Below are 55,605 nucleotides of genomic sequence, written 5' to 3'. Positions count from 1 at the left end.
GCCGGAGAGCCGCTGGCGTAGACGTGCAGGGCTTTCAGATCAGGGAAATCTTCACACACCGCCTCATGCAACATACCGCAGCGCCCTCCCCAGCCGCATTGATCGCTGACGACTTTATGCAGGAACAAATTGGGCAACTTCAACCATTCGTCCCAATGCTCAATGTCATAAAAGTCTTCGGGACGACGCACGCCCCAATATAGATGCACCGGATGCTTGAACCCCGTGGCCCGGCAATGTTCGATCAGGCTGTGGATCTGACCCATGCCGGTACCGGCAGCAATCAGTACCAGTGGACCGTCCGGCAGTTCCGCCAGATGGGTATCGCCGAACGGCAGTTCGATGCGCACCATCGGGTTGCGCTGCAGCTGCTCGATCAGGCTCAGCGCACTGCTTTCGCGCGCCAATACATGAATTTCCAGATCGCGGCCGGAATGCGGTGCAGAGGCCAAGGAGAAGGCGGATTTCTCGCCGTTCTCACGCTCGATCATCAGGTACTGACCGGCGTGATAGCGCGGCGGCTTGCCCGCAGGCGCACGCAGACGCACGCGCCAGGTATCGCCGCCGACGTCCCTGCATTCAATGACCTGACACGACACGCTGCGCACCGGCAATTCTCCCAGCGCGAGCACGCCATCCCACAGCACGATGCAGTCTTCCAGCGGCTCTGCAATGCAAGTGTAGAACTCGCCATGGTCGCGCACATCGCCGGCTTGTTCGACCCGCCCTTCCACCAGCAACGCGCCGCATACATGGCAATTGCCGTTGCGACAGCTTTGCGGGCATTCATAGCCCAGGCGCCGCGCGCCATCGAGAATACGCTCGCCGGGCAGAATCTCTAGCACTGCTCCGGAGGGCTGCAAGGTTACACGCATCAATCTATTCCTAACTGATTCCAGATGGCATCGATCCGTTGGGTAACGGCTTCATCCTTGACGATAACCCGGCCCCACTCGCGAGTGGTTTCGCCCGGCCATTTATGCGTGGCATCGAGCCCCATCTTCGAACCCAGGCCGGAGACCGGCGAGGCGAAGTCCAGGTAGTCGATCGGCGTGTTGTCGATCATCACCGTGTCACGCTTGGGGTCCATGCGCGTGGTGATGGCCCAGATCACGTCGTTCCAGTCCCGTGCGTTGATATCGTCGTCGGTGACGATAACGAACTTGGTGTACATGAACTGTCGCAAAAACGACCAGACACCGAGCATTACCCGCTTGGCATGCCCAGGATACGACTTCTTCATGGTCACGATGGCCATGCGGTACGAACAGCCTTCGGGCGGCAGGTAGAAGTCGGTGATTTCCGGGAACTGCTTTTGCAGGATCGGCACGAACACTTCATTCAGCGCCACCCCGAGAATCGCCGGCTCATCCGGTGGACGACCCGTGTAGGTGCTGTGGTAGATCGGCTTGATCCGGTGGGTGATGCGCTCGACTGTGAACACCGGGAAGCTGTCGACTTCGTTGTAGTAGCCGGTGTGGTCGCCGTATGGACCTTCATCGGCCATTTCGCCCGGATGGATCACGCCTTCGAGGATGATCTCGGCGGTGGCCGGCACTTGCAGGTCATTGCCGCGGCACTTCACCAGTTCGGTGCGGTTACCGCGCAACAGACCGGCGAAAGCGTATTCGGAGAGGCTGTCCGGCACCGGCGTCACGGCGCCAAGAATGGTTGCCGGGTCAGCGCCCAGTGCCACAGACACCGGGAACGGCTGGCCGGGGTGTTTCTCGCACCACTCACGGTAGTCCAGCGCGCCGCCACGGTGGCTCAACCAGCGCATGATCACCTTGTTGCGGCCGATCACTTGCTGACGGTAGATGCCGAGGTTCTGGCGATCCTTGTTCGGACCTTTGGTGACGGTCAGACCCCAAGTGATCAGCGGGCCGACGTCACCCGGCCAGCAGGTCTGTACCGGCAACATCGCCAGATCGACATCGTCGCCTTCAATGACCACTTCCTGGCACACCGCGTCTTTGACGACTTTCGGCGCCATGGCAATGATCTTGCGGAAGATCGGCAGCTTGGACCAGGCGTCCTTCAGGCCCTTCGGTGGCTCGGGCTCCTTGAGGAACGCCAGCAGCTTGCCGATTTCGCGCAACTCGCTGACCGCTTCTGCGCCCATGCCCAGCGCCACGCGCTCGGGGGTGCCGAACAGGTTGCCGAGTACTGGAATGTCATAACCGGTAGGGTTTTCGAAAAGCAGCGCAGGGCCCTTGGCGCGCAACGTGCGATCGCAGACCTCGGTCATTTCGAGCACTGGGGACACTGGAACCTGGATGCGCTTGAGTTCGCCGCGCTTTTCCAGGCCGCTGATAAAGTCGCGCAAGTCGCGATACTGCATGCGTGAGCCTCGTGTTGGCCGTGGCGTTCGGGGCAGGCAGTTTAGCGCCGAACCCCTCTATTCAGAACCATGAACATCAAAAATCAGATAGCAAAAAGCCGGGTTTCCCCGGCTTTTGCTGACTTTCTGCGATTTACTTACGTTTCATCGACAGGAAGAACTCGTCGTTGGTCTTGGTCTGTTTCAGCTTGTCGACCAGGAACTCGATGGCAGAGACTTCGTCCATCGGGTGCAGCAGCTTGCGCAGGATCCACATACGCTGCAGTTCGTCGTCGGCCGTCAGCAACTCTTCGCGGCGAGTACCGGAGCGGTTGATGTTGATGGCCGGGAACACACGTTTTTCAGCGATCTTGCGATCCAGAGGCAGTTCCATGTTGCCGGTGCCTTTGAATTCTTCGTAGATCACTTCGTCCATCTTCGAGCCGGTTTCAACCAGCGCGGTAGCGATGATGGTCAGCGAGCCGCCTTCTTCGATGTTCCGTGCAGCGCCGAAGAAACGTTTCGGCTTCTCCAGGGCGTGGGCATCGACACCACCGGTCAGTACCTTGCCGGAGCTCGGGATCACGGTGTTGTAGGCACGCGCCAGACGGGTGATGGAGTCGAGCAGGATCACCACGTCCTTTTTGTGTTCGACCAGGCGCTTGGCCTTCTCGATCACCATTTCGGCAACCTGCACGTGGCGGGTTGGCGGCTCGTCGAACGTCGAGGCAACCACTTCGCCGCGCACGGTGCGCTGCATTTCGGTCACTTCTTCCGGACGTTCGTCGATCAGCAATACGATCAGATGAACTTCAGGATTGTTACGTGCGATGTTCGCCGCGATGTTTTGCAGCATGATCGTTTTACCGGCTTTCGGCGGTGCAACGATCAGGCCGCGCTGGCCTTTGCCGATCGGGGCGCACAGGTCGATGACACGACCGGTCAAGTCTTCGGTGGAACCGTTGCCGGCTTCCATCTTCATGCGCACGGTCGGGAACAGCGGGGTCAGGTTCTCGAAGAGAATCTTGTTTTTCGCGTTCTCGGGACGATCGTAGTTGATCGTGTCGACCTTGAGCAGCGCGAAATAACGCTCGCCTTCCTTTGGAGGGCGGATCTTGCCAACGATGGTGTCACCGGTGCGCAAGTTGAAGCGGCGGATCTGGCTCGGCGAGACGTAGATATCGTCTGGGCCGGCGAGATAGGAAGCGTCAGCGGAGCGCAGGAAGCCGAAGCCGTCCTGGAGAATCTCCAGCACGCCATCACCGGAGATTTCCTCGCCGCTTTTAGCGTGCTTTTTGAGCAGGGAGAAAATCACGTCCTGCTTGCGCGAACGGGCCATATTTTCTATGCCCATCTGTTCGGCCAATTCGAGCAGTTCGGTAATCGGCTTTTGCTTGAGTTCAGTCAGATTCATATAGGAATGACGTAATCATTTATGGAGGGGGGAAATTAAGCTTTTGGCTTAATGAGGCCGCGCCGCAGAGAAGGCGACAGGATCGCGTACTTATTCGAAAAGGAGTGCGTCGGCGACGGCTAGCAGGGGGCAGTGGAGAAACCAGTGCGGGGCCGAATGTACCACCTGAGTTTCGGAGCGTCTAGCCCTCAATAACGAAAAGGCCCCGCATTATGCGGGGCCTTTTCATGACGCTTTATAACAACGCTTAGATGTTGGCGTCGAGGAAAGCAGCCAGTTGCGACTTCGACAGCGCGCCGACCTTGGTAGCTTCGACGTTGCCGTTCTTGAACAGCATCAGTGTCGGGATACCACGTACGCCGTGCTTGGCCGGGGTTTCCTGGTTTTCGTCGATGTTCAGCTTGGCAACGGTCAGCTTGCCAGCGTAGGTGCCAGCGATCTCGTCCAGAACCGGGGCGATCATTTTGCAAGGGCCGCACCACTCAGCCCAGTAGTCAACAAGCACAGGGCCAGCAGCCTTCAGTACTTCTTCTTCGAAGTTAGCGTCGGTGACGTGCTTGATAAGATCGCTGCTCATGGATGTCTCCGGGTTGTAAGCAATAAAAAACGTGGCCCATCATAGCCGCCCTTCCCGTGTTCAGGAAGCCGCAGATGATTGAGTCTCGCTATGGTGGCCCATGAGTTTGGGTATAGCTCAAGTCATGAGGTGGCGGGAGCGACGAAAGCGATTCCGGTGCGCAGGGCGGCATTGCGCACATGCTCTTGCATGGCCTTCTGCGCGGCGCCAGAGGCCCGACGCGCCAGCGCGCGGAGGATTTTACGGTGTTCCTGCCAGGTTTCCATGGCGCGTTCGGCCCGGATGAACGGTAGCTTCTGGCTCTCCAGGAAAATGTCGGCGCTGGCTGTAAGGATGCTCAGCATCGCCTGATTGCCGCTGGCGAGAAGAATGCGCCGGTGAAACTCGAAATCCAGTCGCGCCGCTGCATCGAAATCAGCGGCACGCAGTTCGTTGCGCATGGCGGCGACATTGTCTTCCAGGGCATCGAGCTCATCGGTGCTCAGGGTCACGGCCGCCAGCCCGGCGGCAAAACCTTCCAGCGCGTAGCGCAACTGGAAGATGTCCAGCGGCGATGCCTGAGCCGCGAACGGCCAGCCCGGCGCCGCATCGCCCCGGGGCAGATCGACCGGTGACTGCACGAACACGCCTTTGCCTGGCTGGATACTGATCACGCCCAGCGCACTCAGAGACGATAACGCCTCACGCAATGACGCCCGACTGACCCCCAATTGCACCGCCAGGTCCCGTTGCGAGGGCAAGGCATCCCCCGCCCCGAAACCTTGCTCGGCGATCAGTTTGCGGATGGCTTGCAGCGCCACTTCAGGTACGGCGCGGGAGATCGAGTTCATGGTTTTTTTCAGACGAGCCAGGCCAATGAGCGGCTAGTTGTAAAGCTATTCGCGACGTCCGGCAAGTCGTGCCCCATGGGGGTTCGGGAATTTTCACGGGTGCGCCATCAGGGTGCGAAATGCCACCCAACTGTTCAGACCAGTAAGACCGAACGACACCAGCAAAACCGTGGCCTGCGCCCCCCAAAACCTAATCTTGGCATGGCCCGTGCTCTGTCGATCCGCAGAAATCACTTCCCGCCGATCCGGAGATTTGCCATGACCATGCGTTACAGCGTCCTCATCAAAGCCCTGTTCGCCAGCCTGATGCTGAGCCAGGCACCCGCCCACGCCGACGGTCTGGAGGATGTGGTCAAGCGCGGCACCCTCAAAGTCGCGGTGCCCCAGGACTTCCCGCCGTTCGGTTCGGTCGGCCCGGACATGAAACCTCGCGGCCTCGATATCGACACCGCGAAACTGCTGGCCGACCAACTCAAGGTCAAACTCGAACTGACCCCGGTCAACAGCACCAACCGCATTCCGTTCCTGACCACCGGCAAAGTCGACCTGGTGATTTCCAGCCTCGGCAAGAACCCTGAGCGCGAAAAAGTCATCGACTTCTCCCGTGCCTACGCACCGTTCTACCTCGCCGTGTTCGGCCCACCAGACGCCGCCATCAAGGGCCTGGACGATCTCAAGGGCAAAACCATCAGCGTCACCCGTGGCGCCATTGAAGACATCGAGTTGACCAAAGTCGCTCCCGAAGGCGCGACCATCAAACGCTTCGAAGACAACAACTCGACCATCGCCGCCTACCTCGCTGGGCAAGTCGACCTAATCGCCAGTGGCAACGTGGTGATGGTAGCGATCAGCGAGAAAAACCCGAAACGCGTGCCGGCGCTGAAAGTGAAGCTCAAGGACTCGCCGGTTTACGTCGGCGTGAACAAGAACGAGCCAGCGCTGCTGGGCAAGGTCAACGACATCCTCGCCACGGCCAAGGCTGACGGTGCGCTGGAAAAGAATTCGCAAACCTGGCTGAAAGAGCCGCTGCCGGCCGATCTCTGATCGTTCGCGGAGACGACTTATGGCTTATCAGTTCGATTTCTTGCCGGTGGTGGAAAACACCGATTTGCTGCTGCGCGGTGCGCTGTTCACTCTTGAGCTGACGGCCATTGGCGCGGTGCTCGGGGTCGGCCTGGGTATCGTCGGGGCACTGGTGCGGGCGTGGAACATCCGCCCGTTCGCCGGCATTTTCGGGGTTTACGTCGAGTTGATCCGCAACACGCCATTCCTGGTGCAGTTGTTTTTCATCTTCTTCGGTTTGCCGTCGCTGGGCCTGCAGATTTCCGAATGGCAGGCGGCGGTGCTGGCGATGGTGATCAACCTTGGCGCCTATTCGACCGAGATCATCCGCGCCGGCATTCAAGCGATCCCACGCGGGCAGCTGGAAGCCGCAGCCGCCTTGGCGATGACGCGTTTCGAAGCCTTTCGCCACGTGGTTCTGTTGCCGGCGCTGGGCAAGGTCTGGCCGGCCCTGAGCAGTCAGATCATCATCGTGATGCTCGGCTCGGCAGTCTGTTCGCAGATCGCCACCGAAGAGCTGAGCTTCGCCGCCAACTTCATTCAATCGCGCAACTTCCGCGCCTTTGAAACCTATGCCCTGACCACACTGATCTATCTGTGCATGGCGCTGCTGATCCGCCAATTGCTGAATTGGATCGGCCGGCGCTACATAGCCAGGAGCAGCAGCCAATGAGCGATTTCACCTTCTGGGACATCCTGCGCAACCTGCTCACGGGCCTGCAATGGACCTTGGCATTGTCGCTGGTGGCGTTTATCGGCGGTGGGCTGATCGGTTTGCTGATCATGGTGATGCGGATTTCAAAAAAATCCCTGCCCAGTAACTTCGCCCGCACCTACATCGAACTGTTCCAGGGCACGCCGCTGTTGATGCAGCTGTTTCTGGTGTTCTTCGGTGTGGCGCTGGCCGGTGTGGAGATTTCGCCGTGGATGGCGGCGGCGATTGCCTTGACGCTGTTCACCAGCGCTTACCTGGCGGAGATCTGGCGCGGTTGCGTCGACTCGATCCCCAACGGCCAGTGGGAAGCCTCGTCGAGCCTGGCACTCAACCCGCTGGAGCAACTGCGCTACGTGATCCTGCCGCAAGCCCTGCGCATCGCCGTGGCGCCAACCGTGGGCTTCTCGGTGCAAGTGGTCAAAGGCACCGCCGTCACCTCGATCATCGGCTTCACCGAACTGACCAAGACCGGCGGCATGCTCGCCAACGCGACCTTCGAGCCCTTCATGGTCTACGGCCTGGTGGCGCTCGGTTACTTCCTGCTCTGCTACCCCTTGTCCCTCAGTGCGCGCTACCTGGAAAGGAGACTGCATGCCTCTGCTTAGAATTTCCGCCCTGCATAAATATTACGGCGACCACCATGTGCTCAAAGGCATCGACCTGAGTGTCGACGAAGGCCAGGTGGTGGCGATCATCGGCCGCAGCGGCTCGGGCAAATCCACCTTGTTGCGCACCCTCAATGGTCTGGAGTCGATCAATGACGGCGTGATCGAAGTCGACGGCGAATACCTCGACGCCGCCCGCGCCGACCTGCGCAGCCTGCGGCAGAAAGTCGGGATGGTGTTCCAGCAGTTCAATCTGTTCCCGCACCTGACTGTGGGCGAAAACGTCATGCTCGCGCCGCAAGTGGTGCAGAAAGTGCCGAAAACCAAAGCCGCCGAGCTGGCGCGGCAGATGCTGGAACGGGTCGGGCTGGGGGAAAAGTTCGATGCGTTCCCGGATCGACTGTCTGGCGGCCAGCAACAGCGGGTGGCGATTGCTCGCGCGCTGGCCATGTCGCCGAAGGTGTTGTTATGCGACGAGATCACCTCGGCACTCGACCCGGAACTGGTCAACGAGGTGCTGAGCGTGGTCCGGCAACTGGCCAAGGAAGGCATGACGTTGATTATGGTCACCCATGAAATGCGCTTTGCCCGCGAGGTTGGGGACAAATTGGTGTTCATGCACCATGGCAAGGTGCATGAGGTGGGGGATCCGAAGGTGTTGTTTGCCAATCCGCAGACAGCGGAGCTGGCGAATTTCATTGGGACGGTGGAAGCGGCGGGCTGAAAGACCGTCAGTGCCTTCGAGGCCGCCTTCGCGGGCAAGCCCGCTCCCACAGGGTTCGATGTGCGCCTCGATTGTTCGAACGACACAAAATCCATGTGGGAGCGGGCTTGCCCGCGAAGAGGCCGTCTGCAACGCCACGAATGCCACCCGCGCTGAAAGATCGCAGCCTTCGATAGCTCCTACGCGTTGGCGTCAGCGTTTGATCGTGGCAGGATGTCGAGGTTATCGACCGAGACCCCCTGACCATGCCGCAATCCCAAGCCAAGAATCTGTCCCTGATCGCCGCAATCGACCTGGGCTCCAACAGCTTTCACATGGTCGTGGCCAAGGCCCAGAACGGCGAAATCCGGATTCTCGAACGTCTCGGGGAGAAGGTTCAGCTGGCCGCCGGCATCGACGAAGAACGTCAACTCAGCGAAGAATCCATGCAGCGCGGGCTCGATTGCCTGAAGCGTTTCGCCCAACTGATCAGCGGTATGCCGCCCGGTACCGTGCGGATCGTCGGCACCAACGCACTGCGCGAAGCCCGTAACCGCGCCGAATTCATCCATCGCGCCGAAGAAATCCTCGGTCACCCGGTAGAAGTCATCTCCGGCCGAGAAGAAGCGCGCCTGATTTACCTCGGCGTCTCCCACACCCTCGCCGACACCCCGGGCAAGCGCCTGGTGGCCGACATCGGCGGCGGCAGTACTGAATTCATCATCGGCCAGCGCTTCGAGCCGCTGCTGCGCGAAAGCCTGCAAATGGGCTGCGTCAGCTTCACCCAGCGCTATTTCAAGGACGGCAAGATCACCCCGGCCCGCTACGCCCAGGCGTACACCGCGGCGCGGCTGGAGATCATGAGCATCGAACACGCCCTGCACCGCCTGACCTGGGATGAAGCCATCGGCTCCTCGGGTACCATTCGCGCCATTGGTCTGGCGCTGAAGGCTGGCGGGCATGGCACTGGCGAAGTGAATGCCGAAGGCCTGGCCTGGCTCAAGCGCAAGTTGTTCAAACTCGGCGATGTCGAGAAAATCGATTTCGAAGGCATCAAGCCCGACCGCCGGGCGATCTTCCCCGCCGGGTTGGCGATTCTCGAAGCGATCTTCGACTCCCTCGAACTGCAACGCATGGATCACTGTGAAGGTGCCCTGCGCGAAGGCGTGCTCTATGACCTGCTGGGCCGTCATCATCACGAAGATGTCCGTGAGCGCACGCTCAGCTCGCTGATGGAGCGTTACCACGTTGATCTGGAACAAGCCGCGCGGGTCGAACGCAAGGCGCTGCATGCCTTCGACCAGGTGGCCGTGGACTGGGAGCTGGATGACGGTGTCTGGCGCGAACTGCTGAGCTGGGCGGCCAAGGTCCATGAAGTGGGCCTGGACATCGCGCACTATCAGTACCACAAGCACGGCGCCTACCTGATCGAGCACTCGGACCTGGCCGGATTCTCCCGCGAAGACCAGCAAATGCTCGCGCTGCTGGTGCGGGGCCACCGACGCAACATTCCCAAGGACAAGTTCGCCGACTTCGGTGACGACGGCATCAAGCTGATTCGCCTGTGCGTGCTGCTGCGCTTTGCGATTCTGTTCCACCACATCCGCGGTACCCAGGAGATGCCACAAGTGGTGCTGCACGCCAACGGCGACAGCCTTGATGTGTTATTCCCGGAGCACTGGCTGGACGACAACCAGTTGACCCAGGCCGACTTCGCCCTGGAAGCGGAGTGGCTGACCCGCGTCAGCTTCGTGCTCAACGTCCGCTAATTACGCAATATCCCGTAGGAGCTGCCGAAGGCTGCGATCTTTTGATCTTGCCTTTCAGTAGCCCAGAAAAGATCAATATCAGAAGATCGCAGCCTTTGGCAGCTCCTACACGGAACAGGTTCGGCATAAACGTCAGGTGAAAACAAAAATGGCGATCCGCAGGGATCGCCATTTTTTTACGCTACGTCGAGGTTAACGTACGGCCAGAATCGGGCTGCCCAAACGCTCAAGCAAGGTTGCCTGGGCACTGCGCGGGTTCTGGTTGCCGGTCGGCGTGTTGCGGATGTAGCGACCGTCCGCCTGCAGGCTCCAGCTGTGGGTGTTATCGGTCAGATAAAGCTCGAGCTCTTTCTTGACCCGCAAAATCAGCTTCTTGCCCTCGACCGGGAAGCAAGTCTCGACGCGCTTGTCGAGGTTGCGCTCCATCCAGTCGGCACTGGACAGGAACATCTGCTCTTCGCCGCCATTGAGGAAGTAGAAGACCCGGGTGTGTTCCAGGAAGCGACCGATGATCGAGCGCACGTGGATGTTGTGGGAGACGCCGGCAATGCCCGGGCGCAGGCAGCACATGCCGCGCACCACCAGATCGATACGCACCCCGGACTGACTGGCCTTGTACAACGCACGGATGACTTTCGGATCGGTCAGCGAGTTGAACTTGGCGATGATGTGCGCCGGCTTGCCGTCGAGGGCGAACTGCGTCTCCCGGGCAATCATGTCGAGCATGCCCTTCTTCAACGTGAACGGCGCATGCAGCAGTTTCTTCATGCGCAGGGTTTTACCCATGCCGATCAACTGGCTGAACAGTTTGCCGACGTCTTCGCACAAGGCATCGTCGGAGGTCAGCAGGCTGTAGTCGGTGTACAGACGGGCGTTGGCCGCGTGGTAGTTGCCGGTACCCAAGTGGGCGTAGCGGACAATCTCGCCAGCCTCGCGACGCAAAATCAGCATCATCTTGGCGTGGGTCTTGAAGCCGACCACGCCGTAAATCACCACCGCACCGGCCGCTTGCAGACGGCTGGCCAGTTGCAGGTTGGATTCTTCGTCGAACCGCGCGCGCAATTCGATTACCGCCGTCACTTCCTTGCCGTTACGCGCAGCGTCCACCAGCGCATCGACAATCTCGGAGTTGGCGCCGCTGCGATACAACGTCTGACGAACCGCCAACACGTGTGGATCCTTGGCCGCCTGGCGCAGCAAGTCGACCACCGGGGTGAACGATTCGAACGGGTGCAGCAGCAGGATGTCCTGCTTGCTGATCACGCTGAAAATGTTCTCGCTGTTTTGCAGCAGTTTCGGGATCTGCGGGGTGAACGGCGTGTATTGCAGCTCCGGATGACTGTCCAGACCGGTGATGCTGAACAGCCGGGTCAGGTTGACCGGGCCGTTGACCTGATACAGCTCGGTCTCGTGCAGGTTGAACTGCTTGAGCAGGTAATCGGACAAGTGTTTCGGACAGGTGTCGGCCACTTCCAGCCGCACCGCGTCACCGTAGCGACGGGAGAACAACTCGCCGCGCAGGGCTCGGGCCAGGTCTTCTACATCTTCGGTGTCGACCGAAAGGTCGGCGTTTCGGGTCAGGCGGAACTGGTAGCAACCCTTGACCTTCATGCCTTGGAACAGGTCATCGGCGTGAGCATGGATCATCGACGACAGGAACACGTAGTTGTCGCCCGGGCCACCGACTTCTTCCGGCACCTTGATGATCCGCGGCAGCAGACGCGGCGCCGGGATAATCGCCAGACCGGAGTCGCGACCGAAGGCGTCGATGCCTTCGAGCTCGACGATGAAGTTCAGGCTCTTGTTCACCAGCAACGGAAACGGGTGCGTCGGGTCGAGGCCGATCGGGGTGATGATCGGCGCAATCTCGTCACGGAAATAACGACGAACCCAGGTCTTGAGCTTGGTGGTCCAGTAGCGACGACGGATGAAGCGGACCTGATGCTTTTCCAGTTCCGGCAACAGAATGTCGTTGAGGATTGCGTACTGACGATCGACGTGACCGTGCACCAGCTCACTGATGCGGGCCAGAGCCTGGTGCGGTTGCAAGCCATCGGCGCCAGCCTGTTCACGGGCGAAGGTGATCTGCTTCTTCAGGCCGGCTACACGAATCTCGAAGAACTCGTCCAGGTTGCTGGAGAAAATCAGCAGAAACTTCAGCCGCTCCAGCAATGGGTAGGACTCATCCAGCGCCTGTTCCAGCACGCGGATGTTGAACTGCAGTTGCGAGAGCTCACGATGGATGTACAGGCTGCTGTCATCCAGGCCGGGAATGGCAATCGCTGGCGCCGCAACAACGGGCTCGGCCACCACCGCGGGTGGAGCAGGCTCCAGTTCCGGCGGGGTTTCGGCGATTTGCTCCACCACAGGTTGAGCGTCTTTTACGGCAACTTCAGTGAGTCCTTCGGTATTCATCGAATGTTCCTGGGAGGGCTATTTTTGCTCTCGTAACAATTGAGCAGCGCGGACGGCAAAGTAAGTCAGGATGCCATCAGCGCCTGCACGTTTAAAAGCGGTCAGGGATTCGAGGATAACCCCTTCGCTCAACCAGCCATTCTGGATCGCTGCCATGTGCATGGCGTATTCGCCGCTGACCTGATAAACAAAGGTCGGCACTTTGAATTCTTCTTTGACCCGGTAAAGGATATCCAGATACGGCATGCCTGGCTTGACCATGACCATGTCCGCGCCTTCTGACAAGTCCGCCGCCACTTCGTGCAGGGCTTCGTTGCTGTTGGCCGGGTCCATCTGATAGGAGGCCTTGTTGGCCTTGCCCAGGTTCAGCGCCGACCCCACCGCATCGCGGAACGGGCCGTAATAGGCGCTGGCGTATTTGGCCGAGTAAGCCATGATCCGCACGTTGACGTGATCGGCCAGCTCCAGCCCTTCGCGGATCGCCTGGATGCGCCCGTCCATCATGTCCGACGGGGCCACCACCTGAGCGCCGGCTTCGGCGTGGGACAGGGCCTGTTTAACCAGTGCGTCGACGGTAATGTCGTTCTGCACGTAGCCTTCTTCGTCGAGAATGCCGTCCTGACCGTGGGTGGTGAACGGGTCCAGGGCGACGTCGGTGATCACACCCAACTCCGGGAATCGATCACGCAGAGCTCGGGTAGCGCGCTGAGCGATGCCGTCGGGGTTCCAGGCTTCAGCGGCGTCCAGGGATTTAAGCTCTGGTGGTGTCACCGGGAACAGTGCCAACGCAGGAATCCCAAGCTCGACCCACTTGGCCGCTTCTTCAAGCAACAAATCGATGGTCAGGCGTTCGACGCCCGGCATCGAGGCCACCGCTTCGCGACGGTTTTCACCGTCCAGCACGAACACCGGCAAGATCAGGTCGTCGACGGTCAACACGTTTTCACGGACCAGTCGGCGCGAGAAATCATCACGACGGTTGCGACGCAGGCGGGTTGCAGGAAACAAACGGTTGGCGGGGGTAAAGCTCACGGCAGACTCCTGAGCCCGCGCAGACGGGCGAGCGTGACAGTTATAAGCGGCCATTATGACGAACACATGACAGTTGTGTGCACCCTGTGACACGTAGCCGCATTCCATTGTCCTTGTAGGAAATGTTCACGTCGAGACACATTTGGACACTTTCATGAATGTGCACGAAGGGTTAGGCTGCGCGTTCATTTCGCCAGCACCCAGACAATGCTCCAACAATTTCTGCATGACTTCGGCTATTTTGCCCTTTTTCTCGGCACGTTTTTCGAAGGCGAAACCATTCTCGTGCTCGCGGGCTTCCTTGCGTTCCGCGGATACATGGACATCAACCTGGTGGTGGTCGTGGCGTTCTTCGGCAGCTATGCCGGCGATCAGCTGTGGTACTTCTTGGGGCGCAAGCACGGGCGCAAATTGCTGGCCCGCAAACCGCGCTGGCAACTGATGGGTGATCGGGCGCTGGAACATATTCGCAAGCACCCGGACATCTGGGTGCTGAGCTTCCGTTTTGTCTATGGGTTGCGCACCGTAATGCCGGTGGCGATCGGTCTGTCGGGCTATCCGCCGGGACGTTACCTGCTACTCAACGGCATTGGCGCAGCGATCTGGGCCACCGCGCTGGCCGCAGCCTCTTATCACTTCGGCGCGGTACTCGAAGGCATGCTTGGCAGTATCAAGAAGTACGAGCTGTGGGTGCTGGGCGCCCTGCTGGTACTGGGCTTTGGCCTGTGGCTGCGGCGGCGCTTCAAGAATGCCCGTCTGGCTAAGAAGATCTATGCCGACGAGCAAGCGTTGAAAGCCGAACAGGCCAAGTCCAGCGAACCTACGACGCCCATCGAGTGAAGCGGTTTCTACAACAGTAGAGACCGATTGCGCTGAGCAGGCTGTAACTGAGCAGCCCCACCCAGCCCACCGCGCTGCCCGGCCATAGCCCGACCATCGGCGCCAGCCACACCAGCGGCAGGTTCGACGCCAGCCGCAACAGCTCCAGCTTCAATGCCTGCGGGCGATTTTCCAGGGCCGCGCCCAACACAAACAGCCCCCATCCCACAGCCCCCCAGCCCAACACCAGGGCCGACGTCGGCAGGCTCTGCTCCAGATTCATCAAGTAACTGCCCAAGGCGATGTAGACGCAAAATTGCAGCGCCACATACCACTGTTGGCGCCCATCCAGCGGCACCTCGAATTTGCGGAACTGGCTCAGGTCCGGTTTGTTCATCGGGTATTTGGCCGCCACATCCGCCGGCCGCCAACCGGTGCGCATGAACCAGATTCGCAGTTTGTCCCACCTGCTTTCGGCGCGCCGGGCGTCATCCCACAGCTGCACATAGAACTGCACGTTCGCCCACAACGGATTCCAGCTCGCCAGCGGTGTGGTCACGCCGAAAATCACCGGTTCGTTGTCGTCCTCTTCCTGGAACGAGCCGAACAGACGGTCCCAAATAATGAACACCCCGCCGTAGTTGCGATCCATGTAAAGAGCGTTCTGTGCATGGTGAGCCCGATGATTGGACGGCGTGACGAAGAACCATTCGAACCAGCCGAGCTTGGGAATGTGCCGGGTATGCACCCAGAATTGATACAGCAGATTCAGCGCCGCGACGCTGACAAACACCAGCAGCGGCACGCCGAGCATGGCCATGGGCAGGTAGAAAATCCAGCTGAGCAGAAAACCGGTGCTGGTCTGGCGCAAGGCCGTGGAGAGGTTGTAATCCTCGCTCTGGTGATGCACCGAGTGGGCGGCCCAGAGGATGTTGCGCTCGTGGCCCATGCGGTGCAGCCAGTAGTAGCAGAAGTCGTAGAAGACAAAGGCAAACACCCAGACCCAGACGCTGTCGGCCGACAGCTCAATCACGGCCAGATGCTTCAGGGCAAAGGCATAAGTCACCAGGCCGACCCCTTTGGTCAACAAGCCCGTGGTGGTCGACAGCACGCCAGTACTGACGCTGTTGATCGCGTCTGCCACGCGGTAATTGCTCACCCCGCGCCAACGGTCGGCCAGCAACTCGACCGCAATCAGCACAAAGAAAAATGGCACCGCATACAGAATGAAGTCCATGACGCGCCCTGATCAGAATTGTTCAGCAGAGATTAGGTGTAGCCGTGAATTAACCCTATGGCAACGAGTGACAAATTAGTGGACATTTAACGCCATGAATCTGGAGAAAAGCCCATGAGCAAAAAAATTGCAGTGATCCTTTCCGGTTGCGGCGTGTACGACGGAGCCGAGATCCACGAAAGCGTGATCACCCTGCTGCGGCTGGACCAGCGCGGTGCCCAGGTGCAGTGTTTCGCACCCGATATCGCGCAATTGCATGTGATCAACCACCTGACCGGCGAAGAAATGCCCGAGGCGCGCAACGTGCTGGTGGAATCGGCGCGGATCGCCCGGGGCAATATCAAGGACATCCGTGAAGCCAGCGTCGAAGACTTCGATGCGCTGATCGTTCCTGGCGGATTCGGGTCGGCTAAAAACCTGTCGAGCTTTGCCGTCGAAGGTGCCGGATGCAGCGTTCAGCCTGACGTCCTGGCGTTGACCGAAGCGTTCGCCGAAGCCGGCAAACCGGTGGGGCTGATCTGCATCTCGCCGGCCCTGGCCGCAAAAATCTACGGCCCGGGTGTGACCTGCACCATCGGCAACGATGCCGATACCGCCGCCGCGATGAACAAGATGGGCGCCACCCATGCCGAGTGCGCAGTGACCGACATCGTCGAAGACAAGGCGCGCAAATTGGTGAGCACTCCGGCGTACATGCTGGCGCAATCGATCAGCGAGGCCGCTTCCGGCATCAACAAACTGGTCGACCGCGTACTGGAACTGACCCACGAAAACGACGAGTAAAGAGGCAAGATCAAAAGATCGCAGGCTTCGCCAGCTCCTACAGGATTTTGCACTGACCCGTAATTTGCGTCGGTCACGGTCCGTGTAGGAGCTGCCGCAGGCTGCGATCTTTTCAGGCTTTGCGCGACAACCGCGTAAGTATCCGGTCCAGCGCATTGGCGAACGCCTGCTTCTCGCGCTCGCCAAACGGTGCCGGTCCGCCGCTCATCTGCCCCTGCTCACGCAGATCAGTGAACAGGTTACGCACCGCCAGCCGATCGCCCATGTTCTGCGCATCGAACTCCTTGCCTCGTGGGTCCAGCGCCGCAACGCCTTTCTTCACCAACCGATCCGCCAGCGGCACATCGCTGCAAATCACCAGCTCACCTGGCACGGCGTATTCCACCAGGTAATCGTCGGCGGCATCCGGGCCGCTGGGCACCACGATCAGCTTCACCAGGGCGAGGCCCGGTTTGATCTGCGGCTGGCCGGCCACCAGCACTACTTCGAATTGGCGCTTGAGGGCGAATTTCACCACCAGATCCTTGGCTGCCCGCGGGCAGGCGTCGGCATCGATCCACACGCGCATAGTTATTTCCTCTGTTGAAAAGCATCGCGGGCAAGCCCGCTCCCACAAGGTTAGCGCTGAACCTGTGGGAGCGGGCTTGCCCGCGATTGTGAGCGCAGCGAATGCTTTTAAGAAGCCGACACCCGCCGCTTCTCCGCCATCCGACTGCGGCTGTACAGCACGATGATCGCAATGATCGCCACGGCTTGGGCACTCAGCGAATACGCATCAGCGTGGATCCCCAGCCAGTCGAAGTCAAAGAACGGTACCGGCCGCGTGCCGAAGACACCAGCTTCCTGCAACGCCTCCACACCATGGCCGGCAAACACCACCGACAACGCGCACAGCAATCCGGCATTGATGCCGAAGAACAACGCCAGCGGCAGTTTCGCCGAGCCGCGCAAAATCACCCAGGCCAAACCGATCAGCAATACCAGCGCCGTCGCCCCGCCCGCCATTACGGCGTTGTGCCCTGCCGGCCCGGCCTGCAACCACAGGGTTTCGTAAAACAGGATCACTTCGAATAGCTCGCGATACACCGAGAAGAACGCCAGGATCGCAAACCCGAAACGCCCGCCGCCACTCACCAGGCTGCTCTTGATGTAGTCCTGCCAGGCCGCTGCGTGGCGACGGTCGTGCATCCACACGCCGAGCCAAAGCACCATGACACTGGCAAACAACGCCGTCGCGCCTTCCAGCAATTCACGCTGGGCACCGCTAACGTCGATCACATACGCCGCCACCGCCCAGGTCGCCAGCCCGGCCAGCAGCGCCAGGCCCCAACCGATGTTGACGCTGCGCACCGCCGATTGCTGACCGGTATTGCGCAGGAACGCGAGGATCGCCGCGAGCACCAGAATCGCTTCCAGGCCTTCTCGCAACAGAATCAACAGACCGGAAATATAGCTAAGCGACCAGCTCAAGCCATCACTGCCAAGCAGGCCAGCGGACTCTTTCAACTTGGCCTTGGCCGCCTCCAGACGCTGCTCGGCCTGGGCTAACGGCAAGCCGTCCTGCAACGACTGACGGTAAGCCATCAGGGACTTCTCGGTGTCTTTGCGCACGTTGGCGTCGACGTTGTCCAGAGAGCTTTCGACCAGCTCGAAGCCTTCCAGGTACGCCGCCACCGACAGGTCATAAGCCTGATCGTGATCACCGGCGCGGTAGGCTGCGATGCTCTTGTCCAAGGTGGCCGCCGTGTAATCCAGCAACTGTCCCGGACCACGCTTGACCTGCGGCGGTTGCGCTCGCTGCTCGCGGAAGGTCGGGGCGGCTTGCGGACCTTCGGCGGCCTGCACTTCGGCTGGCGTCTGACGTGCCAGGTCGGCGATGTTGTAGGTTTTCCCGGACTTTGCCGCGGCCGGATCGGCGCTGAAGCTGGCGATGTAGGTCGCCAGGTCCCAACGTTGACGATCATCAAGCTGATCGGCGAAGGCCGGCATGTCGGTGCCTTCAACGCCCATGCCCAGCGTGTTGTAAATCGCGTAAAGGCTCAGGCGATCCAATCGCGCGGCATCGCGCAGATTGGCCGGCGGTGGCGTCATGCCGACGCCTGCCGGGCCGTCACCGGCGCCCGCATCGCCATGGCACACCGAGCATTGCTGGGCATACAGCGGCGCGCCGCGAGTCGGGTCTGGAGTGATAACCGGAGCCTGGCTGACCTCATAGGTCACCGCCAGTTTTGCGCCCAATTGCCGTGCCTGACGAGCGACATCCGCGCCATCTTTGCGAGCAGCGATTCCAGCACCAAGGCTGCTGACGCCCTGCTCCAGCTCTGCGCGTTCAGGTTTGGCCGGCAAATCGGCGATCAAACCTTGCAGCACCTTCAGGAATTCCTGCTGTTCACGGTATTCGGATTCATCGATGACTTTGCCCGCCTCGACCGTCGCCGGGTAATCGGCGCCAATGTAATCGAGCAAATGCAGGGCCTTGGGCGCACCTTCTGCGGTTTCGGCCAGCGCATTGAAGCTGCAGAACGCGATCATCGGCAGCACGAGCCACGCCAGAAAACGGGAGGAGGCAATCATGAACAAATCTCAAATGGAAATACGAAGTAACACATTGTTCACTTCCAATGAGTTTCACTCAAGCTTTGTTGGTATTTCCTGCGTAGCTGCGTATAAATTCAGCGGCCAATTGCCACCCTCCGTCGGTTTCGTTCAGGGAAGAATCAACGTCCATGCGTTCACTCCTGTTTTTCTCACTGCTGTTAAGCCTTGCCCTGACCGGTTGCGCCGCCTACCGCGACTACGACCTGGAACTGGAGCAAACGACCGCCCAGTTGAAAGCGGGAAATCCGCAGGGCGCTCTCCAACTGCTGGAGCTGCACAATCCGTCAGAAGAACGGGATTTGCTCTACTACTTCGAAAAAGGTGCAGTCCTGAGTGCCGGTGGTGCGCTGCCGCAAAGCCAGGTTGCCTGGCGCAGTGCAGAGCAAATGGTGATCCAGCGCCAGGACACCGTCGAGTCTGCCGGCACACAGCTCTTGTCCGCGATGGGCGATCATTGGGGCAGCATCATCAACGACAAACTGCGGCGCTACGATGGCTACGACTACGAAAAAGTCATGCTGACCACGCAAATGGCCCTGAACCAGTTGGCCGTGAATGACTTCGACGGTGCTCGCGCCGACATCAAGAAAACCCACGAACGTGAAGCACTGATTGCCCGTCAGCGGGAAAAGGAATACGAGCGACTTGAAGAAGAAGCCAAGGCCCAGGGCGTTCGCGTGCGCTACAAGGATCTCCAGGGCTATCCCGTGATGACCCTCGATGCGCCCGCCGTGATCGCGCTGAAAAACGGCTATCAGAGTGCGTTCAGTCACTACCTGGCCGGGTTTACCTATGAAGCGCTGGGCGAGCGTAATCTTGCCGCCCCGGGATATCGCCAGGCCATCGAGTTGCGACCCGACCTGCCCTTCTTCGAGCAGGCATTGCGCGAACTCGACAAACCTGCAGCCAAGGCAAATGAAAGTGATGTGCTGATCATCGTGCAAAGCGGCCTGGCGCCGGCGCGCAGTTCGGTTCGTGTCCCGTACCCGGTGCGCCTTGAAGACAACCAGGTGATCGTCGCCAACGTATCGTTTCCGGTGATGGTTCCCGACACGTCGACCCCAGCGTTCACGCAAATGACTATCGACGGTCGCAAACAGCAACTGATACCCGTCAACAGCATCACCGACATGTCGCTGCGCACCTTGCGCGACGATATGCCAGGCATCATTCAACGTACCGCGTATCGCGCCTACCTGGCCGCTTCTGTCCAGGGCACAGACAACCGACGCGACCCGAGCAAAGCCTCCTACGTGACGAAGCATGATGGCTTCGAGCACGCGGACACCCGAACCTGGCGCACCTTGCCCAACATCACCCTGGTGGCGCGCTTGCGCCTGAAAAAAGGTGAGCACCTGATCAACCTGCCCAACGCGCCGGGCGCCACGCCCCTGAAAGTCCGCATCGAGCAGAACCATCAGGTCATAGGCCTGCGAGCGCTGGGCGAGCGGGTTTACAGCAACGGAGTGGCTTTCGAACCTGCCACTGCGCCTGAAAGCAGTGCGGTATCCGGTCTGAAATAAGTAGTGGCACGTTGTGAAAAGATGTAATTAAAAAGCCATTACATAGCCAGCATCCCTGTTTATAATGCCGCGCCGTCGTTATTGCGATATGGCATTTAAGCTCCTCTTTTTATGAGGAATTGGCAGGACGCCAGTCTCCCTGCCGATAGGTCCCAACAGCCCGACCCGCACGCGGCTGCTTATATTCAGGGAAGACGTACCCCTTATGGCATTCCGTGCCCCCACCTTGATCGCGCTCAGCGCTGTCACGTTGCTTTCCGGCTGCTCGGCCTTTCGTAACTACGATTCGGAACTTGCGCAAACCAACCAGCAATTGGCTTCCGGCAACGTCGACGGCGCATTGACCCTGCTGGAAAAGAACAACACCAGCAAAGACAAAGACCTGCTCTATTACTTCGAGAAAGGTGAATTGCTGCGCGCCAAAGGCGACTTGTCCGGCAGCCAGAATGCCTGGACCAGCGCCGATCAGGTGGTGGGCAAGTGGGAAGACGCGGTCAAGCTCGACACCGACAAATACCTGGCTCAGTTCGGCAGCTTCCTGGTCAACGACAAGGTTCGTCGCTACGAAGGCTACGACTACGAAAAAGTCATGCTGACCACGCAGATGGCCCTCAACCTGCTGGCGGTGAACGACTTCGACGGCGCACGCACCGCGATCAAGAAGACTCACGAACGTGAAGCGGTGATTGCCGACCTGCGTGACAAGGAATACCTCAAGAGCGAAGAGCAAGCCGAGAAAGAAGGCGTGAAAACCCAGTACAAGGATCTTCAGGGTTATCCGGTAGCCAGCCTCGACGCGCCAGAAGTGGTCAGCCTGAAAAACAGCTACCAGAGTGCGCTCAGCCATTATCTGGCCGGTTTCGTCTACGAAGCCCTGGGCGAGAAAAATCTGGCGGCACCGGGTTATCGCAAGGCCGCCGAACTGCGTCCGAACACGCCGCTGCTGGAACAGGCGTTGGTGAATCTCGACAAACCCGCCAAGAACGATGACAGCGACATCCTGATCGTTGTGCAAAGCGGTCTGGCGCCGTCCCGCGACTCGATCCGTATTCCGCTGCCATTGCCGATCAGCAACAACGTGGTGATCACACCGCTGTCGTTCCCGATCATCAAACCGGATACCTCCACTGCCGCCTTCGCCCAGATCGGCGTCGACGGTCAGCAGCTGGACCTGACCCAACTCAACAGCACCACTGCCATGTCCCGGCGCGCGCTGCGTGATGACATGCCAGGCATCATCCTTCGCACCACCGTGCGGGCGATCACTCGTGGTGTGGCACAGAAACAGATCAACGAAACCAACCCGCTGGCGGGTCTGGCGGTCGGTATCACTTCAGCCGTACTCGAAGGTGCCGATACCCGTACGTGGCGTACGCTGCCGGACAACACTCAGGTGGTGCGTCTGCGCTTGAAGAAAGGCGAGCACAGCGTCACGCTGCCGAGCGCCGTGGGCGGCTCGGTGGTCAAGGTCACCGTCGATCAGCGCTTTCAGGTCATCACCCTGCGCGCCGTGGGCAATCAAGTATTCGCCAGCGGCCAGGCTGCGCACGTGAGCCCGAGCGCCAACCCGACCACCGTGGCCAGCCTCAAACAACCTTAAGAACGGAGTCTTTGCATGCGCTTCAAATTCATCGCTGTCGTCGCCCTGGCCTTGCTGGCCGGTTGCGCCACCCCGCCACCGCCGGAGCCAGGCAGCGCTGCCAGCAAGGTCGTGGCCATGGGCAAGCTCAAGAACATCGTAGTCGGCGCCATGCGCGTGGCCCGGGAAAACGGCTTCATGACGGTCAATGCGCAGCTGAGCAACACCAGCTACAACAACAAGACCTTCTACTACCGTTTTGCCTGGCTCGGCCCTGAAGGCTTCCCGGTTGCCGAAGAAGAAACCTGGAAAAGCCAGCTGATGTACGGCGAGCAGACCAGTTTCATTCAGGCCATTGCGCCAACCGCCAAAGCCGTGGATTTCCGTCTCGAAATCAAAACGCCTTAAGCCCGACACCCTATTCGTTCAGTTCTAGAGAGCATTCCCATGTTTGCACGCTTTTCGTTCATCGCCGTCATCGCCCTTCTGGCCAGCGGTTGCGCCAACACTTCGCCAACGCTGGGCAGCAAAAACATCAGCTACGGTGACACCAAAGCCGTGGAAACCGTGACCAACGAGTTCGGCTCCACCGACCTGCAGATGATCGCTGAATCCATGACCCGCTCCCTGGCTCAATCCGGCATCCTGCAAGGCCGTCCGGTGGTTCAGGTCTACGACGTGAAGAACAAGACCAGCGAGTACATCGATACCCGCGAAATCACCACCAGCATCAAGACCCAGCTGATGAAGACCGGCGTCGCCCGCTTCGCCAGCGACAACACTGCCATGCAAAGCCAGGTTGACCAGCTCAAGCTGCAAAACCAGAGCGGCCTGTACAAGAAAAGCACTGTGGCCAAGACTGGCAACATGATCGCTGCTCAATATCGCATCGAAGGTTCGATCAGCTCGATCGTCAAACGCAGCAGTGATTACAAGGACGTCTTCTACAAATTCAGCCTGCAGTTGATCGACGTTGAAAGCGGTCTGGCCGAGTGGATGGACGAAAAAGAGATTCGTAAAACCACGGAGCGTTAATCGATGCGCACATGGATTGGCATGATGGCCCTGGCTTGCGCGTTCAGCGTGCAAGCGGCCCCGAAAGTCGCGGTAGCGGACCTGGCGTATCAGGAACGGGTGGAGCAATACGTCCACACTATTTCTGCCCAGAGCAACCACAGCCAGAGCTATTACGGCGCCAGTGGTTCGTCCAGTTACGAAGAGTACGAAGCAACCAGCAGCTACATCGAGCAAGGTGAACTGCGTAAATTCACTGGCGACATCAAGGGCGAGATTCTGCGCACTGGCATGTTTCAGCTGGTTCAGGGCACGCCTTATACAGCCTCGTCCAAAGGTGACGTGTATGACGTGATCAAGCGGATCAAGGCCGGTAGCTTCAAGGGTGCCGACTACGTGCTGTTCGGTACCGTGTCAGACATCGACTTCACCCGCGACATGAACGAGCTGGCCAACACTGACAGCTATTCGGCGGTACTGGGGCTGACGCTGGTGGCGGATTTCAGTCTGATCAACACCAAGACCTATGAGATCACCTCGGCCTTCACGGCGATGGGCGAAGGTCAGGACACCAAACTGGTGAATGGCCGGGACATCCGGGTTTCCCTGAACCGCCCACGGGTGGTGCGTGACGTGTCCAAGGCGTTGGGTGAGGATGTGGCTGCGCAATTGAGCCAACAGCTTGGTGGCGGTGGCTACGAGCAGCCGGGGCAAGCGCCGCTGCGCAATAATCTGCCGCGGGATACGGCACCGGTGATTCTGCACTGATATTTCAGTAGGCACCTGTGGCCAGGGGACTTGCCTGTGGCGAGGGGGCTTGCCCCCGTTCGGCTGCGAAGCAGTCGTAAATCCCGTGTACGCTGTGTATCCGGGAAATTGAGGTCACTGGTTTTGGGGCCGCTTCGCGACCCAACGGGGGCAAGCCCCCTCGCCACAAAAGCTCCCCGCCACAAATGAAAAAGGCGACCTGTGATGGTCGCCTTTTTTGTGCCTGAAGGTTTTACACCGCGGCTTTGCGCAGGGTCGCCATGAACGCCGCCGCGCCAATGAACAGCCCGGCAAAGGTGCGGTTCATGCGCTTTTGCTGCTTGGGTGTGCGCAGCAAACGCAGCACCTTCGCCGCCAGCCCGGTGTAGCCAGCCATGACGATCAGGTCGACACAAATCATGGTCACGCCGAGGATCAGGTACTGGGCCACCAGCGGCGCGTGGGGGTCGATGAATTGCGGCAGCACTGCGAGCATGAACACCAAGGCCTTGGGGTTGCTGACGTTCACCAGAAAACCGCGGAACATCAGCGCTATCGGCTTGCCGATCTGCCGGATGGCCGCGTCGTCGTTCATATCATTGGGCAGCGCGCGCCATTGCTTGACCGCGAGGTAGACCAGGTAGGCCACGCCAAACCATTTAATCGCATAGAAAGCCGTAGCGGAGGCCGCGAGGATCGCACCGACACCGGCAGCGACAATCGCAATCTGCAACGCCAGACCCAGTTGCAAGCCTATGGCGTTCCAGTAACCGCGCCAGAAACCGTAGCGCAAACCGCTGGACATCGACGCAATGGCGCCGGCACCGGGAGAAAGACTGATCACCCAGCAGGCGGCAAAAAAAGCCAGCCATGTTTGAAGCACCATCGCACACCTCGACTCAGACTCCTGACAGACGTCTAAGCTAATGCGCCTTTGGGCCAATGACTACCGTTTTTTGCAGGACATGGCGACTGTCGACCAGCGTTTACGGCTTGAAGGGCCCATCGTCTGACGGACCGCCATCGCGAGCAAGCTCGCTCCCACAGGGTTTCGGGCTGATCACAAACCTGTAATCCAACCCAAAAAATGTGGGAGCGGGCTTGCCCGCGATGGCGGTGTATCAGGCAACAAAAGGCTTACTTTTCGAACCCGTTCGAAGGGAACACATCAGTGCCACGCCAGCGTCGAACCGAGCGCTGGAAGAACAGGCTATTGGGCACTTGCACCATGGCGCTGCCGGTGCCGAGTTCTTCGGCTTCGATCAGCGTGGTGTAGAGCAGATTGATCGCCACTACCCGGCCTTTGACACCAGGCTTGTCGGTGGTATCCACCAACTCGACCACATCGCCAATACGGAATGGGCCGACGGTAAAGATCAGGATCGCGCACAGCAGATTGGAGAGCACGCTCCACATGGCGAAAAACGCCACGGCGGCTACTGCAACGAAACCGGACAACGCCGTCCAGAGCACCGTGGCCGACACGCCGAGGCGTTCCAGCACGAAGATCAGCGCGCTGCCCATGATCAGCCAGCGCAAACCGCCGCGCAGCGGCATGAAAAACTGCGGTGGAAACGGGTAGCGCTCACCCAATCGAGTCAGGCATTTAGCGACGACTCGCTGGGCGATATAACCGGCCAGCAGGATTAGCAGGATTTGCGTGACCAGCCAGAGCGGCTCGCCCCACCCAGCCGGTAAAGGCAGCTTGAAGGCTTCCATCAGGACAGCGCCTCCAGCTCCGCCTGCATGCTTTCCAGCAGTTCCAGCGCTTCCATCCAGGCTTCTTCCAGTTCGGCTTCACGCACCTTCAGCCTGGCTTGTTCAGCCAGCAGATCACGCAAATCGTTCTTGCGCATCGGCTCGTAAATGTCGCTGTCGCCGAGGCTGGTATCGATCTTCGCCAGCTTCTCGTGCAGCTTGCCCAGTTCGGCTTCAAGCTTGTCAGCCTCGCGCTTGTGCGGAGCCAACTGCTGACGCAATGCAGCAGCGGCTTGGCGCTGGGCCTTCTTGTCGGTCTTGTCCGGATTGACCGGGGTATTGCTGACCGGGGCATTGCGTTGACGGTATTCGACCAGCCAACGGGCGTAGTCTTCCAGGTCGCCGTCGAACTCCTCGACCTTGCCGTCTGCCACCAGATAGAAATTGTCAGTGGTGCTTTTGAGCAGATGGCGATCGTGTGAGACCACCAGTACCGCGCCACTGAATTCCTGCAGGGCCATGGTCAGCGCCAGACGCATTTCCAAGTCCAGGTGGTTGGTCGGTTCGTCGAGCAGCAACAAGTTCGGTCGATCCCAAGCGATCAATGCCAAGGCCAGACGCGCCTTCTCACCGCCGGAGAAATTCAGTACCGGCTCATCGATACGCGCGCCGCGGAAATCGAAACCGCCGAGGAAGTCGCGCAGAGTCTGCTCACGCTCGGTCGGCGCCAGGCGCTGCAAGTGCAGCAACGGGCTGGCCCTGGAGTCGAGGGAGTCAAGCTGATGCTGGGCGAAGTAGCCGACGACGGTGTTTTCACCGCGCGTCAGGCGACCGGCCAACGGCTCAAGCTCACCGGCGAGGTTTTTGATCAGGGTCGATTTACCCGCGCCGTTCGGGCCGAGCAAGCCGATCCGCGCGCCTGGGGTCAGTTGCAGCTTGACCTTCTCCAGAATGGCTTTGTCGCCGTAACCCAGTCGAGCATCCGACAGGTCGATCAGCGGGCTGGAAATTTTCGTCGATTCGCGGAAGACGAAATCAAACGGAGAATCGACGTGGGCGGCAGACAGTTCTTCCATCCGCTCCAGCGCCTTGATCCGGCTCTGGGCCTGACGGGCCTTGGTGGCCTGGGCCTTGAAGCGGGCGATGTAGCTTTCCATGTGCGCACGTTGCGCCTGCTGCTTCTCGTAGGCCTGTTGTTGTTGGGCCAGACGTTCGGCACGGGCGCGTTCGAAGGCGCTATAACCACCGCGATACAGGGTGATCTTGCGTTGATCGACGTGGGCTACGTGATCGACCACGGCATCGAGGAAGTCCCGGTCGTGGGAAATCAGCATCAAGGTGCCGGGGTAGCTTTTAAGCCACTCTTCGAGCCAGATGATGGCGTCGAGGTCCAAGTGGTTGGTCGGTTCGTCGAGCAGCAACAGGTCCGAAGGGCACATCAAAGCCTGCGCCAGGTTCAGACGCATCCGCCAGCCACCGGAGAAATCTCCTACTTGCCGATCCATCTGCTCATTGGTAAACCCAAGGCCGGCCAGCAGCTTTCGAGCCCGAGCGTCGGCGGTGTAGCCGTCGGCGCTGTCGAGTTCCGAGTGCAGGCGGGCCTGAGCGGCACCGTCATGGGCCGCTTCGGCTGCGGCGAGGTCGCGTTGCACCTCGCGCAGGCGCAGGTCACCATCGAGCACGTAGTCGACCGCGATGCGTTCGAGCGTCTCGATTTCCTGACGCATGTGGGCGATGCGCCAGTCGGCCGGCAAGAAGCAGTCACCCGAGTCCGGGTGCAGTTCGCCACGAATCAAGGCGAACAGGCTCGATTTGCCGGCGCCGTTGGCACCGATGAGGCCGGCTTTGTGGCCGGCGTGCAGGGTCAGCTCGGCGTCTTCTAGCAGACGTTGCGGGCCACGCTGTAAAGTCAGGTTCTGAAGTCGAATCATAATGGCGGCGGAGTCTACCAGCTTCGCTCGCAACTGGCGCGAGTAGCACTATGTCCTCTGACCTGTGGAGCTTTTCCCTTGGCACTTACGCCCGTCCCGGCGTTGAAGATGCCTGCCTGCGATTGCAGTCGAGAGGGGTGAACGTGTGTCTGCTGCTCTGTGGTCTGTGGCTGGGACAGCGGGGTGCCGCCTGCAACGAGCAACGAATAAAGCAGCTTCGCGACGTAGCCGAGCCCTGGGACGTGGATATCGTGCAACCGCTACGGGCGTTGCGTAGGCAATGGAAGGCCGGCGCGGCCGAAGACGTCGAACTGAATACGTTGCGCGAACAAGTCAAAACCCTGGAACTGCAAGCCGAGCGACAGCTGTTGTTGCGACTGGAGCGATCGGCAAAGAGCTGGCCGCAGGATGAGGCGACCGATCTCTCGGCCTGGCTGGAAGGTATGGCGGCAGGCGCCGCCAACCTGGACCGCGACGCGCTGCATCAGCTGCGCGTCGCGGTAACCGGCACTTAAGAAGCGCTGGTTGGGTTGGTGCTGGTGCTCGACGACGCGGCTGGCGTTGGCGCAGACGTGGTGGTCGAGGTGGTTGCTACAGGCGCGGGCGAAGCCGAGGAGGCCGGGGTCGGAGTTGCTGGCTTGATCGCTGGCGCAGCAACCGGCTTGGCAGTGGCGACTGGCTTTTTCACGGCCGGTTTTGCTGCTGGCTTGGCTGCGGATTTGGCTGCTGGTTTTGCAGCCGGTTTTGCAGCGGCTGGTTTGGCAGCGGCAGCAGGTTTCGCAGCAGCAGTTTTGGCAGCCGGTTTCGCGGCGGGTTTGGCCGCAGCTTTTGCAGCGGGTTTAGCAGCTGGTTTTGCAGCAGGCTTGGCTGCGGCGGTTTTAGCCGCGACAGGTTTGGCGGCTGGCTTGGCAGCCGGTTTCGCGGCGGCAGTTTTAGCAGCTGGCTTGGCAGCAGTTTTAGCCGCTGGTTTTGCCGCTGCAGTTTTTGCCGCTGCGGGTTTGGCAGCCGTGGTTTTTGCAGCCGGTTTAGCGGCAGCTGTTTTGGCAGCAGCGGGCTTGGCGGCAGGTTTGGCAGCCGTCGTTTTAGCCGCTGGTTTCGCAGCGCTGGCAGCAACTGGTTTTTTCGCAGCCGGTTTTGCGGCTGGCTTGGTTGCGGCTTTCACCGCAGCTTTGGCAGCAGGCTTGGCCGGTGCTTTTGCAGCAGCTGGTTTGGCAGCGGCTTTCTTCGCAGGTGCCGCAGCTGGTTTGGCCGAACGCAGGGACAACGCCTTGCCGACAGCCTCTTGGACACGACCGACACCCTGGGCCAGTTTCAGGCTTTCTTGAGCGTCGCGTTTGAGTTGCAGGATGTAGCTGCGCGTTTCGGACTGGCGATCCTTGAGGGCATCGAGCAAGTTCTCAAGTTCTTTCACCGCCTCTTTGGCCTTGGCTTGTGCCTTGGCTTTGCCGGCCGCCGCAGCGTCCTGCAATTTGGTCCGGGATTTGTGCAGTTTTTCCTGCGCTTTTCCGCGCTGCTTTTCCAACTTGGCGAGCAGTTTCTCAGCATCAGCCAGAGCTTGGGAACAAGCGTTTTCCAAATGCTCGAGCAAGCTGCCCGAGAGTTGTTGGAGTAAGTGCAACGGAGTATTTACAGGCTTCTTGGTGGCCGACATGGTTTACCTCCTGGCTGACGTGAATGCGGCTCATACTAGACCTCTGCTGCTACCGCCGCTAGGGCATGTTGACAGTATCGAAAGCACTCCGTTGCAACGAATCAAAAAAGTTCTGCGCTTAGGTAAAACCAGTTCACCTTCGAGCGCATTCGCACTGGCATAATCCTGCGCATCTCAGGTCGGAGAGTGCCCATGTCGCGCTACCTTTTCTTATCGCTGTGCGTGTTTTTTTCCGTGGCCCAGGCCGCCGAAAAAACCGCCGCAAATGACGCTCACGATCTCGCTTACAGCTTGGGCGCAAGCCTTGGCGAACGCTTGCGCCAGGAAGTTCCGGATCTGCAACTTCAGTCGCTGCTCGAAGGTTTGCAGCAAGCCTATCAAGGCAAGCCGCTGGCACTGAAAGATGAGCGGATCGAACAGATTCTGACCGAGCATGAGGCTCGGGTTGCCATGCAATCGCCTGTGCCGCAAAGCGAACTGGCTTTAGAAAACGAGCGACGGTTTCTCGTTGAAGAAAAAGCCAAACCCGGCGTTCGCGAACTGGCCGATGGAATATTGCTGACAGAGTTGGTGCCGGGCACCGGTGCCAAGGCCGGTCCGAATGGCAAGGTCCAGGTGCTGTATATCGGACGCCTGCCTGACGGCTCGGTGTTCGACCAGAACAGCCAGCCGCAGTGGTTCAGTCTTGATAGCGTAATCAGCGGATGGCGCAGTGCGCTGCAAAACATGCCGGTCGGCGCGAAATGGCGCCTGGTGATTCCATCGGCCCAAGCCTATGGTGCCGACGGTGCCGGCGACCTGATCGCGCCGTTCACACCACTGGTATTCGAAGTCGAATTGCGTGGTGCTACAAGCTGAAACCCGGAAACGAAAAACGGCGCGCATAGCGCACCGTTTTGAGGGTGTTGCTGGATAAGGTTCAGGCCTGAACCGAATCCTCTTCCTTGTGAGCGGTGTGCAGCACTTCGATCAGGCAGTCTTCCAGTTCGAAGCGTTCGTGTAACAAGCCACCCAGCTCTTTGAATTTCTCCGCGACACATTTACCGGCATCACACAGATCGTTAAACGCCAGCAGCTTCTCGGTAATGACGTCGATGCGCGGGTAGATCGTCTCGGCCAACTCCAGACCGCGAGTATCACCGAACGCCTTGGCTTCGCCGGTCAGCTGTTCGTAGATCTCGAAATGCCCGGCAGACACGTAGTCGACCAGCACACCGCAGAATTCCTGCAACGGTTTTCGGTTCTCGCCCAAAGCTTCGGGCTTGGCGCCGAGAGCATCATAGGCCCGAACCAGTTCGTGACGCTCCTGCAACCAGCGATCGATCAGCAGATGCACTCCACCCCAACGTTCCTGAGCATTCTGACAACTTTCGAGCATGGTGATTCTCTCTTCCCTTGTGGGTCATGCTGCTCTACACCTGTCGCACACTTGAAGACCAAGATTCGACCAGGCAGAGCGTCATTCGAGCAACATAAATCCAATGACACGTGCGGGCCAGATTATGCCCGCGCGCCTATGGCTTCAAGGTACGCAGGAGATAAAGTTCATACAAGTGTTTAATCGCCCGCCAGCACCCGGTGCGACGACTCGCCGCTGAGCGGTCGCTGACACGCGATCCAGACAAGGCGCAGCAACTGATGCCCGCCCAGAATCATCATCGCAACGAAGAACAGCAGACTCCACTCCGGGATGCTCAAGTCGAACAGCGTCCAGGAAATTTCCGCGCAATCGGCGGTTCCTTTGAACATGCGCTGCACGACACACAGCCAGGGTGTACTGGCGAACAGATCGGCAAGATCAGATGAGCATGCCGATAACTGATGCACTGGATCGCTCTGCAACACCACCTGCCGCCACGCCGTGATGGTACCCGCCAGACTGCAAAGCAGACCCAGCAACCAATACAGGAAGCATCCAAAGCGGCCAGGCCCCTGCACTGAAGCCGCCAGGCAGACACCCGTGAGCAGTGCCAGGCAAACCCGCTGCAACAGGCACAACCCGCAAGGCTTGAGGCCGACCACATATTCCAGGTGATAGGAAACGCCCAAGGCCAGGGCACCTGCAATGAAAACCATGAAAAACAAGGAGCGTGAGCAGGCCAAAGACATGGCTTTTCCGTAACAGTAGAGACAGGCGGTTACGGTAGAGGAAAGCGCGGCAGCCTTTCAAGGCAGACCACCACGGACACTTCACCAGAAGTGTAGGGAAATCCCGACAGCGTCGAGAGGATTTGATGTAGTCCTCTGTAGGACTTTGCCGGCGAAGGATTACAACGCTGAAACAGTGGGGGATTCAGAGCGACTGCGCTCTTATGACAAGATCAAAAGATCGCAGCCTTCGGCAGCTCCTACATAGGTCCGGCGCAGGAATCAGGCGTGAGCCGGCACCGGCAGCGGTGCCGCCAGCAAGCGCTCATCCAATAGTCCCAAGCCCTCCTGGAACAGCTGATTACTGCGTTCGGTGTCACCCAGTTGCGCCAGCAACCGCGCCAGTTCGGCGCAGGCTTCAGGGTTGCGCTGCACACGCAGGCTGCTCTCCAGATAATCCCGGGCCTTGCCCCACAGACTGCTTTGCAGACACAAACGGCCCAACGTCAGCAACAGGCTCGGGTCGGCGGGATGATCCTTGAGCCAACTCTCGGCGGTGTGCAGCTGCCTGGCCGGATCACTGCCACGAACCAACCCATACAGGCGTGCCAAATGGCTGTCGTATTTGCGTTTGAGGGCTGCACGCAGGACTTCTTCGGCCTCGACCTGCGCGCCCAGTTGCCGCAATTGCTCGGCATAGGCCAGCACCAGTTGCGGTTCCTGGCGCTGAGCAGCGGTGAGTTGCTGCCAGGCGCGATTGAGCGATCGCAAACCGACCGTTCCGTCCTCTTCCCGGTGCGCCGCCAACGAAAGATTTTCACCCCAGGCCCGGCGCTCCAGCTCAGCCAGTTCGGCCGGTGGCAACACCTTGTCCTTGCGTAACTCCGGCAACAAGCGAATCACTGCCGACCAGTCGCCCCGCTGCTGAAGCAGGCGCTGCAACTGGCGCAAGGTCTGGACGTTATGAGGATGACGCTCGTGCATGGCTTGCAGGGTCACCAGCGCGCCTTCAGTGTCGCCGCGATCAGTCTGCAATTGGGCATGGTTCAAGGCAATCGCCAGCTCGGCCTGGGGCTGCCGCTCCAGAGCGCGCTCCAGCAGGTTGTCGCTTTCCTCGTAGTGACCTTGTTCGTTCGCGGCACGGGCGGCACCGAGGTAATAGAGCAACGGCTGGCGCTCGGCTTCCGCCGCGCGATACAGATGGCGCTGCGCACTGGCCCAGCGACCCTCGGCCAAATCCAGCTGACCGTGCTCGATCGCCACTTGCACTCGTCGACTGCGATTGCGCCGCGACCATGGATTGACCACTCCACCGGAAGTCGTCACCAGCTCGACCAACGCCTTGATGCCCCAGAACACCAGCCACAGCACGACTACCAGGGCCAGGGTTGCCCATAGGCTCGATTCGTAACGGAAAGTCTTGTAGGCGATCAGCACGTAACCGGAATGCTCGGCAATCGCCAGCCCCAGCGCGGCGGCCGCGGCGATGACCACGAACACGATCACATAGAGGCGCTTCATGGCGTGGCCTCCTGCATCGTGCTCGCGGCAGGTTTGGCCAGAGGTTTCACTGAGTCCTCGGCATTGACGTTGCGCCGCTCAAGGTAAGCCTGAACCGCACTCAACGTGCCCGTCAGATCTGGCGTGACCACCGTGACTGGCTGCTTGCTCAACTCGGCCACTTGCTCGAGCATGATTTTGCTTTGAGGGTTGTCCGGGTTGAAGTTGCCCTTGAGCACGTCCCGCGCTTCGGCCAGCGCCTGGGTGTAAACCGCGGCCTGGCCATTGAGCGCGGCCCACTGCGCCTGCTCCAGCGCCAGGCTGAGGGCCAGACGCACCTGGCCCAGGCTCTGCCCTGCCAGCAATGGACGGACATTCTTGTCGGCGTTGAAATCGATGCGGATATAACGCGAGATCTGATCCCACCATTGCGCCCAGCGACTGGCACCGTCGCCATCAGCGGTCAGGCCCAGCAGGGATTCGCCACGGTCCTTGTACTCAGGCGCCAGCTCGGTGAGGTTGATCACCTGGTCGCGCAAGGCACCCAGTCGCAGGAACAACCCGGTGCGATCCGGCTGTTCGGTACTGCGCAGGGCTACCAGGGTTTTCGCCACTTGCTCACGAGCGGCAAAAGCCCCCGGGTCGTTCTGTTCACGGAGAATTTCATCGGCGCCCTGCACCAGGGCCTGGGCGCTGCTGATGTCCTGCAACGCCGACAGACGCAGGCTGGCCAGACGCAGCAAGTGCTCGGCTTCGGCCAGACGCCAGTCCTTGCGGCTCGCGCCGAGGACGGTTTCCAGGCGTTGATTCAGGCGTTGCTGATCGCCTTGGAGTTGAGTGACCAGACGACTGCGCGCGTCGAGTTCCTCGGCGGCCGGCATTTGCTCCAGGCGAGCCGTCAGGCGTTGCTCGTTGAGCTTCAGGCTCTGTGCCTGATCGTTCAACGCCTGCACCTGACTCAACTGCTGCTGGTTATTGGCTTGCAGGTGACGCACCTGCCAGACTCCCCAACCGCCCACGGCAACACCGGCAGCGCCCAACAGCAGCGCGACGATTGCCAACCCATTGCCTCGGCGCTGCTCAACAGCAGGTGGCGCAGTTTCAACCGGTGCATCAGCCGGTGCATCAAGCACGGGCCGGACGTCATCTTTAGGCAAGGCTGTTTCGCTCACGTATCCATCCTTTGCATTAGAAAACGGGCACGGGGTGTTCCCGTAACGCCGCCAGCAAGGCCGCGGCACTGGCGCCACGACAATCCACAACTGTTTGGGCCCCGGCGGCGCGTGCCAGCTCGGCGACCCTGGGGCTTGGAACAAACAACGGCAGCCGCACCATGCTCGGCCAGGCATCGCCAGCCAATCGGTGCAGGTGCTCAAAACCCTGTCCACTGCTGACCACCAGCCCGTTCAAGCGTTCCGCCTTGATCCGGTCAGGCAGCGTTGCCGACGGGTACTGCGGCAAACCGCGTCGGTACAACTCCAGATACTCGACACTAGCACCAAGCTCGCGTAAACGCTCAGCCAGCAGCTCGCGCCCACCCTCCCCGCGCATGATCAGCACCCGCGGATCGGGGCCCGCGACAGCCTCGCGCAACGGCGCAAGCTCAAGCAAGGCTTCGCTGTCGTCGCCGTCGACCGGGAAGCTCACATCCAGCCCGTTATCCTCGAGGATTTGCGCCGTCGCCGCGCCCACGCTGAACCACTTCAGATCCGGTGGCTGCGGCCAGTACTGGTTGAGCAGATCGACAGCGATTCTGGCGGCCGGTTTGCTGACCACGATCACCGCGCAATAGCTATCCAGGTTCTGAATCACTTCGCGCATTGTGTCAGAGGCAGGAATCGGCTCGATATCCAAAAGCGGCAAGCTGCTGCTGAAAACCCCCGCGTCGGCCAGCACACTGGCAAGCGCCGCCGACTCATCCGCAGGGCGCGTCAGCAACAGGCGCCAGCCAGTCACTCGTGCCCTGCCTCGCCATAGACTGCTTTCAGAATGTCGGCGGCGCCCTGGCTCAGCAGGTCTTCGGCCACTTGCACACCCAAAGCCTCGGCATCAGACCGTGGCGCCCGGGCATCGGCGCTGAGCAACAGGCCGCCGCTCGGATCACCCACCAACCCACGCAACCAGATCTGCTCGCCTTCAAGCACGGCGTAGCAAGCGATCGGCACCTGGCAGCCGCCATTCAAATGTTTGTTGAGAGCACGTTCGGCAGTAACACGAATGGCCGTGTCCTGATGATGCAGCGGCGCCAGTAGCGCGTGGATTTCAGTGTCGGCGCTACGGCATTCGATACCGACCGCGCCCTGGCCACCGGCCGGCAGACTGTCTTCGACGCTGATGGCCGAGGCGATGCGGCCTTCGAAGCCCAGGCGAATCAAACCCGCCGCGGCGAGGATGATGGCGTCGTATTCGCCGGCATCGAGCTTGGCCAGGCGAGTGTTGACGTTACCGCGCAGGAAGCGGATTTCCAGGTCCGGGCGACGGGTCAGCAGCTGAGCCTGACGACGCAGGCTGGAGGTGCCGACGATGCTGCCTGGCGGTAACTCATCCAGGCTGGCGTAGGTATTGGAGACAAAGGCATCGCGCGGGTCTTCGCGCTCGCAGATGCAGAACAGACCGAGGCCTTCGGGGAAGTCCATCGGCACGTCTTTCATGGAATGCACGGCGATGTCGGCTTCATTTTCCAGCAGCGCGGTTTCCAGTTCCTTGACGAACAGGCCCTTGCCGCCGATTTTCGACAGCGGCGAATCGAGCAGCTTGTCGCCGCGACTAACCATGGGAACCAACGTCACGAGCAGGCCCGGATGGGCCTTTTCCAGACGAGCCTTGACGTATTCGGCCTGCCACAGGGCGAGAGCACTTTTGCGGGTGGCGATGCGGATTTCGCGAGAGGACATGGATCAATCAATCCGTACTGAATAGATACGGCAGATAATAACAGCTCAGCCAAATCCACTTTGACTTGTATCAGAAACTGCGTGGCCTCCCTGGCCCTCAATGTCCGGTAATAGGGTAGAAATCCGCCCTTAAAGCTGTTGCATCATTTTGCGCACGCCGGCCACATGGCGTCGACTGACGATCAGGGCATCGCCGTTCAGACCTTTGAGGAATAGCTGGAAATGCCCCAAGGGCGTGCGTTGCAGCCGCTCGATGCGTTCACGAGCAACCAGTGCGTTGCGGTGGATCCGCACGAAACGGTCGCCAAATTCGTCTTCGAGGGCTTTGAGTGGTTCGTCGAGCAGCACTTCCCCGCCCTCATGACGCAAGGTGACGTACTTGTGGTCGGCAATGAAGTAAACCACCTGACCCAACGGAATCAGTTCGATACCTTTTCGGGTACGGGCGCTGATGTGGCTGCGCGGGCCGCTACCGGTTTCGGCTGCCGGACGAGTCAAGGCCGCGAGTTGGACGCGATTGGGTCGCTCGGCTTTCTTTAATGCTTCGTGTAACTGTTCTGTGCGCACTGGCTTCACCAGATAGCCCACGGCGCTAGCCTGTAGGGCTTCCACGGCAAATTCATCGGGCCCGGTGCAAAACACCACGGCGGGCGGGGTTTCGCGTTCGCACAATCGTGCAGCCACTTGCAGGCCATCAAGGCCGGGCATGCGAATATCGAGTAGCACGATATCCGGTTTGTGACTGTCGATCAGTGCCAACGCCTCTTCGCCGTTCGTGGCGCTGGGCTCCAGGACATTGTATCCCTCGAGTTCGCCGACCATTCGGCTCAGGCGCTCGCGGGCCAGGGGTTCGTCATCAACGATCAGGACATTCATATTGCGCTGGATTCCTGCGTGAGTCTCGCACAAGGATAGCGTAGACAGGTGAAGTGACGTCCGTCACCGCGATCCACGCTAAGACTAGCGCGAGGGCCAAAAAGTGCCGCGAGACCGGCGGCTAAATTTTTATCTGCCGCGTGACTGGCGGCCAAGGCCCGCACTGGCGAGGCATCGCCGTAGGGTTTGCTGATACACAATATGAACACCCCTCTTCTCTCTATAGTCAGCTGCAGCATCGAGAAGTGCGCTGATCCTCTGTCCAACTGTAGACGGTTGCCGGGACGATATTGCTCAATTGAAAAATATCGTTGCGCAATTTCCGTATCGCTTGCTTCGAGCAGGGGTGGCGCGATAAGAAAAAAACCTGTCGACCAGTGTCAGCGACAGGATTGGCAACCCTGTTATTATCCGCGTCAGCGTTCCACGCCATCTTTCTTCAAGCCGATACGAGCGAATTCATGAGCACTGACAAGACCAATCAGTCCTGGGGCGGCCGCTTCAGTGAACCCGTCGACGCCTTCGTCGCCCGCTTCACCGCCTCCGTCACCTTCGACCAGCGCCTGTATCGCCACGACATCATGGGCTCGATCGCCCACGCCAGCATGCTGGCCAAGGTCGGCGTGCTGACCGATGCCGAGCGCGACAGCATCATCGATGGCCTGAACACCATCCAGGGTGAAATCGAGGCCGGCCAGTTCGACTGGCGCATCGACCTTGAAGACGTGCACATGAACATCGAGGCGCGTCTGACCGACCGCATCGGCGTGACCGGTAAAAAGCTGCACACCGGCCGCAGTCGTAACGACCAGGTCGCCACCGACATCCGCCTGTGGCTGCGTGACGAGATCGACCTGATCCTCAGCGAAATCACCCGTCTGCAACAAGGCTTGCTGGAGCAGGCCGAGCGCGAAGCCGCCAGCATCATGCCGGGCTTCACTCACCTGCAAACCGCGCAGCCGGTGACCTTCGGGCACCACATGCTGGCCTGGTTCGAAATGCTCAGCCGCGACTACGAGCGTCTGGTCGACTGCCGCAAGCGCACCAACCGCATGCCGCTGGGCAGCGCCGCACTGGCGGGCACCACTTACCCGATCGACCGCGAATACACCGCTCAACTGCTGGGCTTCGACGCTGTCGGCGGTAACTCCCTGGACAACGTGTCCGATCGCGACTTCGCCATCGAGTTCTGCTCGGCCGCGAGCATCGCGATGATGCACTTGTCGCGTTTCTCCGAAGAGTTGGTGCTGTGGACCAGCGCGCAGTTCCAGTTCATCGATCTGCCGGACCGTTTCTGCACCGGCAGCTCGATCATGCCGCAAAAGAAAAACCCGGACGTCCCAGAGCTGGTTCGCGGCAAGACTGGCCGGGTATTCGGCGCGCTGATGGGCCTGCTGACCCTGATGAAAGGCCAGCCACTGGCCTACAACAAGGACAACCAGGAAGACAAGGAGCCGCTGTTCGACGCCGCCGACACCCTGCGCGATTCGCTGCGGGCCTTTGCCGACATGATCCCGGCGATCAAGCCCAAGCACGCGATGATGCGCGAAGCGGCATTGCGCGGTTTCTCTACCGCCACCGACCTGGCTGACTATCTGGTTCGCCGTGGCCTGCCGTTCCGTGATTGCCACGAGATCGTTGGCCATGCCGTGAAGTACGGCGTGGAAAGCGGCAAGGACCTGGCGGAAATGAGCCTGGAAGAACTGCGCAAGTTCAGCGACCAGATCGAGCAGGACGTATTTGCCGTGCTGACCCTCGAAGGCTCGGTGAATGCCCGTGACCACATCGGCGGGACTGCACCGGCGCAGGTCAAGAAGGCTGTTGCTCGCGGTCAGGCGTTGCTCGCCAGCCGTTAAAAGCTTCGCGGGCAAGTCGGATCGCCGCACCGCTCGCTCCTACAAAGACCGTGTTTGTTCTTGTAGGAGCGAGGCTTGCCCGCGAAGGCATTCTCAAGATCGTTACACGTCTACTTTTTGGACGCGATCATCTCCAGGAACGCTGGCATCGCCGCGTCCTTGTCCTTTGCGATTCGCTGCACATGCGGATTCTGCTCAAGACGCTTCAGCAGCGCCTTGGCCGCTGGCATCTCGGCCAACAGATCGATATCAAACAGCTTCTGCGCCACGGCACACGCCATCGGCACGCTGTAGACGAAATACAGATCGGCAACGCTCAGGCTGTCACCCGCCACATAAGGAGCGAATTTGCCGTGTCTGCCCAGCGCGGCAAACCCCAGCAGTAACTCTGCCTTGGTCTTTTCCTGGATAGCGTCCGGTACCGTCATGCCGAAAAACGCCGCGGGATAACAGGCGCGGCCGGGCAATTCGATGTACAGCTCGATTTCCTTGGCCAAAGCCAGGACCTGCGCTCGCTCGAAAGGATCGCTCGGCAACAGCGGCATGCCTTTCTGGCTCTGCTCGATGTATTCGAGAATAACGCTGGTTTCGTTGATGAAACCTTGTTCGACGGCCAGCACGGGAACCTTTCCACGTGGGCTGATGGCTAGCGTTTCCGGGGACGTGCCTGGGTAAAACGGCACTTCTTCAAATGGCAGTCCCTTCTCCAGCAACGCCAGCTTGACCATGTTGTAGTAGTTGCTGACGCAAAATCCATAAAGCTTGAGCATTACATAGCCTCCAGGCCGTGCAGGGGTTGGCAGCGCCAGTTATAGAACGCCCGGGCACTTCTTGCCAGCAGCATCACAGCGCTGAATGCAGGTAAACTGGCCGCCTTTCCTTGAGGAGCCTGCCATGAGCGAGCCAAACGATATCGACAACGACGAAGAAGAGTTCACCGAAACGACGCTGATCGAAGCGATCGAGAACCAGATCGAAAGCGATAACCCGCCAGCAGCCAAGGCGACCTTCAACAAGCTGACCCTGGTGGGTTACGAGCGTGAAGAAATCCTCAACCTGATGGCCCACGTGCTGGCGGTGGAAATCGACGCGATCCTCGAAGAAGACCGCGCGTTCAACACCGAATGGTACGAAGCTGCGCTGCGCGCTCTGCCAGAGTTGCCGCCGGAAAAGAAATAAGCCCATCCCCCATGTAGGAGCGAGGCTTGCCCGCGAAGGCCTCACCGCGGTCTTCCTGAAAAACCGCGTCATCGTTCTTCGCGGGCAAGCCTCGCTCCTACAGAAACCACGCCCCCGCCAGGGAATGCTCCCCCCGAGGCAAAAAACCCTGTTACGAGCACTGGACATGCTGCGCGAGTGGGATCACCTTAGGAGCGCTATCGTCCAATTCCTAGAAAGTCTGGAGTCCTTATGTCGCTTACCCCTGAGTTGGTTGCCGAACTGGAAATCCTCGCCCTCTTCAACCTGGACAGTTCCCAGGAAGGTTTGAAAATTCATCAGACCGCTGCCCCGAAAGCCATTGCCGCTGCCCAAAGACTGTTCGACAAAGAATTGATCACCCAGCCCGACGGCGGTTATCTGACCAGCCTGGGGCGTGACGCTGCGCAAAATGTGCAAACCGTTCTAACCATTCTGTCCGTGCGCGAAACAGCCTGAGCCTCACCGCATCGCCCACGGAAACCTCTGTCACGGGATTTCCGCGGGCACACTTTGGTGTCCGCTGTCGCCTTGCGATAGAAACCTGACACCAGAAATACAAAATCAGCTTAAAAGTCCCGGGGCCGAGGCGCTAAACTGCCCCTCATCCCGAGCCCTCCACGTCCGAGCCCCGCGAGCCGGATTGAGCTGACATGACCCGTACCCATGAAATCCGCCCCGATCTGGACGAGGGAATCGACCGAAAGGTTCTCAGCCAGCTGCGCGCCCGTTTTCTGAAGCTCAACGAGGGTCGCATGGCCCGTGCCATGGAAGGGTTGTCGACCCGCCAGCAAACGGTTCTGACCCTGCTGCCGCTGTTTTTCCATGTCAATCATCCGCTGTTGCCGGGTTATGTTTCGGGTAGCACGCCGGCCGGGCTATCGAATTTCGAACCTGACGCCAACGCCCTCGCCGAAGCCCAGCGCCTGACTCGCTCGTTTTCCTATAAGCCGCGCCACGGCAGCAATCCGCCGCGACCGATTCACGGTCTGTTTCTGATGGGCAGCCTCGGCACCCTGGCCCAGGCCGATCAGAGCGACATGGACGTATGGGTCTGTCACGGGCCGGACTTGAGCGAAAGCGAGCTCACAGAGCTGCGCAAGAAATGCCAGTTACTTGAAATATGGGCTGCCAGCCAGGGTGCCGAGGCGCATTTCTTCCTGATCGACCCTGCTCGCTTCGTGCTCGGCGAGCGCGATACCCAGCTGAGTTCGGAAGACTGTGGCACCACCCAGCACTATCTGCTGCTGGACGAGTTCTACCGCACCGCGATCTGGCTGGCCGGCCGTACACCCATCTGGTGGCTGGTGCCGGTTTATGAAGAGGCGGCTTACGACCGGTATACCCACACGCTGCTATCCAAGCGCTTCATCCGTGCCGACGAGACTCTGGACTTGGGGCATCTGTCGTATATCCCGCCCGGGGAGTTCATCGGTGCCGGGCTCTGGCAGTTGTTCAAAGGCATCGAGTCACCGTACAAATCAGTGCTCAAACTGCTGCTGACTGAGGTCTACGCCAGCGAACACCCCAAGGTCCAGTGCCTGAGCCTGCGCTTCAAACAGGCGGTGTTTGCCAATCGACTGGACCTTGATGAACTGGATCCATACGTGGTGGTTTACCGGCGTATCGAGGAATACCTCACGGCCCGGGGCGAACCGGAACGGCTGGAGCTGGTACGCCGCGCGCTGTACTTGAAGGTCAATCGCAAACTCACCGGCAGCAGCGGTCGCACCCAGAGCTGGCAGCGTTCATTGCTCGAACGCCTGGCCAACGAATGGCATTGGGATCAGCGTCAGCTCGCATTGCTCGACAGCCGCAGCCAGTGGAAAGTCCGCCAGGTCAGCGACGAACGCCGAGCCCTGGTTGGCGAGCTGAATTACAGCTACCGCTTCCTGACGCAGTTTGCCCGCAATGAGCAGACCGTCAGCCTGATCAACAAGCGCGACCTCAATGTGCTGGGCAGACGACTGTACGCGGCCTTCGAGCGCAAGGCCGACAAAGTCGAGTTCATCAACCCGGGCATCGCCCCCGATCTCGCCGAAGACACCCTGACGCTGGTGCAGGCGCCAAACAAGAAAGAACCGGGGCAAACCCAATGGGGTTTGTACAACGGCAGCCTGACCGTCCACGAGTGGGAGCATTTCTCACCGATCAAGCGCAGCCGTCAGTTACTGGAATTGCTCACTTGGTGCCACCGCAATGGCGTGATCGACAGCAGCACCCGCTTGGCCCTGCACCCCGGCACCAGCGACTTGAGCGAGTTCGAACTGTTCAACCTGCTCGGCAGCCTGCAACAAAGCATCGCCCTGCCCCTGACCACTGTCGCCGAAGAGCCTTTGCTACGCGCCAGTGTGCCGAGCGAAGTACTGATTCTGGTGAACGTCGGCATCGATCCGCTCAAGCACCATCGCGACCTGAACATCCTGATGACCACCGAGCGCACCGATTCCCTGAGCTACGCCGGCGTGCGGGAAAACCTGGTGCTGACCCTGGATCAGGTCACGCTCAATAGCTGGAACGAGGTGCTGGTCAGCCGTTTTGACGGCCCCCACGCCCTGCTCGACTGCCTGCGCGATTACCTCAACAACCTGCCGGACGGGCCACAACAGCCCAAACTGCGGGTGCGGTGCTTCTGCCACAACCGCGCGCAATTCATTGCCCGGCGGGTCGAAGAAATCCTCGACACCGCGCAGAACCTGCTGCTGAGCAAACTCAATCATCGTTACCTGATTCAGGTCCAGCAGCACTACCACGTGCTGGAGCTGGTGCCGGGCCAGGTCAATCACGTCGCCCTCGCCACCCTCCCGGCGCTGTTCGATTACCTCGGCGAAGAACTGGCGAGCTACAGCCCGTTTCATCTGGACCCGATGGCACTGGAAGACCACGACCTGGCGCTGATCCTGCCCATGGGGCAACCCGACTGCGTGCAGGTGTTCTACCGGATCAACGAACACCAGGCCGATGTGTATGTACTGGATGAATTCAATGCCTTGTGGCAGCAGCGTTTGCCTTATCACGACGAACAAAGCCTGTTGGTGCCGCTGCAACGCTTCCTGCAATCGATCCAGTACCGGCGCGATGCCTTGCTGCCGATGGACGCAGCCCAGCCATTGAGCCTGGATACTTTGTATTACCAGTTGTTGCCTTCAGGTACCGCACGGGCGCGTCGGGTCGAAGCCCGGCCGGCGCCGCAAACCCCGGTCAACAAACCGTTCTATGACGTGCAGGCGATCGTCGGCAAGGCCGCACCAGGACAGGTGCAGGTCACGTTGTATTGCAATCAGCGGGAATTTTCGGAGCTGGAATATGGCGACCAACTGTTCAGCGTAGTCGCCTGGGAAATCGTCGAGCAGCGCCGCGGGACCGAACGCTATCGCTGCTACATCACCGACCTGGACCTGTCGGGCCTGCTCGGTGATGGTCAGGGTTCAAGTCAGCTGTATCTACGCTACAAGGCCGACCTGGAACGCGCACTGAACGAGGCGCTCGAGCAGGTCTGAAGGGATGTTATTCCGGGAAGTCGCCGCCATGAGCAGGCTGCGATTCAACTTCCAGCAGGGTCAGTTTGAGGGTCTTGCCGCCCGGTGCCGGCCAGTCGATGTGCTGGCCAACCTTCAGGCCGAGCAACGCACTGCCCACCGGCGCCAGAATGGAAATCCGGCCTTCGTCGGCGTTGGCATCCTTGGGGTAAACCAACGTCAGGTGATAGTCCTTGCCGCTGCTCTCTTCACGGCAATGCACACGGGAATTCATGGTCACGACATCGGCGGGCACTTCATCGTGACCGACCAGAGTATCGGCGCGATCCAGTTCGGTTTGCAGCGCGATAACGCCCGGCAGCGTGTCATCCAGGCTGTCGATCAGGCGCTCCAGACGTTGTACGTCCAGACGGGTAAGGGTGATGGAAGGTGCGGTCATGATCAGGGCAGACTCCTTTCTTCTGCACGAAAAAAGCAAAACCCCGCCAGAAAAAGGCGGGGTTTTCACGAGCCTCGATGGGTTGAGGCGTCTCTGGACACTATCACAGCTCAATAAATATACAAGCCGCCACCCGGCGGCGTAGGAGCTGCCGCAGGCTGCGATCTTTTGATCTTGATTTTTTACGGACCCGAAATCGCTGAAAATCAAAAGATCGCAGCCTTCGGCAGCTCCTACGGGGGTCGAGTTAGCCGCTTCTCTTTCGATCGAGGGCCTGCGCACAAATCACCCGCCGCCGCTCATCATCCGCCGAGCGCCATTCGCGGATATCTTCGACATGGCGGAAACACCCCAGGCAGACCTTCTGTTCATCCAGCCGACACACACCGCTGCACGGCGAAGGCACCGCCGGGCTGACATTGCTGTAAAGCGGTTTGGGCGGACGAACGGGCGCAGGCTGGGTCACGATCTCACAGACCTTCGAAATCGAGTTCGACGTCGGCTTGCTGTTTGACGATGCGCTCAAGCATCTCACCAAGCTGCTCTTCACTCTTGTCACACATCCAGCGCTCGCTTTCTGCGTCGTAATCAAAGTGGAAGCCACCCGACACGGCCGCCAGCCACAACTGACGCAGCGGTTCCTGGCGACTAAAGATCAGCGCGCTGCCGTTTTCAAACTTGACGGTGAGCACACCGGCCGAGCTCTCCAGATCGATATCCAGGCCACTCTCGTCAAAAATATCCTCCAGCGACTGCTGGGTGGCATCGACCAGGTCGTGGAAACGGGCTTCGGTCAAACTCATTGCAGGAACCTCAAAAAGTGTCTACTCACGCTCAAGCGCCGCAAGATACGGGCGAGCCCCGGTGATTGCAAAGGATAACGTCCAAGTACCGATCTGTGGGAGCGGGCTTGCCCGCGAGGGGGTCAGCACATTCAATATCTTTGTTGACTGAACCAACGCCTTCGCGGGCAAGCCCGCTCCCACAGGGATTTCATTAAACCGACGCGCATCAGGCAAAGGCCCGCCAGACGGGAGGCGCGTCGCATAGGCAAGCTGCCGGGTGGCCGGTATACTCCGGCGCAATTAACGCATTTTCAAGGATTTCGCCATGAAGCGCCTGATCTCTTCCCTTGCTGCGCTCGCTTCGCTCGTCGCTTTTGTCAGCTTATTATCGGCCTGTGGTCAAAAAGGCCCGCTGTACCTGCCTGATGAGAACCAGGATCCTGCCGAGCAGGCCAAGTCCTCGCAACAGCAGCCTGCCTCCAAGGCACACAAGCACGACGTCTACCAATAAGGGAACGCCATGGACGCTTTTAACTACCGTGACGGCGAGCTGTTCGCGGAAGGTGTTGCCCTGTCCGCCATCGCCGAGCGCTTTGGCACACCGACCTACGTCTACTCCCGTGCGCACATCGAAGCCCAATACCTGGCTTACGCCGATGCGCTGGCCGGCATGCCGCACCTGGTCTGCTTTGCGGTCAAGGCCAACTCCAACCTGGGTGTACTGAATGTCCTGGCGCGTTTGGGCGCCGGTTTCGACATCGTTTCCCGTGGAGAGCTGGAGCGCGTACTGGCCGCTGGCGGCACTGCTGACAAGATCGTGTTTTCCGGTGTCGGCAAGACCCGTGACGACATGCGTCGTGCGCTGGAAGTCGGCGTGCACTGCTTCAACGTCGAATCCACCGATGAGCTCGAGCGCCTGCAAGTAGTGGCCGCCGAGCTGGGCGTTCGCGCGCCGATCTCGTTGCGCGTGAACCCGGACGTCGATGCCGGCACTCACCCATACATCTCCACCGGTCTCAAGGAAAACAAGTTCGGCATCGCCATCGCCGACGCCGAAGACGTGTACATCCGTGCCGCGCAACTGCCTAACCTGGAAGTGGTCGGCGTCGATTGCCACATCGGTTCGCAACTGACCACCCTGCCGCCGTTCATCGACGCCCTTGACCGCCTGCTGGGCCTGGTCGACCGCCTAGGCGATTGCGGCATCTACCTGCGCCACATCGATCTCGGTGGTGGTTTGGGCGTGCGTTATCGCGATGAAGAGCCGCCATTGGCTGCCGACTACATCAAAGCCGTGCGCGAACGTCTCGACGGTCGTGACCTGGCGCTGGTGTTTGAGCCGGGCCGTTTCATCGTTGCCAACGCCGGCGTGCTGCTGACCCAGGTCGAGTACCTCAAGCACACCGAACACAAAGACTTCGCTATCGTCGACGCGGCCATGAACGACCTGATCCGCCCGGCGCTGTACCAGGCCTGGATGGACGTCACCGCCGTGCGCCCGCGCAACAGCGCCGCTCGCGCCTACGACATCGTCGGCCCGATCTGCGAAACCGGTGACTTCCTGGCCAAGGATCGTCAGTTGGCCCTGGAAGAAGGCGATCTGTTGGCCGTGCATTCGGCCGGTGCCTATGGGTTTGTCATGAGTTCCAACTACAACACCCGCGGCCGTGCCGCTGAAGTGTTGGTGGACGGTGATCAGGCATTTGAAGTGCGTCGCCGTGAGACGGTAGCCGAGTTGTTTGCTGGCGAAAGCCTGCTGCCGGAGTAAAACCATGCTGCTGCGTTTTACCAAGATGCACGGCCTGGGCAATGACTTCATGGTTCTCGACCTGGTCAGCCAGCACGCGCACATCCTGCCAAAACACGCCAAGCAATGGGGCGATCGGCACACGGGGATCGGTTTCGATCAGTTGCTGATCGTCGAAGCGCCCAGCAACCCGGACGTGGATTTCCGCTACCGGATCTTCAACGCCGACGGCTCCGAAGTGGAACAGTGCGGCAACGGTGCGCGCTGTTTCGCCCGCTTCGTGCTCGACAAGCGCCTGACCGCCAAGCGGCTGATTCGCGTCGAGACCAAAAGCGGCATCATCGAACTGGACATCCGCAACGATGGCCAGATCAGCGTCAACATGGGCGCCCCGCGCCTGGTACCGGCCGAGATTCCGTTCGAAGCCCCGAGCCAGGCCCTGAGCTATCAGGTCGACGTCGACGGCACCACGGTCGAACTGGCCGCAGTGTCCATGGGCAACCCCCATGCCGTGTTGCGGGTCAGCGACATCAACAACGCTCCGGTGCATGAACTGGGACCGAAAATCGAACATCACCCTCGCTTCCCGGCGCGGGTCAATGTCGGTTTTCTCCAGGTCATCGACCGGAGCCGCGCGCAGTTGCGCGTCTGGGAACGCGGGGCCGGGGAAACCCAGGCGTGCGGAACCGGCGCCTGTGCTGCCGCAGTGGCCGCGATCAGCCAGGGGTGGATGGATTCGCCGCTATTGATCGACCTGCCCGGCGGGCGTCTGTCCATTGAATGGGCAGGCCCTGGCCAACCGGTCATGATGACCGGCCCGGCAGTGCGCGTATACGAAGGACAAGTGCGTCTTTGAGTGAGCGAAATCCATGACCGACAAGCCCCAGGTTCCCGCCCTACAGCCCGACGAATCTCCTTCCGAAAGCCTTGAGGCGGCGGCGATTGCCGCGTACCTGGAGGCTCATCCGGATTTCTTCATCGAGCACGAAGAACTGCTCCCGGCCCTGCGCATTCCGCACCAGCGCGGCGACACCATTTCGCTGGTCGAACGTCAGATGACCATCCTGCGCGACCGCAACATCGAGTTGCGGCATCGCCTTTCGCACTTGATGGACGTAGCCCGCGACAACGACCGACTGTTCGACAAGACCCGCCGCCTGATTCTCACGCTGATGGACGCCACCAGCCTGGAAGATGTGGTGATCAGCGTTGAAGACAGCCTGCGTCAGGACTTCCAGGTGCCCTTCGTCAGCCTGATCCTGCTGGGCGACAACCCGATGCCGGTGGGCCGCTGGGTGACGCATGCCGACGCGCAAACGGCCATCGGCGGCTTGCTCTCGGAAGACAAAAGCGTCAGCGGCAGCCTGCGCGAACACGAGCTGGACTTCCTGTTCGGCGAAGAACAGCGCAAGCAGATCGGCTCCACCGCCGTCGTCGCCATCAGCTACCAAGGCATCCACGGCGTCCTGGCCATCGCCAGCCGCGATCCGCAGCACTACAAGAGCTCGGTGGGCACGCTGTTCCTGAGTTACATCGCCGAAGTCATGGGCCGCGTGCTGCCACGGGTCAACAGCTCCCTGCGCTCGGTACGCTGACCATGGAACGACAACTGGACGCTTACTGCGAACACCTGCGCAGTGAGCGGCAGGTGTCGCCGCACACGCTGTACGCCTACCGCCGCGACCTCGACAAAGTGCTGGGCTGGTGCGTCAAACAGAACATCGACAGCTGGGCCGCGCTGGACATCCAGCGCCTGCGCAGCCTGATCGCTCGCCTGCACTCCCAAGGCCAATCATCCCGCAGCCTGGCACGGTTGCTGTCGGCAGTACGCGGGCTCTATCACTATCTGAACCGCGAAGGTCTGTGCGACCACGACCCGGCCAATGGCCTGGCACCGCCCAAGGGCGAACGTCGCCTGCCGAAGACCCTCGACACCGACCGCGCACTGCAACTGCTTGAAGGCGCGGTAGAGGATGATTTTCTCGCGCGTCGGGATCAGGCCATTCTGGAACTGTTCTATTCCTCCGGTCTGCGGCTTTCGGAACTGACCGGGCTCAACCTTGATCAGTTGGACCTGGCTGACGGCATGGTCCAGGTGCTCGGCAAGGGCAGCAAGACTCGACTGTTGCCTGTGGGCAAAAAGGCTCGCGAAGCGCTGGAGTTGTGGCTGCCGCTACGAGCCATGAGCAACCCGGCAGACGACGCCGTATTTGTCAGCCAGCAAGGCCGGCGCCTCGGCCCTCGGGCGATTCAGGTGCGGGTCAAGGCCGCCGGCGAGCGTGAACTGGGGCAGAACCTGCACCCACACATGTTGCGACACTCCTTCGCCAGCCATTTGCTGGAGTCCTCTCAGGACTTGCGGGCGGTGCAGGAATTGCTCGGCCACTCGGACATCAAGACTACCCAGATCTATACCCACCTGGACTTCCAGCACCTGGCGACGGTCTACGACAGCGCCCACCCACGGGCCAAACGCATTAAAGGCGATGATTCATGACCCTCCAATTGATCACCTTCGACCTCGACGACACCCTGTGGGACACCGCTCCGGTGATTGCCAGCGCCGAAGTCATATTGCGTGAATGGTTGACCGAGCACGCCCCGAACCTGGGCGCGGTGCCGGTGGAGCATCTGTGGTCGATTCGCGAGCGAGTGCTGAGCAACGAACCGAGCCTAAAACACCGCATCAGTGCCCTGCGTCGGCGGGTGTTGTTCCATGCGCTGGAAGAAGCCGGTTACGGACATACCGACGCATCCGACCTGGCCGAGCAGGGTTTCGAAGTGTTTTTGCATGCGCGGCATCAGCTGGAGATCTTCCCGGAGGTGCAACCGACCCTTGAAATTCTGGCCAATCACTATGCGCTTGGCGTGGTCACCAACGGTAATGCCGATGTGCGTCGGTTGGGGCTGGCGGATTACTTCAAGTTTGCCCTGTGCGCCGAAGACATCGGCATCGCCAAGCCCGATGCGCGACTGTTTCATGAAGCGCTGCTGCGGGGTGGCGCGACCGCCGAAACAGCGGTGCATATCGGCGACCATCCCGGCGACGACATTGCCGGCGCCCAGCAGGCGGGGTTGCGGGCAATCTGGTTTAACCCGGCAGGCAAGGTGTGGGAAGCCGAGAAGGCGCCGGATGCCGAGATTCGTAGCCTGAACGAATTGCCGGGGTTGTTGGCGCGGTGGAATTCGGCTTCCGCCTGATACATAACCTGTGGGAGCGGGCTTGCCCGCGATAGCGGTGTGTCAGACGACATCAATTTCGAATGTAACGCCCCCATCGCGGGCAAGCCCGCTCCCACAGGGATCAGCGTGAATTTTGAATTTCTGCGCCCATGAAAAAGCCCGCAGCGACGGCGGGCTTTTTCAGCAAGCAAGAAGCAGGCGCTTAGATAGGCCGGCTGCCGTACTTGTTATCAGGCTTCTTGGGAGGATCGGCGACCACATTGGCCTCCACTTCCTGCACCTTGCCGCCGCGCGCAAGAAACTCTTCCATGGCCTTGGCCAGGGCGTCGCGTTCCTTGTTCTTGGCTTCGACGCTCGGCAGCTCATCGACCGATACCGCAGCCTTGGCCTTGCCTTTGGCAGTCGGAACGGGCGTATCACCGCCATCATCTTCAGCGACGTCTTCTGCCGCCGCTTCAAGGCCTTCTTCGGTTTCGTCTTCGTCGCCTACTTCGAGGTCGTCGTTTTCCAGATCATCGTCGCTCATGTTCTACCTCATGACTTGCGAAAAGCAGATTAGTTATAGCCCAGCTTTGCCGTCTGTCGACGGCTGCCGGAAAAAAATCAACCACCGCTGGTAACCAGCGGTTTTTATGCCCCTTCACCGTGCACGGTGGCGAGGACTTTACGGGCACCGCCGTGATCACGGTGCTCGCCCAGATAAACACCTTGCCAGGTCCCCAACGCCAGTCGGCCTGCCGAGATCGGCAAACTGAGCTGACAGCCAAGTACGCTGGCCTTGAAGTGCGCCGGGAGGTCGTCCAGGCCTTCGTCGTTATGCTCATAGCCGTCTGTTCCTTGTGGGATCAGACGATTGAAAAATCGTTCGAAGTCGCGACGTACCGCCGGATCGGCGTTCTCGTTGATGGTCAACGACGCCGAGGTATGCTGTAGCCACAAATGCAACAGACCGACCCGACACGCTTTGAGTTCAGGCAAGCCGGCGAGTAATTCGTCCGTTACCAGATGAAACCCTCGGGGCCGTGCTCGCAAGGTGATCAGAGTCTGTTGCCACATACTGTTCTCCGCACGTTCGGGGCGCATTCTAGCGCGCTCTGGAAAAAAACAAAGGCCCTAATATTCCTTCAATCGTGTAAGCCATTGGCCGCAGAAAAACGCCCGTCGTAAACGCGACCGAACGTGTCAGAAAAAACCTTTCAGCCCTTCCTTCACTGACAAATCCCGGACAAAAAAATGCCCGGCAAGCCGGGCAAATTTTTCATGCGCGTGCTTACAAGTTGTAGCCGCGTTCGTTGTGAAGCGCCAGATCGATGCCGACAGCTTCTTCTTCCTCGGTGACACGCAGACCCATGACAGCGTCCAGGACCTTGAGGATGATGAACGTGACGATCGCGGTGTAGATCACCGTGAAGCCCACGCCTTTGCACTGAATCCAGACTTGTGCACCGATGTCGGTGACGGTGCCGAAGCCACCGAGAGCCGGTGCCGCGAACACACCGGTCAGGATCGCGCCAAGGATACCGCCGATACCGTGCACGCCGAAGGCATCCAGGGAGTCGTCATAACCGAGTTTGCGTTTCAGGGTGGTGGCGCAGAAGAAGCACACCACGCCCGCCGCCAGACCGATCACCAGGGCGCCCATCGGGCCCACGGTGCCTGCCGCCGGAGTGATCGCGACCAGACCGGCCACCACACCCGAAGCGATACCCAGTGCGCTTGGTTTGCCGTGGGTGATCCACTCGGCAAACATCCAGCCCAGCGCCGCAGCAGCGGTGGCGATCTGGGTGACCAGCATCGCCATGCCGGCAGTGCCGTTGGCGGCGGCAGCGGAGCCGGCGTTGAAGCCGAACCAGCCGATCCACAGCATCGCGGCGCCCATCAGGGTGTAGCCGAGGTTGTGCGGGGCCATCGGGGTAGTCGGGAAACCTTTACGTTTGCCCAACACCAGGCAGGCAATCAGACCGGCCACACCGGCGTTGATGTGCACCACGGTGCCGCCGGCGAAGTCGAGAACGCCCCAATCCCACATCAGGCCGCCGTTGCCGGACCAGACCATGTGCGCAATCGGTGCGTAAACCAGAGTGAACCAGATACCCATGAAGATCAGCATGGCGGAGAACTTCATCCGCTCGGCAAAAGCACCGACGATCAACGCTGGGGTGATGATGGCAAAAGTCATCTGGAAGGTGATGAAGACCGCCTCGGGGAACAGCGCCGCGGGGCCAGTCAGGCTCGAAGGCGTGACACCGGCGAGGAATGCCTTGCCCATGCCGCCGAAGAACGAGTTGAAGTTGACGACGCCCTGCTCCATGCCGGTGGTGTCGAACGCAATGCTGTAGCCATAAATGACCCACAGAATGCTGATCAGACCGGTAATGGCGAAGCACTGCATCATCACGGAAAGAATGTTTTTCGAGCGAACCATGCCGCCGTAGAACAGCGCGAGGCCGGGAATGGTCATGAACAGCACAAGGGCTGTCGAGGTCATCATCCAGGCGGTATCGCCGGAGTTGAGGACTGGGGCCGCCACTTCGTCTGCCGCCATGGCCAGGCCGGGCATTACGAGGGACAACAGGGCTCCTAGCCCTGCGAATTTACGCAGAGTCATATTGTTTTCTCCTGGGGCGTTGGGTTTGTGGCGGCTTAGATTGCGTCGGTATCGGTTTCGCCGGTACGAATGCGAATCGCCTGTTCCAGATTGACCACGAAGATCTTGCCGTCACCGATCTTGCCGGTGTTGGCGGCCTTGGTTATCGCCTCGATAACCCGGTCCAGATCCTTGTCGTCAATGGCGACATCGATCTTCACCTTGGGCAGAAAATCGACCACGTACTCCGCGCCGCGGTACAGCTCGGTGTGACCCTTCTGCCGACCGAAGCCTTTGACCTCAGTAACGGTAATGCCCTGCACGCCGATCTCGGACAGCGACTCGCGCACGTCGTCCAGTTTGAACGGCTTGATGATGGCAGTGACTAGCTTCATGAAAACTCTCTCCCGAATTGGTGGACTTGCCCCAGGAAAACAAACCCGACTCAAGTCTAAGCGCAGTGCCTGGCTTTGTAACGCATCGTCGGCCTTACCTGCCCGTCCGACGCCAGCGAACCACTCCGCACGAAACTTCCCCCGTTCCGCTTGGCGCACTGCATTCGTCACAGCGACTGCATCAGTGCATGGGTCACCAGCGACTAAGCAGAAAGCTTGCCATCTATCCAAAACCCATTGATTTCAATGCTTTGGCCGCTGCTGAAGAACCTTTCGACCGATTGACGCAACCGTTACGCACAACAACAGTGCGCGACTGCCCACTCGACTGCGCGAAAAGCGTGCATCGCTGCTGCCGAGATTGACTATAGACACTGCGTGATACACTGCCCGCCATTGTTGACAGGACATTTCCCATGCTCGCGCCCAAAGACTTCCTCGACGCCCTGAGCGGCACCGCCTCCCGCCTCTTCAGCGGCGACACCCCACTGCCAAAAAGCGAAATCGAAAGCCAGTTCAAGGCTCTGTTGCAGAGTGGCTTCAGCAAGCTGGATCTGGTGAGCCGGGAAGAGTTTGATAGCCAGATGGTCGTGCTGGCACGCACCCGGGCACGGTTGGAGAGCCTTGAGGCGAAAGTGGCTGAGCTGGAAGCGAAGCTCAATCCTCCTGCTGACGCCGAGTAAGCTGATCGTTCCCACGCTCCGCGTGGGAATGCCGCCAGGGACGCTCCGCGTTCCGCTTCAGGATGTGACGCAGAGCGTCACGGGATGCATTCCCACGCAGAGCGTGGGAACGATCATTCAATGTGTCCTGTAGGAGCTGCCGAAGGCTGCGATCTTTTGATCTTAAGCCCCGCAAACATCCCGGCAACGTCCTACAAAGAACACACCGCCGTCCGATTGCGCCGCAAAGCCCCGGTTCCTAAGCTCACCCTCAGCTGAATATTCAGCACTGGGTTTGGCGACCTGAAAGCTTAAGGTGCACAACGACCATCCGACGGCGGGCTAATTTCCGCCACATCGAGTCATGGCGGCTGTGCGTGGGAGATCTTCGGGTCTGCCGGGTTCCTTTTGCTCCGGTTCGCCAACCCGCGTACAGCTGCCACCCAATCGTTTGGCGACGGTTGACGGCAGCCCCTTTAGCAAAAGGAGCTGTATCAATGAATAGCGATGACACTTACCTGACCCCACACATCTTCACCCGCCACAAACTCCACCTCCACGCCCTCCTCCTGGAAAACCAACCCTGGTTTAGCGCCCGCGACCTCGGCCGATTGCTCAGGCTATTCCTCGACGAACGAGCGCTACGCAAACTCGATCCCGACCAACACCAGAATCTGCAGACACTCATCCACGGCACCGTCGAAAACACACTGCTGATCAGCGAATCCGGCGTCTACGCGCTACTGGTCTACCATTACTGCCCCGAATACCGAGGCCTTCGCGAATGGCTGACCCACGACGTGGTGCCTGCGCTCAGAGACGCCCAGCAACCCACCTCAACAGAGCGCCCGATTCTGAGCCTGCTGAATTGGCCGCAGATGTCATTGAGCTTGCTGCACTGGAATAACCAGCCGTGGATTCGGTTGCAGGATGTTCCGCAGCTGCTGCCGAATGAGGAACGACCGCGAAGTACGGTCAATGCTCCGTGGTGGAAGCGTGCTTCGCGGGTGCTGCAGTCTTTTTAAGTACCCGAAGCTCAACCACGCTCGATTTCGGCTCTGCGCTGATCGTAGGTCGATTGCAGGTTTAGCCAGAACTCGGGCGTGGTTTTCAGGCAAATGGAAAGCCTCTTGGCAAGGTCAGGGCTTACACCTCTCTCCCGCATCACAAGGGCGCTCACTTCGCCCGCGACCTCTCTCAACGAACTAGCCAAACCATCCGCTGTAATACCCAGCGGCTCAAGAAATTCCTTTTTTAGGATTTCGCCAGGATGAATCGGCCGCATTCCAGAATTGCTCATTCCCCCTCCTGAGGACTAGATCAGCTGTGATCATAAGCAGCCACCTCGATCCGACAAGTGCGGCCGTGAGTTTTCACCGAAGTCCTTCATCTATCCAAGACCGGTCCTACAAAAAACAGCTCTCGCGGCTGATTACGTCAGCCATTCCCCTTCACTTACGATTCACCAAAAACCAAGTATCCAATAACGAGGTGCCTATGAACCCCAAGAAGCGAAAGCCCAAATCAGTATGGATTGCTGAACTTCATGCTGAAGCACTTCGCTTGGCTGGCAACGTTTCTGCCAGCCAACATCGCTTTTTTAAAGTGGCGACAACATATGGCAAAGAACTTGAACCTGATGGCTTGCACGAGTCTGACCAGGCTCCCCGAAGAAACCGCCCGAGTGGCGGTTTTTTTGTGCCTCGCGATTGGCCTGCTTCCTACTTGCAACATCCAGTGAAAGTTTGTCGCCCCAAACATCCCACCAAATCCCCCTCCCCCTACTACCCTTCAAAAACCGCAGGAAGCGGTGCTCTTCAGCTCAAGGAACGACCATGTCCCTCTCCATCGTCCACAGCCGCGCCCAGGTCGGCGTAGAAGCACCCGCCGTCACCGTAGAAGTCCATTTGGCCAATGGTTTGCCGTCGCTGACGATGGTCGGTTTGCCCGAAGCGGCGGTGAAGGAAAGCAAAGACCGGGTGCGCAGCGCGATCATCAATTCAGGCCTGCAATTTCCGGCACGACGTATCACCTTGAATCTCGCTCCGGCCGATCTGCCAAAGGACGGGGGGCGATTCGATCTGGCGATTGCCTTGGGAATTCTCTCGGCCAGCGTGCAAGTGCCAACGTTGACGCTGGATGACGTCGAGTGCCTGGGAGAGTTGGCACTGTCGGGCGCAGTGCGGGCGGTTCGTGGTGTGTTGCCCGCTGCGCTGGCGGCGCGTAAGGCCGGGCGCACGCTGGTGGTGCCACGAGCGAATGCCGAGGAGGCCTGCCTCGCGTCGGGATTGAAGGTGATTGCGGTGGATCATTTGCTGGAGGCGGTCGCACATTTCAACGGCCACACACCCATCGAACCCTATGCGTCCAATGGCTTGCTCTACGCCAGCAAACCCTACCCCGATTTGAATGAAGTGCAGGGACAACTCGCGGCCAAGCGCGCGTTGCTGATTGCGGCGGCGGGGGCTCATAACTTGCTGTTCAGCGGACCACCAGGGACGGGGAAAACATTGTTGGCGAGTCGTCTGCCGGGGCTGTTACCGCCGTTGGCCGAGAGTGAAGCGCTGGAAGTTGCGGCAATTCAATCGGTCGCCAGTTGTGTGCCGTTGAGTCATTGGCCGCAGCGTCCCTTCCGACAGCCACACCACTCCGCTTCAGGCCCGGCACTTGTGGGCGGCGGCTCAAAACCGCAACCCGGCGAAATCACCCTCGCCCACCACGGTGTGCTGTTCCTCGATGAGCTCCCGGAATTCGATCGCAAGGTGTTGGAGGTGTTAAGGGAACCGCTGGAATCCGGCCACATCGTGATATCCCGCGCCAAGGATCGAGTGAGGTTTCCGGCCCGCTTTCAATTAGTGGCCGCAATGAACCCGTGTCCCTGTGGATATCTTGGCG

Annotated in this window: 57 protein-coding genes (2 of these 57 only partly in view); 27 read left to right on the top strand and 30 right to left on the bottom strand. The window is 59.9% G+C overall.

The features are described 5' to 3' along the window. From F6R97_RS15945 to F6R97_RS15925, 5 genes are all read right to left on the bottom strand, one after another. Nucleotides 1–875 carry the 5' portion of a CDP-6-deoxy-delta-3,4-glucoseen reductase gene (locus F6R97_RS15945; protein WP_050682218.1) on the bottom strand. Its footprint begins 94 nt before the window's first position, so 875 of the gene's 969 nt are visible here — the first part of the coding sequence; the start codon lies at nt 873–875; its stop codon lies beyond the left edge, outside the window. Beyond that, nucleotides 875–2,341: a 4-hydroxy-3-polyprenylbenzoate decarboxylase gene (gene ubiD, locus F6R97_RS15940; RefSeq protein ID WP_007899385.1), complete on the bottom strand. Its 1,467-nt coding sequence runs from the start codon at nt 2,339–2,341 to the stop codon at nt 875–877. The genes F6R97_RS15945 and ubiD overlap by 1 nt, the downstream gene beginning before the upstream one ends. Before the next feature lie 133 nt (nt 2,342–2,474). After that, complete coding sequence (gene rho, locus F6R97_RS15935) at nt 2,475–3,734, bottom strand: transcription termination factor Rho (RefSeq protein ID WP_007899384.1); 1,260 nt, start codon at nt 3,732–3,734, stop codon at nt 2,475–2,477. Nucleotides 3,735–3,981: 247 nt separating this feature from the next. Then, nucleotides 3,982–4,311 (bottom strand): thioredoxin TrxA, encoded by a 330-nt coding sequence (gene trxA, locus F6R97_RS15930; RefSeq protein WP_007899382.1) that lies wholly within the window; start codon nt 4,309–4,311, stop codon nt 3,982–3,984. Nucleotides 4,312–4,433: 122 nt separating this feature from the next. Next, complete coding sequence (locus F6R97_RS15925; protein WP_038980830.1) at nt 4,434–5,141, bottom strand: FadR/GntR family transcriptional regulator; 708 nt, start codon at nt 5,139–5,141, stop codon at nt 4,434–4,436. A 258-nt stretch (nt 5,142–5,399) separates the two neighbouring features. Here F6R97_RS15925 and F6R97_RS15920 point away from each other — a divergent pair, with 258 nt between their 5' ends. The 5 genes from F6R97_RS15920 to ppx all read left to right on the top strand — a co-directional run bounded on the left by F6R97_RS15920 (nt 5,400) and on the right by ppx (nt 9,995). Further along, entirely contained in the window at nt 5,400–6,185 is a 786-nt protein-coding gene (locus F6R97_RS15920) for a transporter substrate-binding domain-containing protein (protein ID WP_038980829.1), read from the top strand. A 19-nt stretch (nt 6,186–6,204) separates the two neighbouring features. Further along, on the top strand, nt 6,205–6,876 hold the full coding sequence (locus tag F6R97_RS15915; protein ID WP_008076077.1) for an amino acid ABC transporter permease: 672 nt from the start codon (nt 6,205–6,207) through the stop codon (nt 6,874–6,876). Next, the gene (locus F6R97_RS15910) at nt 6,873–7,523 is read left to right on the top strand and encodes an amino acid ABC transporter permease (RefSeq protein WP_008012514.1); all 651 of its coding nucleotides are present in this window, start codon (nt 6,873–6,875) and stop codon (nt 7,521–7,523) included. Before F6R97_RS15915 ends, F6R97_RS15910 begins: the two co-directional genes overlap by 4 nt. Beyond that, nucleotides 7,510–8,247, top strand: a complete 738-nt coding sequence (locus F6R97_RS15905) for an amino acid ABC transporter ATP-binding protein (protein ID WP_048396292.1) — start codon at nt 7,510–7,512, stop codon at nt 8,245–8,247. The genes F6R97_RS15910 and F6R97_RS15905 overlap by 14 nt, the downstream gene beginning before the upstream one ends. A gap of 245 nt (nt 8,248–8,492) precedes the next feature. After that, nucleotides 8,493–9,995 (top strand): exopolyphosphatase, encoded by a 1,503-nt coding sequence (gene ppx, locus F6R97_RS15900; protein ID WP_315866797.1) that lies wholly within the window; start codon nt 8,493–8,495, stop codon nt 9,993–9,995. 192 nt (nt 9,996–10,187) lie between these two features. Here the strand turns inward: ppx and ppk1 are convergent, their stop codons facing one another. Both ppk1 and hemB read right to left on the bottom strand, forming a co-directional pair. Further along, entirely contained in the window at nt 10,188–12,410 is a 2,223-nt protein-coding gene (ppk1, locus tag F6R97_RS15895; RefSeq protein WP_038980823.1) for a polyphosphate kinase 1, read from the bottom strand. Between the two features lie 18 nt (nt 12,411–12,428). Beyond that, entirely contained in the window at nt 12,429–13,442 is a 1,014-nt protein-coding gene (gene hemB, locus F6R97_RS15890; protein ID WP_038980820.1) for a porphobilinogen synthase, read from the bottom strand. Nucleotides 13,443–13,649: 207 nt separating this feature from the next. Between hemB and F6R97_RS15885 the strand changes: the two genes are divergently transcribed. Beyond that, entirely contained in the window at nt 13,650–14,282 is a 633-nt protein-coding gene (locus tag F6R97_RS15885; protein ID WP_007899360.1) for a DedA family protein, read from the top strand. Here F6R97_RS15885 and F6R97_RS15880 read toward each other — a convergent pair. Further along, a complete protein-coding gene (locus F6R97_RS15880) occupies nt 14,263–15,498 on the bottom strand; it encodes a sterol desaturase family protein (protein ID WP_315866796.1) in 1,236 nt (411 codons plus the stop codon). The genes F6R97_RS15885 and F6R97_RS15880 overlap by 20 nt on opposite strands. Before the next feature lie 114 nt (nt 15,499–15,612). Between F6R97_RS15880 and elbB the strand changes: the two genes are divergently transcribed. Continuing rightward, the gene (gene elbB / locus F6R97_RS15875; protein WP_038980817.1) at nt 15,613–16,281 is read left to right on the top strand and encodes an isoprenoid biosynthesis glyoxalase ElbB; all 669 of its coding nucleotides are present in this window, start codon (nt 15,613–15,615) and stop codon (nt 16,279–16,281) included. Between the two features lie 112 nt (nt 16,282–16,393). Here the strand turns inward: elbB and F6R97_RS15870 are convergent, their stop codons facing one another. Together F6R97_RS15870 and F6R97_RS15865 are read right to left on the bottom strand one after the other, a co-directional pair. Next, a complete protein-coding gene (locus tag F6R97_RS15870; protein ID WP_033060654.1) occupies nt 16,394–16,849 on the bottom strand; it encodes a YaiI/YqxD family protein in 456 nt (151 codons plus the stop codon). Between the two features lie 107 nt (nt 16,850–16,956). Further along, nucleotides 16,957–18,855, bottom strand: a complete 1,899-nt coding sequence (locus F6R97_RS15865) for an FTR1 family protein (RefSeq protein ID WP_315866795.1) — start codon at nt 18,853–18,855, stop codon at nt 16,957–16,959. Nucleotides 18,856–19,007: 152 nt separating this feature from the next. Between F6R97_RS15865 and F6R97_RS15860 the strand changes: the two genes are divergently transcribed. From F6R97_RS15860 to F6R97_RS15840, 5 genes are all read left to right on the top strand, one after another. Then, entirely contained in the window at nt 19,008–20,402 is a 1,395-nt protein-coding gene (locus F6R97_RS15860) for a hypothetical protein (RefSeq protein WP_315866794.1), read from the top strand. 205 nt (nt 20,403–20,607) lie between these two features. Next, complete coding sequence (locus tag F6R97_RS15855; RefSeq protein WP_315866793.1) at nt 20,608–22,002, top strand: hypothetical protein; 1,395 nt, start codon at nt 20,608–20,610, stop codon at nt 22,000–22,002. A 15-nt stretch (nt 22,003–22,017) separates the two neighbouring features. Further along, complete coding sequence (locus F6R97_RS15850; RefSeq protein ID WP_038980807.1) at nt 22,018–22,389, top strand: YcfL family protein; 372 nt, start codon at nt 22,018–22,020, stop codon at nt 22,387–22,389. A 39-nt stretch (nt 22,390–22,428) separates the two neighbouring features. Further along, complete coding sequence (lpoB, locus tag F6R97_RS15845; RefSeq protein WP_007899345.1) at nt 22,429–23,016, top strand: penicillin-binding protein activator LpoB; 588 nt, start codon at nt 22,429–22,431, stop codon at nt 23,014–23,016. 3 nt (nt 23,017–23,019) lie between these two features. Then, nucleotides 23,020–23,763 (top strand): hypothetical protein, encoded by a 744-nt coding sequence (locus F6R97_RS15840; protein WP_038980805.1) that lies wholly within the window; start codon nt 23,020–23,022, stop codon nt 23,761–23,763. Nucleotides 23,764–23,995: 232 nt separating this feature from the next. On the opposite strand, the gene F6R97_RS15835 is transcribed toward F6R97_RS15840, so the two are convergent. The 3 genes from F6R97_RS15835 to F6R97_RS15825 form a co-directional block, all read right to left on the bottom strand. Beyond that, the gene (locus F6R97_RS15835; RefSeq protein WP_048396288.1) at nt 23,996–24,628 is read right to left on the bottom strand and encodes a LysE family transporter; all 633 of its coding nucleotides are present in this window, start codon (nt 24,626–24,628) and stop codon (nt 23,996–23,998) included. 251 nt (nt 24,629–24,879) lie between these two features. Beyond that, nucleotides 24,880–25,461 (bottom strand): mechanosensitive ion channel family protein, encoded by a 582-nt coding sequence (locus tag F6R97_RS15830; RefSeq protein ID WP_315866792.1) that lies wholly within the window; start codon nt 25,459–25,461, stop codon nt 24,880–24,882. Further along, a complete protein-coding gene (locus F6R97_RS15825) occupies nt 25,461–27,371 on the bottom strand; it encodes an ATP-binding cassette domain-containing protein (RefSeq protein ID WP_038980802.1) in 1,911 nt (636 codons plus the stop codon). Before F6R97_RS15825 ends, F6R97_RS15830 begins: the two co-directional genes overlap by 1 nt. Before the next feature lie 50 nt (nt 27,372–27,421). Here F6R97_RS15825 and F6R97_RS15820 point away from each other — a divergent pair, with 50 nt between their 5' ends. Further along, on the top strand, nt 27,422–27,886 hold the full coding sequence (locus F6R97_RS15820; RefSeq protein WP_315866791.1) for a TIGR02444 family protein: 465 nt from the start codon (nt 27,422–27,424) through the stop codon (nt 27,884–27,886). On the opposite strand, the gene F6R97_RS15815 is transcribed toward F6R97_RS15820, so the two are convergent. Beyond that, nucleotides 27,883–29,022: an AlgP family protein gene (locus tag F6R97_RS15815; protein ID WP_315866790.1), complete on the bottom strand. Its 1,140-nt coding sequence runs from the start codon at nt 29,020–29,022 to the stop codon at nt 27,883–27,885. The genes F6R97_RS15820 and F6R97_RS15815 overlap by 4 nt on opposite strands. A gap of 192 nt (nt 29,023–29,214) precedes the next feature. Between F6R97_RS15815 and F6R97_RS15810 the strand changes: the two genes are divergently transcribed. Continuing rightward, complete coding sequence (locus F6R97_RS15810; RefSeq protein WP_038980798.1) at nt 29,215–29,880, top strand: FKBP-type peptidyl-prolyl cis-trans isomerase; 666 nt, start codon at nt 29,215–29,217, stop codon at nt 29,878–29,880. Nucleotides 29,881–29,941: 61 nt separating this feature from the next. On the opposite strand, the gene F6R97_RS15805 is transcribed toward F6R97_RS15810, so the two are convergent. The 7 genes from F6R97_RS15805 to F6R97_RS15775 form a co-directional block, all read right to left on the bottom strand. After that, nucleotides 29,942–30,400: an Rsd/AlgQ family anti-sigma factor gene (locus F6R97_RS15805; RefSeq protein ID WP_007899333.1), complete on the bottom strand. Its 459-nt coding sequence runs from the start codon at nt 30,398–30,400 to the stop codon at nt 29,942–29,944. Nucleotides 30,401–30,579: 179 nt separating this feature from the next. Continuing rightward, nucleotides 30,580–31,131 (bottom strand): disulfide bond formation protein B, encoded by a 552-nt coding sequence (locus F6R97_RS15800; protein WP_038980796.1) that lies wholly within the window; start codon nt 31,129–31,131, stop codon nt 30,580–30,582. A 261-nt stretch (nt 31,132–31,392) separates the two neighbouring features. Beyond that, the gene (locus F6R97_RS15795) at nt 31,393–32,631 is read right to left on the bottom strand and encodes a heme biosynthesis HemY N-terminal domain-containing protein (protein ID WP_315866789.1); all 1,239 of its coding nucleotides are present in this window, start codon (nt 32,629–32,631) and stop codon (nt 31,393–31,395) included. Further along, nucleotides 32,628–33,782 (bottom strand): uroporphyrinogen-III C-methyltransferase, encoded by a 1,155-nt coding sequence (locus F6R97_RS15790; RefSeq protein WP_038980793.1) that lies wholly within the window; start codon nt 33,780–33,782, stop codon nt 32,628–32,630. Before F6R97_RS15790 ends, F6R97_RS15795 begins: the two co-directional genes overlap by 4 nt. Nucleotides 33,783–33,798: 16 nt before the next feature. Further along, complete coding sequence (locus F6R97_RS15785; protein WP_038980791.1) at nt 33,799–34,566, bottom strand: uroporphyrinogen-III synthase; 768 nt, start codon at nt 34,564–34,566, stop codon at nt 33,799–33,801. Next, a complete protein-coding gene (gene hemC, locus F6R97_RS15780; RefSeq protein WP_048396285.1) occupies nt 34,563–35,504 on the bottom strand; it encodes a hydroxymethylbilane synthase in 942 nt (313 codons plus the stop codon). Before hemC ends, F6R97_RS15785 begins: the two co-directional genes overlap by 4 nt. A gap of 129 nt (nt 35,505–35,633) precedes the next feature. Beyond that, nucleotides 35,634–36,380 carry a LytR/AlgR family response regulator transcription factor gene (locus F6R97_RS15775; protein WP_007899317.1) on the bottom strand — a complete coding sequence of 249 codons (747 nt, stop codon included), beginning with the start codon at nt 36,378–36,380 and terminating at the stop codon, nt 35,634–35,636. 461 nt (nt 36,381–36,841) lie between these two features. On the opposite strand from F6R97_RS15775, the gene argH reads away from it, so the two are divergent. Further along, nucleotides 36,842–38,236, top strand: coding sequence for an argininosuccinate lyase (gene argH / locus F6R97_RS15770; protein WP_038980789.1), 1,395 nt, complete (start codon nt 36,842–36,844; stop codon nt 38,234–38,236). Nucleotides 38,237–38,346: 110 nt separating this feature from the next. On the opposite strand, the gene F6R97_RS15765 is transcribed toward argH, so the two are convergent. Further along, complete coding sequence (locus F6R97_RS15765; protein WP_048396284.1) at nt 38,347–39,006, bottom strand: glutathione S-transferase family protein; 660 nt, start codon at nt 39,004–39,006, stop codon at nt 38,347–38,349. A gap of 124 nt (nt 39,007–39,130) precedes the next feature. On the opposite strand from F6R97_RS15765, the gene F6R97_RS15760 reads away from it, so the two are divergent. The 3 genes from F6R97_RS15760 to F6R97_RS15750 all read left to right on the top strand — a co-directional run bounded on the left by F6R97_RS15760 (nt 39,131) and on the right by F6R97_RS15750 (nt 42,933). Then, the gene (locus F6R97_RS15760; protein WP_048396283.1) at nt 39,131–39,415 is read left to right on the top strand and encodes a hypothetical protein; all 285 of its coding nucleotides are present in this window, start codon (nt 39,131–39,133) and stop codon (nt 39,413–39,415) included. 231 nt (nt 39,416–39,646) lie between these two features. Continuing rightward, entirely contained in the window at nt 39,647–39,892 is a 246-nt protein-coding gene (locus F6R97_RS15755; protein ID WP_007894898.1) for a TIGR02647 family protein, read from the top strand. 194 nt (nt 39,893–40,086) lie between these two features. Then, nucleotides 40,087–42,933 (top strand): class I adenylate cyclase, encoded by a 2,847-nt coding sequence (locus F6R97_RS15750; protein WP_315866788.1) that lies wholly within the window; start codon nt 40,087–40,089, stop codon nt 42,931–42,933. Between the two features lie 7 nt (nt 42,934–42,940). Here the strand turns inward: F6R97_RS15750 and rnk are convergent, their stop codons facing one another. The 3 genes from rnk to cyaY all read right to left on the bottom strand — a co-directional run bounded on the left by rnk (nt 42,941) and on the right by cyaY (nt 44,154). Further along, nucleotides 42,941–43,351 carry a nucleoside diphosphate kinase regulator gene (gene rnk, locus F6R97_RS15745; protein WP_034147684.1) on the bottom strand — a complete coding sequence of 137 codons (411 nt, stop codon included), beginning with the start codon at nt 43,349–43,351 and terminating at the stop codon, nt 42,941–42,943. A gap of 247 nt (nt 43,352–43,598) precedes the next feature. Then, on the bottom strand, nt 43,599–43,817 hold the full coding sequence (locus F6R97_RS15740; protein WP_080772081.1) for a DUF1289 domain-containing protein: 219 nt from the start codon (nt 43,815–43,817) through the stop codon (nt 43,599–43,601). Between the two features lie 4 nt (nt 43,818–43,821). Beyond that, on the bottom strand, nt 43,822–44,154 hold the full coding sequence (cyaY, locus tag F6R97_RS15735; RefSeq protein WP_038980783.1) for an iron donor protein CyaY: 333 nt from the start codon (nt 44,152–44,154) through the stop codon (nt 43,822–43,824). A gap of 307 nt (nt 44,155–44,461) precedes the next feature. Here cyaY and lptM point away from each other — a divergent pair, with 307 nt between their 5' ends. The 6 genes from lptM to F6R97_RS15705 are packed head-to-tail and all read left to right on the top strand — an operon-like array spanning nt 44,462 to nt 49,084. After that, a complete protein-coding gene (gene lptM, locus F6R97_RS15730; protein ID WP_038980782.1) occupies nt 44,462–44,647 on the top strand; it encodes an LPS translocon maturation chaperone LptM in 186 nt (61 codons plus the stop codon). 9 nt (nt 44,648–44,656) lie between these two features. Next, nucleotides 44,657–45,904 carry a diaminopimelate decarboxylase gene (gene lysA / locus F6R97_RS15725; protein WP_038980781.1) on the top strand — a complete coding sequence of 416 codons (1,248 nt, stop codon included), beginning with the start codon at nt 44,657–44,659 and terminating at the stop codon, nt 45,902–45,904. A 4-nt stretch (nt 45,905–45,908) separates the two neighbouring features. Further along, nucleotides 45,909–46,739 (top strand): diaminopimelate epimerase, encoded by an 831-nt coding sequence (dapF, locus tag F6R97_RS15720; RefSeq protein WP_038980780.1) that lies wholly within the window; start codon nt 45,909–45,911, stop codon nt 46,737–46,739. Nucleotides 46,740–46,752: 13 nt separating this feature from the next. Further along, a complete protein-coding gene (locus F6R97_RS15715) occupies nt 46,753–47,478 on the top strand; it encodes a DUF484 family protein (protein WP_038980779.1) in 726 nt (241 codons plus the stop codon). A 2-nt stretch (nt 47,479–47,480) separates the two neighbouring features. Beyond that, a complete protein-coding gene (xerC, locus tag F6R97_RS15710; RefSeq protein WP_038980778.1) occupies nt 47,481–48,380 on the top strand; it encodes a tyrosine recombinase XerC in 900 nt (299 codons plus the stop codon). Then, a complete protein-coding gene (locus tag F6R97_RS15705) occupies nt 48,377–49,084 on the top strand; it encodes an HAD family hydrolase (protein ID WP_038980777.1) in 708 nt (235 codons plus the stop codon). Before xerC ends, F6R97_RS15705 begins: the two co-directional genes overlap by 4 nt. A gap of 184 nt (nt 49,085–49,268) precedes the next feature. Here the strand turns inward: F6R97_RS15705 and sutA are convergent, their stop codons facing one another. The 4 genes from sutA to glnK form a co-directional block, all read right to left on the bottom strand. Further along, nucleotides 49,269–49,592 (bottom strand): transcriptional regulator SutA, encoded by a 324-nt coding sequence (sutA, locus tag F6R97_RS15700; RefSeq protein ID WP_030129119.1) that lies wholly within the window; start codon nt 49,590–49,592, stop codon nt 49,269–49,271. 104 nt (nt 49,593–49,696) lie between these two features. Continuing rightward, a complete protein-coding gene (locus F6R97_RS15695; protein WP_007989493.1) occupies nt 49,697–50,122 on the bottom strand; it encodes a secondary thiamine-phosphate synthase enzyme YjbQ in 426 nt (141 codons plus the stop codon). Nucleotides 50,123–50,336: 214 nt separating this feature from the next. Beyond that, nucleotides 50,337–51,674: an ammonium transporter gene (locus F6R97_RS15690; RefSeq protein WP_038980776.1), complete on the bottom strand. Its 1,338-nt coding sequence runs from the start codon at nt 51,672–51,674 to the stop codon at nt 50,337–50,339. Nucleotides 51,675–51,709: 35 nt separating this feature from the next. Next, nucleotides 51,710–52,048 (bottom strand): P-II family nitrogen regulator, encoded by a 339-nt coding sequence (gene glnK / locus F6R97_RS15685; protein ID WP_002555808.1) that lies wholly within the window; start codon nt 52,046–52,048, stop codon nt 51,710–51,712. Between the two features lie 416 nt (nt 52,049–52,464). Between glnK and F6R97_RS15680 the strand changes: the two genes are divergently transcribed. Then, nucleotides 52,465–52,731: an accessory factor UbiK family protein gene (locus tag F6R97_RS15680; RefSeq protein WP_007894783.1), complete on the top strand. Its 267-nt coding sequence runs from the start codon at nt 52,465–52,467 to the stop codon at nt 52,729–52,731. A 476-nt stretch (nt 52,732–53,207) separates the two neighbouring features. Continuing rightward, the gene (locus F6R97_RS15675) at nt 53,208–53,735 is read left to right on the top strand and encodes a Bro-N domain-containing protein (protein WP_048396279.1); all 528 of its coding nucleotides are present in this window, start codon (nt 53,208–53,210) and stop codon (nt 53,733–53,735) included. Between the two features lie 11 nt (nt 53,736–53,746). Here F6R97_RS15675 and F6R97_RS15670 read toward each other — a convergent pair whose 3' ends face one another. Beyond that, nucleotides 53,747–54,010: a HigA family addiction module antitoxin gene (locus F6R97_RS15670; RefSeq protein WP_048396278.1), complete on the bottom strand. Its 264-nt coding sequence runs from the start codon at nt 54,008–54,010 to the stop codon at nt 53,747–53,749. Nucleotides 54,011–54,545: 535 nt separating this feature from the next. Here F6R97_RS15670 and F6R97_RS15665 point away from each other — a divergent pair. Beyond that, nucleotides 54,546–55,605, top strand: the 5' portion of a protein-coding gene (locus F6R97_RS15665) for a YifB family Mg chelatase-like AAA ATPase (protein ID WP_038980774.1). Its footprint extends 434 nt past the window's final position; 1,060 of the gene's 1,494 nt are visible here — the first part of the coding sequence; the start codon lies at nt 54,546–54,548; the stop codon falls past the right edge of the window.

The sequence above is a fragment of the Pseudomonas sp. JV414 genome (assembly GCF_032424305.1).
In the GTDB taxonomy this organism is placed as follows: domain Bacteria; phylum Pseudomonadota; class Gammaproteobacteria; order Pseudomonadales; family Pseudomonadaceae; genus Aquipseudomonas; species Aquipseudomonas lini.
Note: the sequence above shows the minus strand (reverse complement) of the source record. Positions and strands in the feature narration are given on the sequence as shown.

Excerpts from the sequence above, each read along its gene's own strand:
- ubiD (WP_007899385.1), bottom strand. The coding sequence starts at position 2,341 with ATGCAGTATCGCGACTTGCGCGACTTTATCAGCGGCCTGGAAAAGCGC.
- F6R97_RS15925 (WP_038980830.1), bottom strand. The coding sequence starts at position 5,141 with ATGAACTCGATCTCCCGCGCCGTACCTGAAGTGGCGCTGCAAGCCATC.
- F6R97_RS15835 (WP_048396288.1), bottom strand. The coding sequence starts at position 24,628 with ATGGTGCTTCAAACATGGCTGGCTTTTTTTGCCGCCTGCTGGGTGATC.
- F6R97_RS15760 (WP_048396283.1), top strand. The coding sequence starts at position 39,131 with ATGAGCGAGCCAAACGATATCGACAACGACGAAGAAGAGTTCACCGAA.
- F6R97_RS15755 (WP_007894898.1), top strand. The coding sequence starts at position 39,647 with ATGTCGCTTACCCCTGAGTTGGTTGCCGAACTGGAAATCCTCGCCCTC.
- F6R97_RS15750 (WP_315866788.1), top strand. The coding sequence starts at position 40,087 with ATGACCCGTACCCATGAAATCCGCCCCGATCTGGACGAGGGAATCGAC.
- F6R97_RS15695 (WP_007989493.1), bottom strand. The coding sequence starts at position 50,122 with ATGTGGCAACAGACTCTGATCACCTTGCGAGCACGGCCCCGAGGGTTT.
- F6R97_RS15670 (WP_048396278.1), bottom strand. The coding sequence starts at position 54,010 with ATGAGCAATTCTGGAATGCGGCCGATTCATCCTGGCGAAATCCTAAAA.
- F6R97_RS15915 (WP_008076077.1), top strand. The coding sequence starts at position 6,205 with ATGGCTTATCAGTTCGATTTCTTGCCGGTGGTGGAAAACACCGATTTG.
- F6R97_RS15840 (WP_038980805.1), top strand. The coding sequence starts at position 23,020 with ATGCGCACATGGATTGGCATGATGGCCCTGGCTTGCGCGTTCAGCGTG.
- lpoB (WP_007899345.1), top strand. The coding sequence starts at position 22,429 with ATGTTTGCACGCTTTTCGTTCATCGCCGTCATCGCCCTTCTGGCCAGC.
- xerC (WP_038980778.1), top strand. The coding sequence starts at position 47,481 with ATGGAACGACAACTGGACGCTTACTGCGAACACCTGCGCAGTGAGCGG.
- F6R97_RS15775 (WP_007899317.1), bottom strand. The coding sequence starts at position 36,380 with ATGAATGTCCTGATCGTTGATGACGAACCCCTGGCCCGCGAGCGCCTG.
- F6R97_RS15860 (WP_315866794.1), top strand. The coding sequence starts at position 19,008 with ATGCGTTCACTCCTGTTTTTCTCACTGCTGTTAAGCCTTGCCCTGACC.
- cyaY (WP_038980783.1), bottom strand. The coding sequence starts at position 44,154 with ATGAGTTTGACCGAAGCCCGTTTCCACGACCTGGTCGATGCCACCCAG.
- F6R97_RS15880 (WP_315866796.1), bottom strand. The coding sequence starts at position 15,498 with ATGGACTTCATTCTGTATGCGGTGCCATTTTTCTTTGTGCTGATTGCG.
- F6R97_RS15705 (WP_038980777.1), top strand. The coding sequence starts at position 48,377 with ATGACCCTCCAATTGATCACCTTCGACCTCGACGACACCCTGTGGGAC.
- lysA (WP_038980781.1), top strand. The coding sequence starts at position 44,657 with ATGGACGCTTTTAACTACCGTGACGGCGAGCTGTTCGCGGAAGGTGTT.
- F6R97_RS15865 (WP_315866795.1), bottom strand. The coding sequence starts at position 18,855 with ATGATTGCCTCCTCCCGTTTTCTGGCGTGGCTCGTGCTGCCGATGATC.
- F6R97_RS15825 (WP_038980802.1), bottom strand. The coding sequence starts at position 27,371 with ATGATTCGACTTCAGAACCTGACTTTACAGCGTGGCCCGCAACGTCTG.
- ppk1 (WP_038980823.1), bottom strand. The coding sequence starts at position 12,410 with ATGAATACCGAAGGACTCACTGAAGTTGCCGTAAAAGACGCTCAACCT.
- F6R97_RS15800 (WP_038980796.1), bottom strand. The coding sequence starts at position 31,131 with ATGTCTTTGGCCTGCTCACGCTCCTTGTTTTTCATGGTTTTCATTGCA.
- F6R97_RS15910 (WP_008012514.1), top strand. The coding sequence starts at position 6,873 with ATGAGCGATTTCACCTTCTGGGACATCCTGCGCAACCTGCTCACGGGC.
- F6R97_RS15810 (WP_038980798.1), top strand. The coding sequence starts at position 29,215 with ATGTCGCGCTACCTTTTCTTATCGCTGTGCGTGTTTTTTTCCGTGGCC.
- argH (WP_038980789.1), top strand. The coding sequence starts at position 36,842 with ATGAGCACTGACAAGACCAATCAGTCCTGGGGCGGCCGCTTCAGTGAA.
- F6R97_RS15765 (WP_048396284.1), bottom strand. The coding sequence starts at position 39,006 with ATGCTCAAGCTTTATGGATTTTGCGTCAGCAACTACTACAACATGGTC.
- F6R97_RS15920 (WP_038980829.1), top strand. The coding sequence starts at position 5,400 with ATGACCATGCGTTACAGCGTCCTCATCAAAGCCCTGTTCGCCAGCCTG.
- lptM (WP_038980782.1), top strand. The coding sequence starts at position 44,462 with ATGAAGCGCCTGATCTCTTCCCTTGCTGCGCTCGCTTCGCTCGTCGCT.
- F6R97_RS15675 (WP_048396279.1), top strand. The coding sequence starts at position 53,208 with ATGAATAGCGATGACACTTACCTGACCCCACACATCTTCACCCGCCAC.
- F6R97_RS15830 (WP_315866792.1), bottom strand. The coding sequence starts at position 25,461 with ATGGAAGCCTTCAAGCTGCCTTTACCGGCTGGGTGGGGCGAGCCGCTC.
- F6R97_RS15795 (WP_315866789.1), bottom strand. The coding sequence starts at position 32,631 with ATGAAGCGCCTCTATGTGATCGTGTTCGTGGTCATCGCCGCGGCCGCC.
- F6R97_RS15885 (WP_007899360.1), top strand. The coding sequence starts at position 13,650 with ATGCTCCAACAATTTCTGCATGACTTCGGCTATTTTGCCCTTTTTCTC.
- dapF (WP_038980780.1), top strand. The coding sequence starts at position 45,909 with ATGCTGCTGCGTTTTACCAAGATGCACGGCCTGGGCAATGACTTCATG.
- elbB (WP_038980817.1), top strand. The coding sequence starts at position 15,613 with ATGAGCAAAAAAATTGCAGTGATCCTTTCCGGTTGCGGCGTGTACGAC.
- F6R97_RS15815 (WP_315866790.1), bottom strand. The coding sequence starts at position 29,022 with ATGTCGGCCACCAAGAAGCCTGTAAATACTCCGTTGCACTTACTCCAA.
- glnK (WP_002555808.1), bottom strand. The coding sequence starts at position 52,048 with ATGAAGCTAGTCACTGCCATCATCAAGCCGTTCAAACTGGACGACGTG.
- F6R97_RS15905 (WP_048396292.1), top strand. The coding sequence starts at position 7,510 with ATGCCTCTGCTTAGAATTTCCGCCCTGCATAAATATTACGGCGACCAC.
- F6R97_RS15690 (WP_038980776.1), bottom strand. The coding sequence starts at position 51,674 with ATGACTCTGCGTAAATTCGCAGGGCTAGGAGCCCTGTTGTCCCTCGTA.
- F6R97_RS15715 (WP_038980779.1), top strand. The coding sequence starts at position 46,753 with ATGACCGACAAGCCCCAGGTTCCCGCCCTACAGCCCGACGAATCTCCT.
- F6R97_RS15680 (WP_007894783.1), top strand. The coding sequence starts at position 52,465 with ATGCTCGCGCCCAAAGACTTCCTCGACGCCCTGAGCGGCACCGCCTCC.
- hemC (WP_048396285.1), bottom strand. The coding sequence starts at position 35,504 with ATGTCCTCTCGCGAAATCCGCATCGCCACCCGCAAAAGTGCTCTCGCC.
- F6R97_RS15820 (WP_315866791.1), top strand. The coding sequence starts at position 27,422 with ATGTCCTCTGACCTGTGGAGCTTTTCCCTTGGCACTTACGCCCGTCCC.
- F6R97_RS15850 (WP_038980807.1), top strand. The coding sequence starts at position 22,018 with ATGCGCTTCAAATTCATCGCTGTCGTCGCCCTGGCCTTGCTGGCCGGT.
- rho (WP_007899384.1), bottom strand. The coding sequence starts at position 3,734 with ATGAATCTGACTGAACTCAAGCAAAAGCCGATTACCGAACTGCTCGAA.
- F6R97_RS15855 (WP_315866793.1), top strand. The coding sequence starts at position 20,608 with ATGGCATTCCGTGCCCCCACCTTGATCGCGCTCAGCGCTGTCACGTTG.
- trxA (WP_007899382.1), bottom strand. The coding sequence starts at position 4,311 with ATGAGCAGCGATCTTATCAAGCACGTCACCGACGCTAACTTCGAAGAA.
- ppx (WP_315866797.1), top strand. The coding sequence starts at position 8,493 with ATGCCGCAATCCCAAGCCAAGAATCTGTCCCTGATCGCCGCAATCGAC.
- F6R97_RS15870 (WP_033060654.1), bottom strand. The coding sequence starts at position 16,849 with ATGCGCGTGTGGATCGATGCCGACGCCTGCCCGCGGGCAGCCAAGGAT.
- sutA (WP_030129119.1), bottom strand. The coding sequence starts at position 49,592 with ATGAGCGACGATGATCTGGAAAACGACGACCTCGAAGTAGGCGACGAA.
- F6R97_RS15805 (WP_007899333.1), bottom strand. The coding sequence starts at position 30,400 with ATGCTCGAAAGTTGTCAGAATGCTCAGGAACGTTGGGGTGGAGTGCAT.
- rnk (WP_034147684.1), bottom strand. The coding sequence starts at position 43,351 with ATGACCGCACCTTCCATCACCCTTACCCGTCTGGACGTACAACGTCTG.